Annotated in this window: 57 protein-coding genes (1 of these 57 running past the window's edge); 26 read left to right on the top strand and 31 right to left on the bottom strand. The window is 70.1% G+C overall.

From position 1 onward, the window contains the following. The 6 genes from IEX37_RS12435 to IEX37_RS12410 form a co-directional block, all read left to right on the top strand. A protein-coding gene (locus IEX37_RS12435; protein ID WP_188756598.1) for an ABC transporter permease crosses the window boundary here: on the top strand, positions 1-825 show its 3' portion. The gene continues 126 nt to the left of window position 1, outside the view; the window shows 825 of its 951 coding nt (coding positions 127-951); its start codon lies off the left edge, out of view; it ends in the stop codon at positions 823-825. Beyond that, complete coding sequence (locus tag IEX37_RS12430) at positions 822-1,739, top strand: ABC transporter permease (protein WP_188756597.1); 918 nt, start codon at positions 822-824, stop codon at positions 1,737-1,739. The genes IEX37_RS12435 and IEX37_RS12430 overlap by 4 nt, the downstream gene beginning before the upstream one ends. Beyond that, positions 1,736-2,560, top strand: coding sequence for an ATP-binding cassette domain-containing protein (locus tag IEX37_RS12425; RefSeq protein WP_188756596.1), 825 nt, complete (start codon positions 1,736-1,738; stop codon positions 2,558-2,560). Before IEX37_RS12430 ends, IEX37_RS12425 begins: the two co-directional genes overlap by 4 nt. Then, entirely contained in the window at positions 2,557-3,345 is a 789-nt protein-coding gene (locus tag IEX37_RS12420; RefSeq protein ID WP_188756595.1) for an ABC transporter ATP-binding protein, read from the top strand. Before IEX37_RS12425 ends, IEX37_RS12420 begins: the two co-directional genes overlap by 4 nt. A gap of 133 nt (positions 3,346-3,478) precedes the next feature. Continuing rightward, positions 3,479-4,084: a hypothetical protein gene (locus IEX37_RS12415; protein ID WP_188756594.1), complete on the top strand. Its 606-nt coding sequence runs from the start codon at positions 3,479-3,481 to the stop codon at positions 4,082-4,084. A gap of 2 nt (positions 4,085-4,086) precedes the next feature. After that, positions 4,087-4,707 (top strand): OmpA family protein, encoded by a 621-nt coding sequence (locus IEX37_RS12410; RefSeq protein ID WP_229663246.1) that lies wholly within the window; start codon positions 4,087-4,089, stop codon positions 4,705-4,707. Positions 4,708-4,737: 30 nt separating this feature from the next. On the opposite strand, the gene IEX37_RS12405 is transcribed toward IEX37_RS12410, so the two are convergent. Genes IEX37_RS12405 through IEX37_RS12395 form a run of 3 tightly spaced genes read right to left on the bottom strand, consistent with a single transcriptional unit; the run spans position 4,738 to position 6,912 of the window. Further along, positions 4,738-5,382 (bottom strand): GNAT family N-acetyltransferase, encoded by a 645-nt coding sequence (locus tag IEX37_RS12405; protein WP_188756593.1) that lies wholly within the window; start codon positions 5,380-5,382, stop codon positions 4,738-4,740. A 32-nt stretch (positions 5,383-5,414) separates the two neighbouring features. Beyond that, positions 5,415-6,107, bottom strand: a complete 693-nt coding sequence (locus IEX37_RS12400) for a uracil-DNA glycosylase (RefSeq protein WP_188756592.1) — start codon at positions 6,105-6,107, stop codon at positions 5,415-5,417. A gap of 25 nt (positions 6,108-6,132) precedes the next feature. Beyond that, positions 6,133-6,912 (bottom strand): SDR family oxidoreductase, encoded by a 780-nt coding sequence (locus IEX37_RS12395; RefSeq protein ID WP_188756591.1) that lies wholly within the window; start codon positions 6,910-6,912, stop codon positions 6,133-6,135. Between the two features lie 154 nt (positions 6,913-7,066). Between IEX37_RS12395 and IEX37_RS12390 the strand changes: the two genes are divergently transcribed. Both IEX37_RS12390 and metX read left to right on the top strand, forming a co-directional pair. Beyond that, positions 7,067-8,398, top strand: a complete 1,332-nt coding sequence (locus tag IEX37_RS12390) for a bifunctional o-acetylhomoserine/o-acetylserine sulfhydrylase (protein WP_188756590.1) — start codon at positions 7,067-7,069, stop codon at positions 8,396-8,398. Positions 8,399-8,520: 122 nt separating this feature from the next. Further along, the gene (gene metX / locus IEX37_RS12385) at positions 8,521-9,726 is read left to right on the top strand and encodes a homoserine O-acetyltransferase MetX (protein ID WP_188756589.1); all 1,206 of its coding nucleotides are present in this window, start codon (positions 8,521-8,523) and stop codon (positions 9,724-9,726) included. 48 nt (positions 9,727-9,774) lie between these two features. Here metX and IEX37_RS12380 read toward each other — a convergent pair whose 3' ends face one another. Beyond that, on the bottom strand, positions 9,775-10,992 hold the full coding sequence (locus tag IEX37_RS12380; protein ID WP_188756588.1) for an MFS transporter: 1,218 nt from the start codon (positions 10,990-10,992) through the stop codon (positions 9,775-9,777). Positions 10,993-11,162: 170 nt separating this feature from the next. Between IEX37_RS12380 and IEX37_RS12375 the strand changes: the two genes are divergently transcribed. After that, entirely contained in the window at positions 11,163-13,514 is a 2,352-nt protein-coding gene (locus tag IEX37_RS12375) for a HelD family protein (RefSeq protein ID WP_188756587.1), read from the top strand. A gap of 16 nt (positions 13,515-13,530) precedes the next feature. Here IEX37_RS12375 and IEX37_RS12370 read toward each other — a convergent pair whose 3' ends face one another. Genes IEX37_RS12370 through IEX37_RS12360 form a run of 3 tightly spaced genes read right to left on the bottom strand, consistent with a single transcriptional unit; the run spans position 13,531 to position 16,062 of the window. Continuing rightward, entirely contained in the window at positions 13,531-13,863 is a 333-nt protein-coding gene (locus IEX37_RS12370) for a thiamine-binding protein (protein WP_188756586.1), read from the bottom strand. A gap of 23 nt (positions 13,864-13,886) precedes the next feature. After that, positions 13,887-15,110 carry a glycosyltransferase 87 family protein gene (locus tag IEX37_RS12365; protein ID WP_229663244.1) on the bottom strand — a complete coding sequence of 408 codons (1,224 nt, stop codon included), beginning with the start codon at positions 15,108-15,110 and terminating at the stop codon, positions 13,887-13,889. Between the two features lies 1 nt (position 15,111). Continuing rightward, entirely contained in the window at positions 15,112-16,062 is a 951-nt protein-coding gene (locus IEX37_RS12360; protein ID WP_188756585.1) for an ADP-dependent NAD(P)H-hydrate dehydratase, read from the bottom strand. Between the two features lie 54 nt (positions 16,063-16,116). Here IEX37_RS12360 and IEX37_RS12355 point away from each other — a divergent pair, with 54 nt between their 5' ends. After that, positions 16,117-17,193 (top strand): NADH:flavin oxidoreductase/NADH oxidase, encoded by a 1,077-nt coding sequence (locus IEX37_RS12355; RefSeq protein ID WP_188756584.1) that lies wholly within the window; start codon positions 16,117-16,119, stop codon positions 17,191-17,193. Between the two features lie 55 nt (positions 17,194-17,248). Here IEX37_RS12355 and IEX37_RS12350 read toward each other — a convergent pair whose 3' ends face one another. Next, entirely contained in the window at positions 17,249-18,304 is a 1,056-nt protein-coding gene (locus IEX37_RS12350) for a hemolysin family protein (protein WP_188756583.1), read from the bottom strand. Next, entirely contained in the window at positions 18,301-19,653 is a 1,353-nt protein-coding gene (locus tag IEX37_RS12345; protein WP_188756582.1) for a hemolysin family protein, read from the bottom strand. Before IEX37_RS12345 ends, IEX37_RS12350 begins: the two co-directional genes overlap by 4 nt. 330 nt (positions 19,654-19,983) lie before the next feature. On the opposite strand from IEX37_RS12345, the gene IEX37_RS12340 reads away from it, so the two are divergent. Continuing rightward, on the top strand, positions 19,984-23,667 hold the full coding sequence (locus IEX37_RS12340; protein ID WP_188756581.1) for a multifunctional oxoglutarate decarboxylase/oxoglutarate dehydrogenase thiamine pyrophosphate-binding subunit/dihydrolipoyllysine-residue succinyltransferase subunit: 3,684 nt from the start codon (positions 19,984-19,986) through the stop codon (positions 23,665-23,667). 95 nt (positions 23,668-23,762) lie between these two features. Here the strand turns inward: IEX37_RS12340 and IEX37_RS12335 are convergent, their stop codons facing one another. From IEX37_RS12335 to IEX37_RS12325, 3 genes are all read right to left on the bottom strand, one after another. Next, positions 23,763-25,058 (bottom strand): GNAT family N-acetyltransferase, encoded by a 1,296-nt coding sequence (locus IEX37_RS12335; RefSeq protein ID WP_188756580.1) that lies wholly within the window; start codon positions 25,056-25,058, stop codon positions 23,763-23,765. A gap of 164 nt (positions 25,059-25,222) precedes the next feature. Continuing rightward, positions 25,223-25,468: a zf-HC2 domain-containing protein gene (locus IEX37_RS12330; RefSeq protein WP_188756579.1), complete on the bottom strand. Its 246-nt coding sequence runs from the start codon at positions 25,466-25,468 to the stop codon at positions 25,223-25,225. Continuing rightward, positions 25,465-26,259, bottom strand: coding sequence for a sigma-70 family RNA polymerase sigma factor (locus IEX37_RS12325; RefSeq protein WP_188756578.1), 795 nt, complete (start codon positions 26,257-26,259; stop codon positions 25,465-25,467). The genes IEX37_RS12330 and IEX37_RS12325 overlap by 4 nt, the downstream gene beginning before the upstream one ends. 101 nt (positions 26,260-26,360) lie before the next feature. Here IEX37_RS12325 and aroA point away from each other — a divergent pair, with 101 nt between their 5' ends. From aroA to IEX37_RS12300, 5 genes are all read left to right on the top strand, one after another. Further along, positions 26,361-27,689 carry a 3-phosphoshikimate 1-carboxyvinyltransferase gene (gene aroA / locus IEX37_RS12320; protein WP_188756577.1) on the top strand — a complete coding sequence of 443 codons (1,329 nt, stop codon included), beginning with the start codon at positions 26,361-26,363 and terminating at the stop codon, positions 27,687-27,689. A 52-nt stretch (positions 27,690-27,741) separates the two neighbouring features. Beyond that, positions 27,742-28,797 carry a ribosome small subunit-dependent GTPase A gene (rsgA, locus tag IEX37_RS12315; protein WP_188756576.1) on the top strand — a complete coding sequence of 352 codons (1,056 nt, stop codon included), beginning with the start codon at positions 27,742-27,744 and terminating at the stop codon, positions 28,795-28,797. A gap of 26 nt (positions 28,798-28,823) precedes the next feature. Next, entirely contained in the window at positions 28,824-29,297 is a 474-nt protein-coding gene (gene bcp / locus IEX37_RS12310) for a thioredoxin-dependent thiol peroxidase (RefSeq protein WP_188756575.1), read from the top strand. A 99-nt stretch (positions 29,298-29,396) separates the two neighbouring features. After that, positions 29,397-29,930: an RNA polymerase sigma factor gene (locus tag IEX37_RS12305; RefSeq protein ID WP_188756574.1), complete on the top strand. Its 534-nt coding sequence runs from the start codon at positions 29,397-29,399 to the stop codon at positions 29,928-29,930. After that, entirely contained in the window at positions 29,927-30,688 is a 762-nt protein-coding gene (locus IEX37_RS12300; RefSeq protein WP_188756573.1) for a hypothetical protein, read from the top strand. The genes IEX37_RS12305 and IEX37_RS12300 overlap by 4 nt, the downstream gene beginning before the upstream one ends. Before the next feature lie 105 nt (positions 30,689-30,793). Here IEX37_RS12300 and IEX37_RS12295 read toward each other — a convergent pair whose 3' ends face one another. The 8 genes from IEX37_RS12295 to nrdH all read right to left on the bottom strand — a co-directional run bounded on the left by IEX37_RS12295 (position 30,794) and on the right by nrdH (position 36,780). Next, the gene (locus IEX37_RS12295; protein ID WP_188756572.1) at positions 30,794-31,075 is read right to left on the bottom strand and encodes a hypothetical protein; all 282 of its coding nucleotides are present in this window, start codon (positions 31,073-31,075) and stop codon (positions 30,794-30,796) included. A gap of 5 nt (positions 31,076-31,080) precedes the next feature. Continuing rightward, complete coding sequence (locus IEX37_RS12290; protein WP_188756571.1) at positions 31,081-31,539, bottom strand: hypothetical protein; 459 nt, start codon at positions 31,537-31,539, stop codon at positions 31,081-31,083. 30 nt (positions 31,540-31,569) lie between these two features. Further along, on the bottom strand, positions 31,570-31,995 hold the full coding sequence (locus IEX37_RS12285; RefSeq protein WP_188756570.1) for a MarR family winged helix-turn-helix transcriptional regulator: 426 nt from the start codon (positions 31,993-31,995) through the stop codon (positions 31,570-31,572). A 37-nt stretch (positions 31,996-32,032) separates the two neighbouring features. Continuing rightward, positions 32,033-32,767 carry a potassium channel family protein gene (locus IEX37_RS12280; protein WP_188756569.1) on the bottom strand — a complete coding sequence of 245 codons (735 nt, stop codon included), beginning with the start codon at positions 32,765-32,767 and terminating at the stop codon, positions 32,033-32,035. Positions 32,768-32,916: 149 nt separating this feature from the next. Then, on the bottom strand, positions 32,917-33,891 hold the full coding sequence (gene nrdF / locus IEX37_RS12275) for a class 1b ribonucleoside-diphosphate reductase subunit beta (RefSeq protein WP_188756568.1): 975 nt from the start codon (positions 33,889-33,891) through the stop codon (positions 32,917-32,919). Between the two features lie 28 nt (positions 33,892-33,919). Then, complete coding sequence (nrdE, locus tag IEX37_RS12270) at positions 33,920-36,079, bottom strand: class 1b ribonucleoside-diphosphate reductase subunit alpha (RefSeq protein ID WP_188756567.1); 2,160 nt, start codon at positions 36,077-36,079, stop codon at positions 33,920-33,922. Further along, positions 36,061-36,492 carry a class Ib ribonucleoside-diphosphate reductase assembly flavoprotein NrdI gene (gene nrdI / locus IEX37_RS12265; RefSeq protein WP_188756566.1) on the bottom strand — a complete coding sequence of 144 codons (432 nt, stop codon included), beginning with the start codon at positions 36,490-36,492 and terminating at the stop codon, positions 36,061-36,063. The genes nrdE and nrdI overlap by 19 nt, the downstream gene beginning before the upstream one ends. A gap of 54 nt (positions 36,493-36,546) precedes the next feature. Continuing rightward, a complete protein-coding gene (gene nrdH / locus IEX37_RS12260) occupies positions 36,547-36,780 on the bottom strand; it encodes a glutaredoxin-like protein NrdH (protein ID WP_188756565.1) in 234 nt (77 codons plus the stop codon). 347 nt (positions 36,781-37,127) lie between these two features. Between nrdH and IEX37_RS12255 the strand changes: the two genes are divergently transcribed. Genes IEX37_RS12255 through IEX37_RS12245 form a run of 3 tightly spaced genes read left to right on the top strand, consistent with a single transcriptional unit; the run spans position 37,128 to position 40,324 of the window. Further along, a complete protein-coding gene (locus IEX37_RS12255) occupies positions 37,128-38,336 on the top strand; it encodes an MFS transporter (RefSeq protein ID WP_188756564.1) in 1,209 nt (402 codons plus the stop codon). A 60-nt stretch (positions 38,337-38,396) separates the two neighbouring features. After that, complete coding sequence (locus IEX37_RS12250) at positions 38,397-39,167, top strand: alpha/beta fold hydrolase (protein ID WP_188756563.1); 771 nt, start codon at positions 38,397-38,399, stop codon at positions 39,165-39,167. Then, the gene (locus tag IEX37_RS12245; protein WP_188756562.1) at positions 39,164-40,324 is read left to right on the top strand and encodes an acyl-CoA dehydrogenase family protein; all 1,161 of its coding nucleotides are present in this window, start codon (positions 39,164-39,166) and stop codon (positions 40,322-40,324) included. Before IEX37_RS12250 ends, IEX37_RS12245 begins: the two co-directional genes overlap by 4 nt. Before the next feature lie 15 nt (positions 40,325-40,339). Here IEX37_RS12245 and IEX37_RS12240 read toward each other — a convergent pair whose 3' ends face one another. Further along, a complete protein-coding gene (locus IEX37_RS12240; RefSeq protein ID WP_188756561.1) occupies positions 40,340-40,612 on the bottom strand; it encodes a metal-sensitive transcriptional regulator in 273 nt (90 codons plus the stop codon). A gap of 50 nt (positions 40,613-40,662) precedes the next feature. Between IEX37_RS12240 and IEX37_RS12235 the strand changes: the two genes are divergently transcribed. Next, positions 40,663-41,952, top strand: a complete 1,290-nt coding sequence (locus IEX37_RS12235; RefSeq protein WP_188756560.1) for a DUF445 domain-containing protein — start codon at positions 40,663-40,665, stop codon at positions 41,950-41,952. Between the two features lie 217 nt (positions 41,953-42,169). Here the strand turns inward: IEX37_RS12235 and IEX37_RS12230 are convergent, their stop codons facing one another. The 9 genes from IEX37_RS12230 to dctP all read right to left on the bottom strand — a co-directional run bounded on the left by IEX37_RS12230 (position 42,170) and on the right by dctP (position 49,726). Next, a complete protein-coding gene (locus IEX37_RS12230; RefSeq protein WP_188756559.1) occupies positions 42,170-42,583 on the bottom strand; it encodes an SseB family protein in 414 nt (137 codons plus the stop codon). 130 nt (positions 42,584-42,713) lie between these two features. Beyond that, a complete protein-coding gene (locus IEX37_RS12225) occupies positions 42,714-43,013 on the bottom strand; it encodes a hypothetical protein (protein ID WP_188756558.1) in 300 nt (99 codons plus the stop codon). Between the two features lie 68 nt (positions 43,014-43,081). Further along, complete coding sequence (locus tag IEX37_RS12220) at positions 43,082-43,528, bottom strand: hypothetical protein (protein ID WP_194461749.1); 447 nt, start codon at positions 43,526-43,528, stop codon at positions 43,082-43,084. Then, a complete protein-coding gene (locus tag IEX37_RS12215) occupies positions 43,525-44,085 on the bottom strand; it encodes an Imm61 family immunity protein (protein ID WP_194461748.1) in 561 nt (186 codons plus the stop codon). Before IEX37_RS12215 ends, IEX37_RS12220 begins: the two co-directional genes overlap by 4 nt. A 142-nt stretch (positions 44,086-44,227) precedes the next feature. Next, positions 44,228-44,950 (bottom strand): hypothetical protein, encoded by a 723-nt coding sequence (locus tag IEX37_RS12210; protein WP_188756555.1) that lies wholly within the window; start codon positions 44,948-44,950, stop codon positions 44,228-44,230. 286 nt (positions 44,951-45,236) lie between these two features. After that, the gene (locus IEX37_RS12205; protein WP_188756554.1) at positions 45,237-46,658 is read right to left on the bottom strand and encodes an L-lactate permease; all 1,422 of its coding nucleotides are present in this window, start codon (positions 46,656-46,658) and stop codon (positions 45,237-45,239) included. Between the two features lie 203 nt (positions 46,659-46,861). Continuing rightward, entirely contained in the window at positions 46,862-48,184 is a 1,323-nt protein-coding gene (locus tag IEX37_RS12200) for a TRAP transporter large permease subunit (protein WP_188756553.1), read from the bottom strand. A 15-nt stretch (positions 48,185-48,199) separates the two neighbouring features. Then, complete coding sequence (locus IEX37_RS12195; protein WP_188756552.1) at positions 48,200-48,730, bottom strand: TRAP transporter small permease; 531 nt, start codon at positions 48,728-48,730, stop codon at positions 48,200-48,202. Between the two features lie 102 nt (positions 48,731-48,832). Continuing rightward, positions 48,833-49,726, bottom strand: a complete 894-nt coding sequence (dctP, locus tag IEX37_RS12190; RefSeq protein WP_188756551.1) for a TRAP transporter substrate-binding protein DctP — start codon at positions 49,724-49,726, stop codon at positions 48,833-48,835. Positions 49,727-50,168: 442 nt separating this feature from the next. On the opposite strand from dctP, the gene IEX37_RS12185 reads away from it, so the two are divergent. The 6 genes from IEX37_RS12185 (at position 50,169) to IEX37_RS12160 (ending at position 54,969) form a co-directional block, all read left to right on the top strand. After that, positions 50,169-51,272, top strand: a complete 1,104-nt coding sequence (locus tag IEX37_RS12185) for an alcohol dehydrogenase catalytic domain-containing protein (protein ID WP_188756550.1) — start codon at positions 50,169-50,171, stop codon at positions 51,270-51,272. Between the two features lie 49 nt (positions 51,273-51,321). Continuing rightward, positions 51,322-52,083, top strand: coding sequence for an SDR family oxidoreductase (locus IEX37_RS12180; RefSeq protein ID WP_188756549.1), 762 nt, complete (start codon positions 51,322-51,324; stop codon positions 52,081-52,083). 87 nt (positions 52,084-52,170) lie between these two features. Continuing rightward, the gene (locus IEX37_RS12175; RefSeq protein ID WP_188756548.1) at positions 52,171-52,830 is read left to right on the top strand and encodes a GntR family transcriptional regulator; all 660 of its coding nucleotides are present in this window, start codon (positions 52,171-52,173) and stop codon (positions 52,828-52,830) included. Continuing rightward, the gene (locus tag IEX37_RS12170; protein WP_188756547.1) at positions 52,827-53,705 is read left to right on the top strand and encodes an NAD(P)-dependent oxidoreductase; all 879 of its coding nucleotides are present in this window, start codon (positions 52,827-52,829) and stop codon (positions 53,703-53,705) included. Before IEX37_RS12175 ends, IEX37_RS12170 begins: the two co-directional genes overlap by 4 nt. 8 nt (positions 53,706-53,713) lie before the next feature. Then, complete coding sequence (locus tag IEX37_RS12165; protein ID WP_229663242.1) at positions 53,714-54,133, top strand: carboxymuconolactone decarboxylase family protein; 420 nt, start codon at positions 53,714-53,716, stop codon at positions 54,131-54,133. A gap of 101 nt (positions 54,134-54,234) precedes the next feature. Then, positions 54,235-54,969 carry an N-acyl homoserine lactonase family protein gene (locus tag IEX37_RS12160; protein WP_188756546.1) on the top strand — a complete coding sequence of 245 codons (735 nt, stop codon included), beginning with the start codon at positions 54,235-54,237 and terminating at the stop codon, positions 54,967-54,969. Between the two features lie 178 nt (positions 54,970-55,147). On the opposite strand, the gene IEX37_RS12155 is transcribed toward IEX37_RS12160, so the two are convergent. Beyond that, positions 55,148-55,621: a YbaK/EbsC family protein gene (locus IEX37_RS12155; RefSeq protein WP_188756545.1), complete on the bottom strand. Its 474-nt coding sequence runs from the start codon at positions 55,619-55,621 to the stop codon at positions 55,148-55,150. Positions 55,622-55,724: the final 103 nt, after the last annotated feature.

Raw genomic sequence — 55,724 nt, 5'->3', positions numbered from 1 at the left:
GGGTCGCCTCAGCGCGTGGCGGCGATCCGCGCCGAGCTGGGCCTGGACCGCCCGCTGCCCGTGCAGTACCTGGACTGGATCGGCGGCCTGTTCCGGGGCGACCTGGGATCCTCGCTGCTCACGGGCTCTTCGGTGACCGAGCAGCTGTGGCAGAAGGCCCAGGTGACCGCCCCGCTCGGGCTCCTCGCGCTGCTGATCGCGCTGCTGATCGCCGTGCCGTTCGGTGTGCTGTCGGCCGTGCGTCGGGAGCGGCCGGACGGAACCCTGATCAGCGTGGTCGCGCAGGCGCTCGCGGCGGTCCCGGTCGTGTGGGCCGGCATGATGCTCGTGGTCGTCTTCGCCGTCGCGCTCGGCTGGCTGCCCGCTCAGGGCTTCCCCCGCGCAGGTTGGGCGTCCCCCGGTGAGGCGCTGCGCGCCCTCGCGCTCCCCGCGCTCACGATCGGGGTCGTCGAGGGCGCCATGCTCCTGCGGTTCGTGCGCAGCGCCACGCTGCAGGCGATCGGCCAGGACTTCGTGCGCGCGGCGGCCGCGAAGGGGCTGACCCGTACGCAGGCGCTCGTGCGCCACGGCCTGCCGTCGGTCGGGCTCTCGATCGTCACGGTCCTGGGCGTGCAGGTCGCGGGCATCGTCGTGGGCGCCGTCGTCGTCGAGCGCGTGTTCAACCTGCCCGGGATCGGCCGCATGCTCGCGACCGACGTCGGATCGCGCGACCTCGTGATGGTGCAGGGCGAACTGCTCGCGCTGACCGGGTTCGTGCTCGTGGTCGGGTTCGTTGTCGATCTGGCGCACCGCGTCATCGATCCCCGGCACCGGGAGGCGACATGACGGATCCCGCTCGCTCCCCCGCGCGCGGCGGCGTTCCGCGCGACCGCCTCCTCGCGCGGCTGTGGCGCCTCGGCCCGGGGCGCTTCGGCCTGATCGCGGTGGCCGTCGTCGCGGCGACCGCGCTGGTCTCGCTGGCATGGACGCCGTTCGACCCGCGCACCGTGGACGTCACGGCCCGGTGGGGGCTGCCGGGCTGGCCGCACCTCCTCGGGACCGACGGCACGGGACGCGACATCCTGAGCCTGATCATGGCGGGCGCCCGCACGACGGCGCTCGTCGCGGTCGGCGCGGGACTGGTCGCGACCGCGGTCGGGATCGGCCTCGCCGCGCTGGGGGCGCTCACGCCGCGTTGGACCCGGGAGGCCGTCGCGGTGCTGATCGACATCCTGATCGCGTTCCCGGTGCTGCTGATCGCCATGATGATCTCGGCCGTGTGGGGCGGCTCGCTGTGGGTCGTGGTGTGGTCCGTCGGCATCGGCTTCGGCGTGAACATCGCGCGCGTGACCCGCCCCGAGCTGCGCCGCGTGCAGCGCAGCGATTACGTCCTCGCGGGACGGGCCGCGGGCCTCACACCGCTGCAGAACCTGCGTCGCCACCTGCTGCCGAACGTGGCCCCGGTGTTCATCGTGCAGCTGTCGTGGTCGATGGCGATCGCGGTGCTCGCCGAGGCGGGGCTGTCCTACCTCGGCTTCGGCGCCCCCGTCACGCAGCCCTCGTGGGGTCTGCTGCTCGCGGACCTGCAGCAGTACATCCGCGTGCATCCGCTCTCGGTCGTGTGGCCGGGCCTCGCGATCACGCTCACGGTCCTGGCGCTGAACCTCCTGGGCGACGCCCTGCGGGAGGCGACGGATCCGACGCTGCGACGCGGCGGGCCGAAGGCCACCCCTCGCACCACGCCGGGGGTCGTCGCGTGAGCCTCGAGGTGGAGGGGCTGGCGGTCGAGATCGGCGGACGCCGGGTGGTCGACGGCGTCTCCTTCGCCGTCCCCGACGGCGCGCGCGTGGGACTCATCGGCGAATCGGGATCGGGCAAGTCGCTCACGGCCCTGGCGGTCCTGGGGCTGCTGCCCGACGGGGCGACCGCGACGGGGAGCGTCCGCTGGGACGGCCGGGAGCTGATCGGGCTCCCCGACCGCGAGCTGGCGCGGCTCCGCGGGGACGAGATCGGCATGGTCTTCCAGGAGCCGCAGACCGCGCTGAACCCGATCCGCTCGGTGGGCCGGCAGATCGCCGAGTCCGCACGCATCCACCGGGGCGTCTCGAGGGCCGAGGGCCGCCGCCTCGCGGTCGAGGAGGCCCGGCGCGTGCGCCTGCCGGATCCGGAGTCGATCGTGCGCCGCTATCCGCACCAGCTGTCGGGCGGACAGCGACAGCGCGTCGCGATCGCGATGGCACTCGCGTGCCGGCCGAGGCTGCTGATCGCGGACGAGCCCACGACGGCGCTCGACGTGACGATCCAGGCGGAGATCCTCGAGCTGCTGCTGGGGCTGGTGTCGGACGAGGGCATGTCGCTCGCGTTCATCACGCACGATCTGGCGGTGCTGTCGCAGGTCGCCACGCACGGCGTGGTGCTCGAGCGCGGCCGCGTCGTCGAGGACGGCCCCGTCGCGCAGTTGCTGCGGAACCCGCGCAGCACGGTCACGCAGGGGCTGCTGCGCGACGCGAAAGCGACGCTCTGGCGGCCCGGCGGGCACCCCGATGACACGCACGACCGATGCGAGGGAGGCGGTGGATGAGCGAGCCCCTGATCCGGGCGCGCGGGCTGACACGCCGCTACGCGCTGCCGCGCGAGACCCTGTTCTCCCGGCGGCGCGAACAGACCGCGCTCGCGCCCGCCGATCTCGACGTCGCCCGCGGCGAGGCTCTGGGCGTCATCGGGGAGTCCGGCTCGGGCAAGTCGACGCTCATGCGGCTGCTGCTCGGGCTCGACCTGCCCAGCGGCGGAACCGTGGAGTTCGACGGGCGCCCGGTGGACGCCGGCGCCCCGGCCCGCTCCCTGCACTGGCTGCGCCGCCGGACGGGCGTGGTCTTCCAGGACCCGTACGCGTCGCTCGATCCCCGCATGAGCGTCGGACGCATCGTCGCGGAGCCCCTCTGGGCGCTCGGTGTGCCCGGCGACCGGCGGGCCCGCGTGCGCGAGGTGCTGGGCGAGGTCGGCCTCGACCCGGAGATGGCGGACCGCTATCCGCACGAGTTCTCGGGCGGGCAGCGCCAGCGCATCGCGATCGCCCGGGCGATCGCCCACCGGCCGAGCGTGCTCGTGGGCGACGAGCCCCTGTCGGCGCTCGACGTGACGGTGCGCGCGCACATCCTGGAGCTGCTCGGGCGGCTGCGCGAGCGCGACGGGCTGACGCTCGTGCTCGTATCGCACGACATCGGCGTGGTGCAGAGCCTGTGCGATCGCGTCGTCGTGATGAAGGACGGCGAGATCGTCGAACGCGGCCCGGTGCGGGACGTGCTGCTGCGCCCGCGCCACGAGTACACGAAACGGCTGCTGGCGTCCATCCCCGTCATCGACTGACGCCGCGTGCAGCGGCTGACACCGTGCGTCTCGGCTGACGCCGCGTGGGGAGTTCTCACCCGCCCCGGGGCCCGGACCACGACCGGCGCGACGGTAACGTCGTGATCGAGCCCGCCGGACCCGAGGAGGCACCATGACCCTTCGCTCGACCACGACCGTCGGCGCGATCGCCGCGCTGATGCTGCTGCTGAGCGCGTGCGCGCCCGAGCCCGCGACGGACGGCCGCGACGACCCGCCCGCGGCCGACGCCCCCACGGCCGAGGCCGAAGCGGGAGACGGCGCCGAGGACGCCGGCGCCCAGGGCGTGGTCGGCGTCGACTTCCCGGATCCGGACGACGTGATCGCCGACGCGACCTTCACGGTGCCCGGCGAGCCGGGCCAGGAGCTGCGGGTGGGCATCGAGTCGCTCGCCGTCCGCGACGGCGTCACCGAGCTGCGCCTCGTGCTCACGCCGCTGTGGACCGGCTCGGACATCCGCGTCTACGACATGCTCGGCGGCGCCTTCACCGGATCCAACCTCAAGCTCGTCGACATCGCGAACCTGAAGGAGTACGGCGTGCTGAGCTCGGGGCCGCACCTGTTCATGTCCGATCCGGTCACGACGCGCACCGCAAGCCAGACGCCCGTCGGCTTCCAGGCGTTCTTCCCCACCCCCGAGGATGACGTGGACGCGTTCGATGTCGTCATCGACCCGAGTTGGCCGTCCTTCCAGGGCGTGCCGCTCACGCGCGAGGACTGACGATGGCGATCCTCAGTTCCGCGACGCGCGCGCTGGCCGTCGTCACCGGATCCGCCCGCCGCATGGTCGGTCGCGCCCCCGCTCTTGCGCTCAGCACCGGCGTCGCCGCCACGATGCTCACCTCGGCGTACGCCTGGCCCAGCCTGGACGAGCTCGACTTCCCGGCCGCGCGCGGGGACGCGGTCATCCGCTACTCGCTCGACGGGTCGGTGACGCGCTACTCGGCGGAGAGACGCGTCTCGTCCTTCGCGACGGAAGAGCAGGACGGCGGCGAGACGACGATCTCCCTCTCCTCGGACATCCTGTTCCGCTTCGACAGCGCCGATCTGCCCGGCTCCGCGGAGCCGCACCTGCGCGAGCTGGTCGAGCCCGTGCCGGAGGGCGAGACGGTGCACGTGGAGGGGCACACCGACTCCGTCGGCGACGCCGCCTACAACCTGGATCTCTCCGAGCGGCGCGCGCGGGCCGTCGCCGACGCCATCGCGACCGCCCGCCCGGACCTCGTCCTCGAGGTCCGGGGGCACGGCGAGACCCGACCCGCCGTGCGCGAGACCGGCGACGAGACCGCGATCGCGGAGGCGCAGGCGGCGAATCGCCGCGTGGAGATCCGGTACGGCAGCTGATCCACGGGCCGCCCCGCGGTTCCGTCCACCTCAGCGCGGGCCGGGATCGCCGTCGTCGCCGCCGAAGATCCGCTGGAGCAGGCCGGGCCGCTTGGCGGGCCGCAGCTGCTTCTGGAGATAGACGGTGCCGAGCCAGCGGCCGAACTTGTATCCGACCTTTCCCATCCGCCCGACCTCCACGAACCCCAGCCGCTCGTGCAGGGCGATCGACGACTCGGCGCCCCGGTCGCTGATCACGGCCACGAGCTGACGCAGCCCGGCCTGCTCGCACGCCGCGATCAGCGCCTCCAGGAGCGCGCGGCCGAGCCCCTTGCCCGTGGCCGCCTGGCCGAGATAGATCGAGTTCTCGGCCGTGTAGCGATACGCGGACTTGCCGGCCCACGGCTGCGCGAGCGCATAGCCGAGCACCTGCCCGGTCGGGCTTACGGCGACGAGGAACGGCAGCCCCAGCTTCTCGAGCTGCTGGAACTTCTCCCGCCAGCGGCGGTGCGACCACGGCTTCTCGTCGAGGGTGACGACGGAATTGCGCACGTAGGAGTTGTAGATCTCGCGGACATCGGGCATGTCCCCGATCGTCGCGGGGCGGATCTCGAAGGAGAAGGGACGCTCGGGCTCGGGCCGCCGCCGCAGGTGGCGGGGCAGCACCCGGCGCTTCTGGTACTCCTCCTCCAGCATGCGCCACAGCCTACGGCGCGCGCCGTGCGGTGTCAGTGCGGGATGCGCCAGTCGACCGGCGCGGCGCCCTGCTGCTGCAGCAGGGCGTTGACGCGCGAGAAGGGGCGCGAGCCGAAGAAGCCCCGGCTCGCGGACAGCGGGGACGGATGCGCCGACTCCACGATGGGCACCGAGCCCAGCATCGGCGCGAGGCCCGCCGCGTCGCGGCCCCACAGGATCGCCACGAGCGGTCCGCCGCGCGCGACGAGCGTGCGGATGGCGTGCTCGGTCACGCGCTCCCAGCCCCAGCCCCGATGCGACGCGGGCGCGCCGGGCCGCACCGTCAGCACGCGGTTGAGCAGCATGACGCCCTGATCGCTCCACGCCGACAGATCTCCGTGCGGAGCGGGCGCAACGCCGACGTCCTCCTGCAGCTCGCGGTAGATGTTCGCGAGGCTGCGGGGCAGCGGACGCACGTGCCGCTCGACCGCAAACGACAGGCCGATGGGGTGACCCGGCGTCGGATACGGATCCTGGCCCACGATGAGGACGCGCACGTCCGCGAGCGGGCGCTGGAACGCGCGCAGGACGCGGCCGCCGGCGGGAAGGTAGCCGCGGCCGGCCGCGACCTCGCCGCGCAGGCGCTCTCCGAGCGCCGCGATGTCCTCTGCGACCGGCGTGAGCGCCTCCGCCCAGCCGCGATCGATCAGGCCGGCGTCGGCCAGCTGCGCGAGCGTCATCGCCACGGGCTCGCCGCCTCCGGTCCGGACCTCAGCGCGTGCGAGGACGCAGCGGCCCGCGCGCGAGCAGGTGCTGGGCCGACTGGGCGACGGGACGCATGGTGACCAGATCCAGGTTGACGTGGCCCGGCGCGTTCAGCGCATAGGCGATGACGTCGGCGACGTCCTCGGCCACCAGCGGCCCCTCCACGCCCGCGTACAGCTCGTCCGCGGCCTCCTGCGAGCCCGTCCGATTGAGCGTGAACTCCTCCGTCTTGACCAGGCCCGGCGCGATCTCGATCACCCGAATCGGCTCGCCGTTCAGCTCCTGGCGCAGGGCGTGCACGAGCATCGACTCGCCTGCCTTGGCCGCGTTGTAGCCCCCACCGCCGGGGTAGGCGACCTGTGCGGCCGTCGACGTGACGAAGAGGGCGTCGGCGTGGCCCGCGCCGGAGCCCACGGCGTCGCGCAGTGCCGGCAGCAGCGCCTTCACCAGCCGCTGCGCTGACAGCACGTTGGTCTCATACATCCACGTCCAGTCGGCCGGATCCCCGTCCTCCACGCGATCCGTGCCCCGCGCGCCGCCGGCGACGTGCACGAGCGCGTGGGTGGGGCCCGTCGCCGCGAGGTGGGCCGCCAGCGCGTCGACATCCGCCTGCGCCGTCAGGTCCGCCGCGAACACGTCGGCCCCCGTCTCGTCCGCGAGCTGCGCCAGGCGATCCGCGCGCCGGGCGACGCCGACGACGTCCCACCCGCTCGCGCGCAGGGCGCGCGCGGTCGCCGCCCCGATCCCCGAGCTCGCTCCGGTCACGACTGCCCGTCTGTTCGTCATGCATCCCACCGTAGCGGCGGCGAGGACGCCGGGCGGGCACACATATGACGTCGCGTGTCCGCCCGCTTGTGCCGTCCGGGCCGCGGCTCGTACCTTCGGATGCATGCCCAACGGCGGGCATCAGCAGACTCATCCCCGATCCCCGGAGACTCCCATGAGCGACAACACGCAGTCCGAGCAGTTCCGCTTCGAGACGCTGCAGATCCACGCGGGCGCGGCCCCCGACCCGACCACGGGCGCCCGGGCCACCCCCATCTACCAGACCACGTCCTACGTCTTCCGGGACTCCGACCACGCCAAGAACCTCTTCGCGCTGGCCGAGTTCGGCAACATCTACACGCGCATCCAGAACCCGACGCAGGACGTCGTCGAGCAGCGCCTCGCCGCGCTCGAGGGCGGCACGGGCGCGCTGCTCGTGTCGAGCGGCCAGGCCGCCGAGAGCTTCGCAGTGCTCAACATCGCGCAGGCAGGCGACCACATCGTCTCGTCCAGCTCGATCTACGGCGGCACGTACAACCTGTTCAAGTACACGCTCGCCAAGCTCGGCATCGAGACCACGTTCGTCGAGAACCAGGACGACCCGGAGGCGTGGCGCGCGGCCGTCCGCCCGAACACGAAGCTGTTCTTCGCCGAGACGATCGGCAACCCGCAGATCAACGTGCTCGACATCCAGGCGGTCGCCGATGTCGCGCACGAGAACGGCGTGCCGCTCATCGTCGACAACACGATCGCGACCCCGTACCTGATCCGCCCCTTCGAGCACGGCGCCGACATCGTCGTCCACTCGGCCACCAAGTTCCTGGGCGGGCACGGGACGGTCATCGGCGGCGTGATCGTCGACGGCGGGCGCTTCGCGTGGAGCCAGAACGTCGAGAAGTTCCCGGGCCTGACCGAGCCGGACCCGTCGTACCACGGCGCCAGCTACACGGCCGCCGTGGGCGACGAGCTCGCCTACATCATCAAGGCGCGCGTGCAGCTGCTGCGCGACCTGGGCGCATCGATCTCGCCGCAGAGCGCGTGGCAGCTCATCCAGGGCATCGAGACGCTGTCGCTGCGCGTCGAGCGCCACGTCCACAACGCCCAGCAGGTGGCGGAGTGGCTCGAGCGGCACCCGGACGTCGCCTCGGTGAACTACTCGGGTCTGCCCACGTCGCCCTGGTACGCGACGGCCAACCGCTACGCGCCCAAGGGCGTCGGCGCCGTGCTGTCGTTCGAGCTCAAGGGCGGCGTCGACGCGGGCCGCGCGTTCGTCGACGCGCTGAAGCTGTTCAGCCACCTGGCCAACATCGGCGACGTCCGCTCGCTCGTCATCCACCCCGCCTCCACGACGCACTCGCAGCTGACGCCCGAGCAGCAGCTCACGGCGGGCGTGACGCCGGGCCTGGTGCGCCTGTCGGTCGGCCTCGAGAACGTCGACGACCTCATCGCCGACCTCGAGCAGGCGCTCGTCGCCGCCCGCGAGGCATCCGCCGCCGCGCGCGCCTGAACCCGCCACAATCCCTCCCCGCGCCGGGAATGCGTGTAACCCACGCATTCCCGGCGCGGAGTCGTATTGTCGCCGCGTAACACTGGCGGGGCCGCCTCGGCCGGCACGGCAGAATGAAGCGCATGGACTGGCAGATCTCCGAGGACACCGTGCCGTCGTCCCTCGTGACGGAGGCCGACGCCCGGTCCATGGTCGGTCGCCCGCCCGCCTCGGGGGCGTGGCGCGACGGCGATCCCGCCGGAGCGCGCCGGTTCGCCGCGTTCGGCGAGCTGCGGCTCGAGGGCGGCGGTGTCCTGCCGTCCTTCCGTCTCGCCTACGAGACATGGGGCGAGCTCAACGCCGCACGCGACAACGCGGTGCTGATCCTGCACGCGCTGACCGGTGACAGCCACGTGCGCGGCCCGGCGGGCCCCGGGCATCCGACGGTCGGGTGGTGGGACGACGTCGTCGGCCCCGGAGCGTCGATCGACACCGACCGCTGGTTCGTCGTGGCGCCCAACATGCTGGGCGGCTGCCAGGGATCCACGGGACCCGCGAGCGTGCATCCGGACGGCGAGGAGTGGGCCTCGCGTTTCCCGTACCTGACAATCCGCGACCAGGTCGCCGCGCAGGTGCGCCTGGCCGACGCGCTCGGCATCGACGTGTGGGCGGCCGTCGTCGGCGGGTCGATGGGCGGCATGCACGCGCTCGAGTGGGGCGTCGGCTTCCCTGACCGCCTCGCGCGGCTCGCCGTGCTGTCCGCACCCCCCGTCAACACGGCGGATCAGATCGCCCTCAACTCCGTGCAGCTGGAGGCGATCGCGATCGACCCGCGCTTCCGCGGCGGCGAGTACTACAACGCGCCGGACGGCGAAGGTCCCCACCGGGGCCTCGCGCTCGCGCGGCGCATGGCTCTGCTCAACTACCGCAGCCCGACGGAGCTGAACCAGCGCTTCCAGCGGTCGTGGCAGTCCGGCGTGAGCCCGCTCGGACACGGCGGCCGGTTCGCCGTCGAGTCGTACCTCGACTTCCACGGCAACAAGTTCACGCGGCGCTTCGACGCCAACAGCTACATCCGCCTCGTCGAGGCCATGGACTCGCACGACGTGGGCCGCGAGCGCGGCGGCGTCGAAGCGGCGCTCGCGCGCGTCACGGCCAAGACCCTCGTGCTCGGCATCGACTCGGATCGGCTCTTCCCGCTGGACGGGCAGCACCGCATCGCCGCCGGCATCCGGACGTCGATCGACGGGGACCAGGCCGCCGTCATCTCGAGCGACTTCGGCCACGACGGCTTCCTCATCGAGACGGCCGCGGTCGGCGCCCACCTGCGCCGCCTGCTCGACGCCTGATCGCGCGGCGGCGGAGCCCCGACCCGACGTGGCGGGCGCCGGCGCCCGTCAGGCCGTCACAGCGACCGCGCGGCGCTCGCGCGCCAGGCTGAACAGCACGATCCCGACGCCGGCGAGGGCCAGCGCGACGCCGAGCCACGCGGGAGCGACGTAGCCCCACCCGAGCGCGATGACCCCGCCGCCCAGCGCGGCCCCGAGACTGTTGCCGACGTTCATGCCCGAGTGGTTGAGCGAGGCCGCGATCGTCGGGCGGTCCCCCGACACGTCCATGAGCCGCGTCTGAACAGCGGGGCTGGCGAGGGCGCTGATCGCGCCGAACAGCAGCATCGACGCCACGAGCGTCACGGGAGTGGCGGCGGCGACGCCCACGACGGCGGCACCCGCCGCGAGCAGCACGAACGCCACGACGAGAGCGCGCGCGAGATTGCGATCCGCGAGGATGCCGCCCAGCACGTTCCCCACGGTCATGCCGAGCCCCGCCGCGACGAGCGCCAGCGGAACGGCCCACTCCGGTGCCCCGGCCACCTCGGTCATCAGGGGCGCGATGTAGCTGTAGATGGCGAAGAACGCGCCGAAGCCGATGGCTCCCATGGCGAACGCCAGCCAGACCTGGCCGATGCGGAACACGCCGAGCTCGTGCCGCAACGAGCGGGATCTGTCGCCCGGCATGGCGGGCACGACGAGCGCGATCAGCAGCGCGGCGAGCACGAACACGCCCACGACGACCGCGTAGGCGACGCGCCAGCCGGCGAGCTGCCCGAGCCAGGTGCCGAGCGGCACGCCGACGACGTTCGCGACCGTGAGACCGCTCATGACGACTGCGACGCCCTGACCCCGCAGCCCCGGTCCGAGCAGGTCCGCCGCCACGAGCGCGGCGATGCCGAAGTAGGCCCCGTGGGGCAGACCGGCCAGGAACCGCGCCGCCGCGACGGTCTCGAACGTCGGCGCGAGCACCGTCAGCACGTTCCCGACCAGCAGGCCCGAGGCCAGGACGATGAGGGCGCGCTGCCGGGCGAAGCGCGCCGCATAGCCGGCGATGAGGGGCGCGCCGATGACCACGCCCAGCGCGTACACGCTGATGAGCAGCCCCGCCTGCGCGACCGCCTGCTCACGGCTGGACGCCCAGGCGGCGGGCAGGAGATCCGCGGCGATACCGGGCAACAGGCCCATCGACACGAACTCGGTCATGCCGATGCCGAACGAACCGATGGCGAGCGAGAGGAGCGCCCACTTCGCCGCACCCCTCGACAGGGTCGAGGAGCTCATGTGCTCAGCCTACGCGCTGCCGCCGACACCGCCGCCCGCGAACGGAGTCACCTCGCCGACGATCTCCGCCGGGCCGCCGCGCTCCCGAGGTGAGCGCGCCGCCGTGTCGCTGCACTTCCAGGATACGCGGGGGGTGGGGCCTTGCCGCAAGGCCCCGGTCAGGGGGCAGAATGGCGCGTTCCCCTCACCCCTGGAGCCCGCCCGTGAACACCCACCCCTTCCTGCTGGACGCGCATCCCGCCAAGGCCGATCCCGCGCTCATCGCCGCCGATGCGGCGCACTTCGCGCGGATCGGCGAGAGCCTGGCGCGGCAGATCGCCGACCTGGAGGCGCGTCTCGAGCGGCAGCGCCGCGCGCCGGCGAGCGGCGGGCAGGCCGCGCTCGACCGCGACCTCGAGATCCATCGCCTCACCGCCCGGCTGCGCGTGCTGCGACGCTTCGGCCTGGATCTCTGCCTCGGCCGCATCGTGGGCGCTCAGGGCACCCTCTACATCGGACGTCTCGCGCTCGCGGACGAGGCGGGCGATCCCCTGCTGATCGACTGGCGCGCCCCCGCGGCAGAGCCGTTCTTCGGCGCGACGCACGCCGCCCCCATGGGCCTGATCACCCGTCGCCGGTACCGCTGGGCGCACGGCCGCATCACCGACTACTGGGACGAGGCCTTCACTCCCGAGGGGCTCGCCCGGATCGCGGCGGAAGGCGGTGCGGCTCTCGACGACCAGTCGGCGTTCATCGCGAGCCTCGGTGCGACCCGCTCGCCCCGCATGCGCGACGTGCTGGGCACGATCCAGGCGGATCAGGACCCGATCATCCGCGCCGGGTCGACCGGCGCGCTCGTCGTGGACGGCGGGCCGGGCACGGGCAAGACCGTGGTGGCGCTGCATCGCGCGGCCTATCTGCTCTACGCGGATCCCCGCCTGCGGGAAGGTCGCGGCGGAGTGCTGTTCGTAGGTCCGTCGCCTGCCTACACCGACTACGTTGCGGACATCCTGCCCGGGCTCGGCGAGGACGGCGTGCAGGTGACCACCATCCGCGACCTCGTGCTCGAGGGCGCCGCGGCGGTCGAGGAGGACGACCCGGAGGTCGCGCGGATCAAGGCGTCGGCGCACATGCTCGAGGCGGTGGACCGGGCGGTGAGACTGCGGGAGAACCCGCCCGCACGCGACGTCCTCGTGGACGCCGCCTGGGGCCGGATCCGGGTCGGCGCGGCCGACTGGGAGGAGGCGTTCGGCGCCGTCGACCCCGCGGCGACGCACAACGAGGCGCGCGCGCAGGCGTGGGACGCGCTGCTGGCGGCGCTCGCCGAGCGCGTCGCCGCTCCGCCGTCGAACGGCGACGACCGGGGCGGCGCGGAAGGGGACGACTCCACGCCCGATGACCGCTGGGGCGACGAGGGCTGGGGCGATGCCGGGACGACGGCGTGGGACGACGAGCGTTGCGCTGAGGAGCGATCCCATCGGGAGGCGGGGGATCAGTTCGACGCCTACGGCCTCTCCGCCGCGGACGACGGCGAGGCCGTGCGGCATGCTCTCGCCGACAGCGAGCAGCTGCGTGCGGCGTTCGACAGGGCGTGGCCGCTGCTCGATCCCGTCGGGCTCGTGCGGGCGCTGTGGTCCGAACGGTCGTGGCTGAAGCGCTGTGCGCCATGGCTCTCGGACGACGAGGCGGACGCCCTGCAACGGTCCGCGGATGCGCCGTGGACGCGGGCGGATCTGCCGCTCCTCGACGCGGCTCGGCTGCGCGTCGGCGACCCGGACGCGTCCCTCCGACGCCGGCGAGCGGAGGTCAAGGCGGCCGCGGAACGGGCGCTGATGAGCGACGTCGTCGCCGACCTGATCGCGTCGGACGACTCCGACATGCGCGTCATGTCGATGCTGCGCGGTCAGGACCTGCGCAGCACGCTCGCGGTCGAGGCCGAACCGCGTCCGCGCGACGAGGCCCTGGTCGGGCCCTTCGCGCACATCGTCGTCGACGAGGCGCAGGAACTCACCGACGCGGAATGGCAGATGCTGCTGCGCCGGAATCCGTCCCGCAGCTTCACCGTGGTCGGCGATCGTGCGCAGGCGCGTCGCGGCTTCCCGGAGACCTGGCCGGATCGGCTGGCCCGCGTCGGCCTGCGTGCCGCGACGATGACGGCGCTGACCGTCAACTACCGCACGCCCCGGGAGATCATGGCCGAGGCCGAGCCCGTCATCCGGGCCGCGCTTCCGGACGCGAACGTGCCCACGTCGATCCGCAGCACCGGGATCCCGGTCCGCTACGGCCGGGTCCGCGACCGCGACGACATCCTGTCCGCGTGGCGGAGCACGCACGAGGAGGGCGTCGCGTGCGTGATCGGGGATCCGTCCTTCCTCGGCTCGGAGCGCGTCCGCTCGCTCTCGCCGGTGGACGCGAAGGGACTCGAGTTCGACCTCGTCGTGCTCGTGACGCCGGAACGGTGGGACGACGGGATCGCCGGAGCCGTCGACCGCTACGTCTCGATGACCCGCGCGACCCGGGAGCTCGTGGTCCTGACCGGCTGATCCCGGGCGGGTCCGGCTAGTCGGCCGCGCTCTCCTCGATCGCGCGCTCCAGGCGCTCGATCTTGCCGTCGAGTTCGCCCGAGTAGCCGGGTCGGATGTCCGCCTTCAGCACGAGCGAGACGCGCGAGCCGAAGGGCATCACGGCCTCGGTCGCGCGTTTGACGACGTCCATCACCTCGTCCCACGTCTCGCCCTCGATCTCGGTGAACATCGAGGTCGTGCGGTGCGGCAGGCCGGACGCGCGCACGACGCGCACCGCGGCGGCGACCGCGTCGTGGACCGACGCGTCGGCCGGCTCGGAGCCGGACCGGGGCGATCCGGAGGGGGCGACGGAGAAGGCGACGAGCATGGCGGTTCCTCTCGATAGGGGTTTCAGACGACGACGGCCGGCGCGTCGCGCACCGTGCGGACGGGGACGCGGACGAGACGCAGGACGGACCACGCCAGCAGCGCGATCAGCGTGGCGTTGCGCACGGTGAGCACCGCCACCGCGGTCGGCGCCGCCGCGAGCAGGTGTCCGTACAGGACGGGATACACGAGCTGCGTCAGGAGGGCCGCGACGAGCGCCAGAACCGCGAGCGGAAACGCACGGCGGCGATCGAGCACGAGCCACAGCACCAGCGGCGGGATGAGCCAGACGTGGAACTGCGGCGAGCCGACCTTGTTGAACACGATGAGCGCCGTGACCAGCGCGAGCGACAGGGGTGGCAGCAGCCGCACGATGGAGGCGCCGCGCGCGGCCTTGTGCCAGCCCAGCGCCGCGATCGACGCTGCGGCGAGCGCGAGAACGGGCGTCATGACCGCGATGACGGCGTCGACGTGCGGGCCCGTGACCTGGAACGTCAGGATGTCGCGGTCGTAGAAGAGCCACCATCCCTCTGCCCTCGCGGCGGCACCCCAGAGATACGGCGTGCTGACCGGAGCCTCGATCTGCAGGCCGCGGCCGGTCTGCGCCGTCACGAATCCCAGCAGGTGGGCGGCTCCGCCGGACAGGATGATCACGCCCACGGTGAGGGCCGTGACGACGATGGCTCCCGTGACGACGTCGGCGCGTCGCCGCAGCGCGACGAAGGCGGCGGCGAGCAGGGCCGCCGGCCACACCTTGATCCACGCCCCGGCCGCGAGCAGGGCCGCGCCCACGAGCGGTCGCCGCGCGAGCCACACCAGGCCTGCGACGGCGAGCGGCACGGTGATCGCGTCGAGACGATACATGCCCACGGGGCCGAGCGCGGCGCTGAAGGCGAGCCAGAACCAGGCCGCGAGCCGCCGCGAACGCGAGCCCGCCGTGCCCAGCAGCATCCCGAACGCGACGGCGTCGCACGCCGTGACCAGCAGCGCCCACCCGACGGTGTAGCCGCCGACCCATGCCAGAGCGTGCGCGAGCGCCATGGGGGCGAGCGCGAGGTGCGGATACACCCACGTCTCGGTGACCCCGACGATGCCATCCCCGGCGAGCGCGGCGCGGGACCAGGGCTCGTACACGAGGTAGACATCGCCCATCGGCTGGTTGGGCAGCACCCACCCCAACCACGCCACCCACGCGTGCACGATGATGAAGCACGCCCACAGCGCGAGGCGGTGCGAGGGCCGCGGCACGCTACGCACGCTCCGCGAACGCGATCGCCCAGGCCTCGGGGAGGCGCTCGGCCACGTCGAGAGCGGTGATGGGGCGTCCTCCTCCGGTGGGGCCTGCCGCGACGGGCCCTCCCCCGGCGGGCCCTGCCGCGGCGGAGCTTCCGGCGGCGGGGATCCCCGTGGCGGCGATCCCGGCGGCCAGACGTCCCGCCACGCCGTGCACCCACGCGGCGGTCGCGGCGAGGGGCGCCAGCTGCTCCACGCCCACGCCCGCGGGTCCTTCGGCCGCCGCCGCGGCGGCGAGCGCCCCGAGCGCGCCGGCCAGCACGTCGCCCGTGCCGGCGGTCGCCAGCCAGGGGGTGCCGGAGCGGACGACCGTCGCCCAGCCGGACGGGGCGGCGACGATCGTCTCGGAGCCCTTGAGGAGCACGACGCCGCCCAGCGCGGCCGCGGTCTCCCGGACGGCCGCCGCGGCACCCGCCTCGCCCGACGCCTGCGGGAGCCCGAGGCGCTCCCGCAGGCGGGCGAACTCCCCCGCGTGCGGCGTGGCCACGAACGGCGCACTGGCACCGTCCAGCACGTCGAGCGCGCCGGCGTCGACCACCACCGGGTGGGAACCGGCGAGGATCTCCCGCAACCGGAGGGTCTCGCCGGGCTCCCGGTTCCCGGGGTCGGTGCCCGATCCGATCACCCACGCGTCGACGCGTCCGGGGGTCGTGACGACCTCGGGACGCCGCTGCAGCACGAGGCGCGCGACCTCGACGGGCCCCAGCCACCGCACCATGCCCGCGCCGGCGCGCGCGGCGCCCTCGACGCTGAGCACCGCCGCCCCGGGGTAGGAGACGGACCCGGTGCGCAGGCCGGCCACTCCGCGGGAATACTTGTGGGAGGCGTCGGTCGGCACCCGGAGGATGCGCGCGGCATCAGCCGCCGTCCACTCCGGAGGCTGCGCCCGATGGTCGCCGCTTGCCATGCCCACACGATACCCACGCGCCGGACGGCGCGTGGCGAGCCGGATCGGAGCTCCATGAGCCTGCTGTTCAGCCCCCTGCGCCTGCGCGAGACGACGTTCCGCAACCGGCTGTGGGTGGCCCCCATGTGCCAGTACAGCGCCGAGGAGGGCGTCCCGAACGACTGGCACCACGTGCACCTGGCGCAGTTCGCCTCCGGCGGCGCGGGCCTGATCGTCGCCGAGGCGACCGCGGTCGTGCCCGAGGGTCGGATCTCGCCGCGCGACACGGGGCTCTGGAACGACGCGCAGCGCGACGCGTGGCGGCCGATCGTGGAGGCGGTCCATGCGCGAGGGGCCGCGGTCGGCGTGCAGCTGGCCCACGCCGGCCGGAAGGCGTCGACGTGGTGGCCGTTCGCGGACGCGAGCGGCACCGTGCCAGCCGAGCAGGGCGGCTGGCAGTCGGTCGCGCCGTCGGCCGTGGCCTACGAGGGCTTCGCCGAACCGCGCGCGCTCGACGAGGCCGGGATCGCGGACGTCGTCGCGGCGTTCGCGGCCGCGGCCCGGCGCGCGGTGGACGCCGGCTTCGACGTGCTCGAGGTGCACGCGGCGCACGGCTACCTGCTGCACGAGTTCCTCTCGCCCCTGAGCAACCGGCGCACCGATGCGTGGGGCGGTTCGCTGGAGAACCGGGCCCGCCTGACCGTGGACGTCGTCCGCGCGGTGCGTGCCGAGGTGGGCGACGCGGTGCCCGTGCTCGTGCGCTTCTCGGCGTCGGACGCGGCCCCCGGCGGCCTCGAGCCCGAGGACGTCGCCGAGGCCGCGCGGTGGGCGATCGCGGCGGGCGCCGACCTCATCGACGTGTCGAGCGCGGGACTGGTGGCGCACCAGCAGCTCACGATCGGCCCGGGATACCAGGTCCCCTACGCCGCCCGCGTGCGGGAGCTGTCGGGCGCCCCCGTCGCGGCGGTGGGGATCATCACCTCCGGCGCACAGGCGGAGCGGATCCTGCAGGACGGCGCCGCCGATGCGATCTTCGCGGCGCGCGAGTGGCTGCGCGACCCGCACTTCGGCCTGCGCGCCGCGACCGAGCTCGGCGAACCGGCCGAAGCGCTCTGGCCCCCGCAGTACGTCCGCGCCCACCGCCCCGGCTGAGCCCCCTCCCCGCTCGTTGAGCCCGCGCAGCCAGTCGGAACCGAGGTCCGCCCCGTCAGCGGCCGCGGCGGGTGGCGTCGTGGACCTCGCCGATCAGCTCCTCGAGGATGTCCTCCAGGAACAGCACCGCGGTGGTCTCCCCCTGTGCGTTGCGCACGCGCGCGAGGTGACGGCCGGCACGGCGCATGAGCGCGAGCGCGTCCTCCAGATCGGTCGATTCCTGCACCGGCACCATGTGGTGGATGCGCTTGGCGGGGATCGGACGCGACACGGTGGCGCTCTCGTCCGGACCGTCCGCGGCGCGCAGGACGTCCTTCAGGTGCACGTATCCGACGGGCTCGCCCTCATCGTCGACGATCACGTAGCGCGAGTAGCCGTGCTTGGCCACGGCGCGCTCGATCTCGTCGGGCGTGGTCGTCTCCGGCAGCGCGACGATGTCGTCCAGCGGCACGGCGATGTCCTTGGCCTTCTTGTCCGTGAATTCCACGGCGGCCGCGACGGCCCCCGACAGGTCGTCGAGCAGCCCCTCCCGACGCGACTGCGCGACGATGGTGCCGACCTCGTCCAGCGTGTACGTCGACGTCGCCTCGTCCTTCGGCTCCACGCCGCACAGGCGCAGCACGCCGTTCGCGACCCAGTTGAGCACCCAGATGACGGGGTGGAAGAGCTTCGACACCCATACGAGCGGAGTCGCGAGGATCAGCACCGCCCGGTCCGGCACCGAGAACGCGATGTTCTTGGCCACCATCTCGCCGAACACGACGTGCAGGTACGACACCAGGACCAGCGCGATGATGAATCCCACAGTGTCGACGAGCGCGGTCGGCAGGCCCGTGAGCCCCAGCGGCACCGCGAGCAGGTGATGGATCGCGGGCTCCGAGACGTTCAGGATCAGCAGCGAACAGATCGTGATGCCCAGCTGCGACGTCGCGAGCATGAGCGTCGCGTGCTCCATCGCGTACAGCGCGGTCTTGGCCGCGCGTGATCCGCGGTCGGCGAGCGGCTCGATCTGCGAGCGTCGCGCCGAGATGACGGCGAACTCGGCGCCGACGAAGAACGCGTTGCCGACCAGCAGCACCACCAGCCAGGCGAGTCCGGCCCAGTCGCTCATCGGTCTCCTCCGCTCGCATGCATCGAGGGCACGGGGAGGTCCTCGATCCCCTCGCTCGGCAGCGGATCGGGGGTGAACCGCACGCGGTCGACGCGCCGCCCGTCCATACGCTCGACGGTCAGGGTCCCGTCGTCGACGCGCACGGTGTCGCCCACGACGGGGATGCGCTCCAGCACGCTCATGATGAAACCGCCGACCGTGTCGTACGCGTCGGCCTCGGGCACCTCGACCTCGGCCCGGTCGCGCAGCTCGTCGGGCCGCAGCTGCCCGGGGAACGTGAGCGAGTCGCGGTGCCGCACGACGCCGGCGAGTCGGCGGTCGTGCTCGTCAGACACCTCGCCGACGATCTCCTCCACGAGATCCTCGAGCGTCACGACGCCCGCCGTCCCGCCGTACTCGTCCACCACGACGGCCATCTGGTAGCCGCGCGAGCGGAGCTCGGAGACGAGCGCGTCGAGATGGACCGTCTCGGGGACCCGCAGCGGCTCGGTCGCGAGCGCCGCCGCCGGCACGTCCGCCCTACGCTCGCGCGGCACGGCCACGGCCGCCTTGAGGTGCACGATCCCCACGATGTCGTCCATCGAGTCGTCGAACACCGGGAACCGGCTGTGCCCGGTCTGGCGGGCCAGCTGGATCACCTCGTCGGCCGAATCGCCGGCCGCCACCGCGTGCACGCGCGGGCGCGGGGTCATGACATCGGCCGCGGTGAGCCGGGCGAACGTGAGGCTGCGGTCGAGCAGGGTCGCGGTGTCGGCCTCGAGCACGCCGGCCATCGCCGAGCGGCGCACGAGCGACGACAGCTCCTCCGCGGTGCGCGCGCCCGACAGTTCTTCCTTGGGCTCGATGCCCACGGCCAGCAGGACCTTGTTGGCGCTGCCGTTGAGCAGGGCGATCGCGGGGCGGAACACGGCCGTGAAGGCGAGCTGGAACGGCGCGACCACCTTTGCGGTCGCGAGCGGCAGCGCGAGGGCGAAGTTCTTGGGCACGAGCTCGCCGAGGATCATCGACAGGATCGTCGCGACCGCGATCCCGATGATCGTCGCGATGGGCGAGACCGCGGCTTCCGCGAGCCCCCAGCCGAGCAGCACGGGAGAGAGCATGCGCGAGAACGCCGGCTCCATCGTGTAGCCCGTCAGCAGCGTCGTGAGCGTGATGCCCAGCTGCGCGCTCGACAGGTGCGTCGAGGTGTGGCGCAGCGCCGAGATCGTCAGCGACAGCCGCGACTCGCCGCGCGCCTGCCGCGCCTCCAGGTCGGCCCGGTCCAGGTTGACGAGGGCGAACTCGCTCGCGACGAACAGCCCCGTCCCGATGGTCAGAAGCAGCCCCACGCCCAGCAGGATCAGATCCATCCGATTCCACCCCCGCTCGCGGGGGAGGCGGTCATCGTGATCGCTGTGCTGTGGGGCGAGCTACTACAACTGGGAGGGTCGTCCATAGTGACAGCATCTTACGGGCGCGCGGGCGTGTCGCGCCCGCGGGCGGCGCCTCCGCGGCGGATTCCCACCTGTCTGCGCCCTGGGCCGCGTACAGGCTCCCGGACAGGCTGAGAGCGCGCTCACCATCGCTCCGGGGGGCGACGGCCGCGGGACGATCTGGGCTAGGCTTTTCAGGCGTACGCGTCACGCACAGCAGCTGTGCGTACGGACGGATTCTCACCGATGAAAGAAGGCGATTCGGCCGTGTCGAGCCAGGTAACGGGCATCGGGTCTTCGAGCGAGGGAGAGTTCGGGGCCAATCAGTGGCTCGTGGACGAGCTCTACCAGCAGTTCAAGGCCGACAGGAACTCGGTGGACAAGGAGTGGTGGCCGATTCTGGAGGCGTACGACCCTGCCGGGGTGACCAGCCCGTCCGGATCGGGGAGTTCGGCCGCCCAGACCGCCCACCCGCCGACGGCCCCCGTGCCCGTGATCGGCCAGCAGCCGGTGGCCCGCACGACCGCCAAGCCCGCGACCCCCGCCCCGATCCCGGCCGACGCCCCGGAGAAGAAGGACGACTCCGGCGCCAAGTCCGCTTCCGAGGAGAAGGCCGACGAGGACGTGGTGACCGTCCTCAAGGGCATGCCGAAGACGCTCGCCCGGAACATGGACGAGTCGCTCACGGTCCCGACCGCGACGAGCGTGCGCACGATCCCCGCGAAGCTGATGATCGACAACCGGATCGTCATCAACAACCACATGTCGCGCACCCGCGGCGGCAAGGTGAGCTTCACGCACCTCATCGGCTGGGCGCTGGTGCAGGCGCTCAAGGAGTTCCCGAGCCAGAACGTGTTCTACGCCGAGATCGACGACAAGCCGTCGGTCGTGGCCCCCGCGCACGTCAACCTCGGCATCGCGATCGACCTCCCCAAGCCCGACGGCTCGCGCGCGCTCCTCGTGCCGAGCATCAAGAACGCCGACACGCTCTCCTTCACCGAGTTCCTCGCGGCGTACGAGGACCTCGTCAAGCGGGCACGCGCGAACAAGCTGACCGCCTCCGACTTCGCGGGCACGACGATCTCGCTCACCAACCCGGGCGGCATCGGCACGGTCCACTCCGTGCCGCGCCTCATGAAGGGCCAGGGCTGCATCATCGGCGCCGGCGCCCTCGAGTACCCGGCCGAGTTCCAGGGCGCGAGCCAGAAGACGCTCAACGAGCTCGCGATCGGCAAGACGATCACGCTGACGAGCACGTACGACCACCGCGTGATCCAGGGCGCAGGGTCCGGCGAGTTCCTCAAGAAGGTGCACGAGCTGCTGATCGGGCAGCGCGGCTTCTACGAGGGCATCTTCGCCGCCCTGCGCATCCCGTACGCGCCGATCGCGTGGAACAACGACGTCGCGATCGACGTCTCTGAGCGCGTCGACAAGACCGCCCGCGTGCAGGAGCTCATCAACGCGTACCGCGTGCGCGGCCACCTCATGGCCGATGTGGACCCGCTCGAGTACGTCCAGCGCGTTCACCACGACCTCGAGATCGAGTCGCACGGCCTGACCTTCTGGGATCTCGAGCGCGAGTTCGTCGTCGACGGCTTCGGCGGCAAGCGCGCCATGAAGCTGCGCGAGGTGCTCGGCGTCCTGCGCGACTCGTACTGCCGCACCACGGGCTTCGAGTACATGCACATCCAGGACCACGAGCAGCGCGAGTGGTTCCAGCGCAAGCTGGAGGTCAAGTACACCAAGCCCGAGCACAACGACCAGCTGCGCATCCTGCGCAAGCTCAACGAGGCCGAGGCGTTCGAGACCTTCCTGCAGACCAAGTACGTCGGCCAGAAGCGCTTCTCGCTCGAGGGCGGCGAGTCGCTCATCCCGCTCCTCGACCGCGTCCTGCAGGGCGCGGCGGGAGCCGGGCTGGAGGGCGCCGCGATCGGCATGGCGCACCGCGGGCGCCTCAACGTGCTCACGAACATCGCCGGCAAGACGTACGGCGAGGTGTTCCAGGAGTTCGAGGGCGCGCTCCCCGGCAACAAGCGCGGCTCGGGCGACGTCAAGTACCACCTCGGCACCGAGGGCACGTACGTCGGCGAGAACGGCGAGGAGCTCGCCGTCTACCTCGCGGCCAACCCGTCACACCTCGAGACGGTCGACGGCGTGCTCGAGGGCATCGTGCGCGCCAAGCAGGACCGCCGGCCGGTCGGGACGTTCTCGTGGCTGCCGATCCTCGTGCACGGCGACGCGGCCTTCGCGGGCCAGGGCGTGGTCTTCGAGACCCTGCAGATGTCGCAGCTGCGCGGCTACCGCACGGGCGGAACGGTGCACGTCATCGTCAACAACCAGGTCGGCTTCACGACCCTTCCGCAGGACGCGCGCAGCTCGGTGTACGCGAGCGACGTCGCCAAGACGATCCAGGCGCCGATCTTCCACGTGAACGGCGACGACCCGGAGGCCGTCGTGCGCGTCGCGGAGCTCGCGTTCGAGTACCGCCAGCGCTTCCACCGCGACGTCGTGATCGACCTCGTCTGCTACCGCCGCCGCGGCCACAACGAGGGCGACGACCCGTCGATGACGCAGCCGCTCATGACGAACCTCATCGAGGCGAAGCGCTCGACCCGACGCCTGTACACCGAGGCGCTCGTGGGACGCGGCGACATCACCGAGGAGGAGTACGAGCAGGCCAAGCGCGACTTCCAGGAGCGTCTCGAGGTCGCCTTCGCCGAGACGCACGCGGCCGAGACCGGCTCCAACCCCGTCGTGGACCCGGGCGCGGCCGAGGACGAGGTCGTCGGTGAGCCCGAGACGACCGGCGTGGCCGTCGAGGTGATCCACCAGGTGGGCGACGCGCACGCGAACAAGCCCAACGGCTTCACGGTGCACCCGAAGCTGCAGCAGCTGCTCGACAAGCGCGTGCAGATGAGCCGCAACGGGCAGATCGACTGGGGCTTCGGCGAGCTGCTGGCCTTCGGGTCGCTGCTGCTCGAGGGCACGGCCGTGCGCCTGGCAGGTCAGGACTCGCGCCGCGGCACGTTCGTGCAGCGCCACGCCGTGCTGCACGACCGCGTCAACGGCCAGGAGTGGCTGCCGCTGCTCAACCTGGGCGAGAACCAGGGCCGGTTCTGGGTGTACGACTCGCTGCTCAGCGAGTACGCGGCGCTGGGCTTCGAGTACGGCTACTCCGTCGAGAACCCCGACGCGCTCGTGCTGTGGGAGGCGCAGTTCGGCGACTTCGTCAACGGCGCCCAGTCGATCATCGACGAGTTCATCTCCTCGGCCGAGCAGAAGTGGGGCCAGCAGTCGAGCGTCGTGCTGCTGCTGCCGCACGGTTACGAGGGCCAGGGTCCCGACCACTCGTCGGCGCGCATCGAGCGCTTCCTGCAGCTGTGCGCGCAGGACAACATGACCGTGGCGCGCCCGTCGACGCCCGCGTCGTACTTCCACCTGCTGCGCCGGCAGGCCTACTCGCGCCCGCGGCGTCCGCTGGTGGTGTTCACGCCGAAGGCGATGCTGCGCCTGCGCGGCGCGACGAGCGAGGTCGAGGACTTCACGTCGGGCCGGTTCCAGCCGGTGCTGGACGACAACCGCGGCATCGACAAGGGCGCCGTGAAGAAGGTGCTCCTGCACTCGGGCAAGATCCACTGGGATCTGCGCGGCGAGCTCGACAAGCGGCCGAACCCGGAGATCGCGCTCGTCCGTGTCGAGCAGTTCTACCCCGCCCCGGTCGAGGAGCTGAACGCGATCCTCGAGACGTACCCGGGCGCGGAGCTCGTGTGGGTGCAGGAGGAGCCGGAGAACCAGGGCGCGTGGCCGTTCATCGCGCTCGAGGTCGCCGGCCACCTGAACGGCCGCGGCATCCGCGTCGTGGCGCGCACCGCCTCGGCGTCGCCCGCCACGGGCTCGTCGAAGGTGCACGCGAGCGAGCACGCCGACCTCATGAAGCGCGCGTTGTCCTGACGCATGTTGCCAAAGCACGTGCTCTGCGCGAGGACACGTGGATAACCGCGTGCGCTCGGTGAGAGCACGTGCTTTGGGCACGCGGCCGTGCGGGCTCAGTACACGATGCTGAGGAACGGGGCGCGGGGCACGCGCAGCGCGAGGTCGAGCGCCGCGATCGCGGCGTCCGACCCGCGCACGCGGCCCGCCGCCCGCAGCACGGCGAGCGAGACGCCGCCGAGGTAGGCGGCGGAGAGCTCCTGCACGGTCAGCTCCACGTCGGCGCCCGCTCCGGCCGCCTCGGTCACGGTGGCGCGGCCGTCGGCGATCTCGACGCGCCAGGCGCCGTCGGCGTAGCCGAGCGGATCGGCGACCCGCAGCACCAGGTCGACCGGGCCGGCGTACGCGCGCGCTTCCAGCACGGCGGGCACGTCGACGATGCGCAGCCAGCCGTGGTCGGTGAGCGACGATGTCGGCACGCGCGGGTCGGACACGAGCCACGGCAGCGGCTCGTCCACCGGGCGGTCCGGGGCGGTGACCGTGCCGACCAGATCGTGCTCGATCGCGAAGCGCCACAGCGCCGCGACCGCCTCGTCGCCGTCCGCGACGAGGAAGCGGATCGTCAGGTCGGCGTCCGCCTCTTCGTGGTCCTCGTCGATCTTGTACGCCAGGACACCCCGGGGCTCCCCCGCGGCGTCGAGGTAGCGAACCGCGCGCACCGCGCGATCCTTCTTCTCGACGAGCCCGAGGTGCCCCAGCCACCGCCGCGGCCAGCCGGGCACCTCCCCCAGCCGCTGCAGGCGCGTGCGCTCGTGCAGCTCGCCCATGAGCGCGGCCGCGGCCTCCCGATCGATGTACTCGATCCGCCCCGGAGCCTCAGGTCCGGCCCAGCGGACGCGGCGCGTGTCCACCTTCCACGTGGCCGCCTGGGTGGCCGGCGCGAAGCCGTAGCGGCCGTAGATCGTGGCCTCACTGGCCGTCAGCCCCGCGATCGGGACGCCTGCCGCGTGCGCGTCGCGCAGTTCCGCCTCCAGCAGCGCCCTCGCGATGCCGCGACGCCGGTGGGTCGCGGCGACCGTGACGGTGCTGATCGCCCACATCGGCAACTCGCCGCCCGGAATCGTCACGGGCGTGATCCACGAGCTGACCGTCGCGACCGGCCAGTGGGCCTGCGCCCCGCGCGCGTCGTAGACGCCGATGAGGCGGCGCCCGGCCATCGTCTCCCGCACATCGCGGAGGTGCTCCTCCTCCGCTTCCGGTGCCGCGAATCCGCGCATCCAGGCGCTCGAGTGGGCGTCGATCGCGTCCCCGTCGTGCGACCTGAGCAGGCGGTACTCCAGGCCGCGTTCGGCCAGCGCGGCGCGCGAGGCCTCGTCGAGCGGAAGGGTGCGGGCGTCAGGGAGATCGGCCATATGCCGACCCTACCCACCTCTCCCGACGGCCGCCCCGCCCGGTCCGTCTCCTCGCCGAAGCACGTGCTCTGCGCGAGAACACGTGATAAACCACGTGCCCTCGATGAGAGCACGTGTTTCGCGCGGGCCGGGACGGGGGTGGGCCGTGGGCGCGGGAGGGGACGTCAGTGCGCGGCGGCCTGCGCGAGCCGCAGGCGCTCCAGGACCTGGCGGCGCAGTTCCTCGGGCGCGGTCTCCTTGCACGCGCGTGCGACGACCTCCGTGAGCGTACGCGCGACGAGCGCCTCGTCACGGCACGACGGGCAGTTCTCCAGGTGCTCGCGGATGTCGGAGTGCTCCGTCTTGCACATCTCGTTGCGCAGGTATTCCTCGAGATCCTGCCGCGCTTTCTCGCAACCGCAGTCGGTCATTTCTCACTCCTGTTGGAGACTCGGCTCCTCGTCGGTGCGGCCTGGATGCCTCGCTCGGCCGCATAGTCCTTCAGCAGGTCACGCAGCAGGCGCCTGCCACGGTGCAGGCGGCTCATGACCGTGCCGATCGGGGTCTTCATGATGTCCGCGATCTCCTGGTAGGCGAAGCCCTCGACATCGGCGAGGTACACCGCCATCCGGAAGTCGTCGGGGATGGACTGCAGCGCGTCCTTCACGACGGACGCCGGCATGTGGTCGATCGCCTCGGCCTCGGCGGAGCGGCTGCTCGTCGCGGTCGTCGACTCGGCGCCGCCGAGCTGCCAGTCCTCGAGGTCGTCGATCGTGCCCTGATACGGCTCGCGCTGCTTCTTGCGGTACGTGTTGATGTACGTGTTGGTGAGGATGCGGTACAGCCAAGCCTTCAGGTTCGTGCCCTGCGTGAACGACGCCCACGACGCGAAGGCCTTCACGAACGTCTCCTGCACGAGGTCGGCGGCGTCGTTCGGGTTGCGCGTCATGCGCATCGCCGCGCCGTACAGCTGATCCATGAAGGGCAGCGCCTGCTGCTCGAACTGGTCGCGGGCCTCGCCCGCGGGCTCGCCCTGCGGGGCGTCGGCGCGCGTGACCGCCTCGCTCGCGTCACCCTCGTTCGCGGCGCCGTCGTTGTCGGCCTGATCCGGCTCGTCATCCATCGGGAGCCAGTCTAGGGCGAGGTCGGCCTCGGGCATCGGTGGACGTCCGGCCGCGACAGGTCGACGCAGCGTCGCGACGGCAGGGACTGTGGCGATCATCCCTCTCCTCTCGGCTTCCGGCGCCCGCTCCGCCGATCCGGGGGGCGGATCGGGGGATGTTCTCGGAGCAGGCGACGGGACTATCAGTAGGCTAGGAACCGATGACAGCGCACGGGTATTCCCCCGACGCCCCGCGGGGCGCATACGCCACGCCCACGACGGCGGGCGGACTGTCCGCGACGCTGACCATCCCGGGGTCGAAATCGCTCACCAACCGGGAGCTGATCCTCGCCGCACTCGCGGAGGGTCCCAGCAGGCTGATGTCGCCGCTGCAGTCCGACGACTCGCGCCGGATGGTCGAGGGACTGCGCGCCCTGGGCGTGACGGTCGAGGAGGTTGCGGGCGACGGCCCCTTCGGCCCCGACCTCCGGGTGACGCCGGCCTCCCCCCTCACCGCCGGGGCGACGGTCGACTGCGGGCAGGCCGGCACGGTCATGCGTTTCCTCGCGCCCCTGGCCGGCTTCGCACCGGGCGACGTGCTGATCACCGCGCACGAGAGCGCGCTGCACCGCCCGATGAGCGAGATGATCCGCGCGCTGCGCGACCTCGGCGTCGACATCGACGACGGCGGCCGCTGGTCGCTGCCTTTCACGGTGCGCGGGCGCGGCCGCATCCGCGGCGGCGAGATCACGATCGACGCCTCGGCATCGAGCCAGTTCGTGTCGGGCCTGCTGCTGGCCGCGCCGTGCTTCGACGTCGGGCTGCGCCTGCGGCACACGGGGTCGCGCCTTCCCAGCACGCCCCACATCGACATGACCATCGAGGCGCTGGCGCGCCGCGGCGTGTACGTCGAGCGGCCCGCCCCGGGTGAGTGGATCGTGCCGGCCGGGCCGCTCCGCGCCAAGGACATCGCGATCGAGCCGGACCTGTCGAACGCGGCGCCGTTCCTCGCCGCGGCCATGGTCGCGGGCGGATCCGTCTCCGTCTCCGGCTGGCCGCCGCACTCCACGCAGCCGGGCGCCCAGCTCGCCGACATCCTGCAGCTGATGGGCGCGCGCGTGAGCCGTCGCGGCGGGGCGCTCACGGTCACCGGAGGGCGCGAGATCCACGGCGTCGACCTGGACCTCTCGGCGGTGAGCGAGCTCACTCCGACCCTCGTGGGCCTCGCGGTGTTCGCCGAGTCTCCCACCACGTTCCACGGCATCGGGCACATCCGCGGCCATGAGACCGACCGGATCGCCGCGCTCGCCGGGAACGTCAACGCGCTGGGCGGCTCGGCCGAGGAGCTGCCGGACGGCATCCGGATCACGCCCGCTCCGCTCCGCGGCGGCACGTGGAAGGCCCACCACGACCACCGGATGGCGACCACGGGAGCGCTCATCGGCCTGCGCGTGCCGGACGTCGTCGTGGACGACATCGGCACGACCGCCAAGACGCTGCCCCAGTTCACCCAGCTGTGGGAAGAGATGCTGCGAGGCGTCAAGGCATGAGCCCGGCGCCGGGACGCGACGCACACCGGCTCCGGCGCGCTCGGAGCGCCGTGTGAGCTGGCTCGACGACGCCCTCGGCGACGAGCTCGACGACGAGCCGGAGTTCGACGAGAGCGACGTGCGCGTGCGGCCGAACCCCAAGGCGAACCGCCCCCGCACCAAGCGTCGCCCGGCGCACGAGGACGCGACGATCGCGCGCGTGCTGGGGGTCGACCGCGGCCGGTACACCGTGCTCGTGGACGAGGACACTCCGGACGAGCGCCCGGTGACGGCGGCGCGGGCGCGCGAGCTGCACCGTACCCCCATCGTGACGGGAGATCGCGCGCGCGTCGTGGGCGACACCTCCGGCGAGGAGGGCACGCTCGCGCGCATCGTCGGGATCGAGGAGCGCACGTCGCTGCTGCGACGCAGCGCGGACGACACCGACCAGGTCGAGCGGGTGATCGTCGCCAACGCCGACCAGATGCTGATCGTCGTCGCGGCCGCGGATCCCGAGCCCCGGCCCCGCCTGGTCGACCGGTACCTGGTCGCGGCGCTCGACGCGGGCATCCGGCCGCTGATGGTGGTCACGAAGACCGACCTGGCCGATCCGGGCCCGTTCCTGGAGCACTTCGACGGCCTCGAGGATCTGCGCGTGTTCCGCAGCTCGCCCGCGGAGACGCCGATCGACCTCATCGGCGAGGCGCTCGTGGGCCACTCGACCGTGTTCGTGGGACACTCGGGCGTCGGCAAGTCGACCCTGGTGAACGCGCTCGTGCCCTCGGCCCGACGAGCGACGGGCCACGTCAACGAGGTGACCGGTCGCGGCCGGCACACGTCGTCCTCGACGGTGTCGCTGCGATACCAGGGACCGGCGGGGTCCGGGTGGGTGATCGACACCCCGGGCGTGCGCTCGTTCGGGCTCGGGCACGTCGATCCGGCGAACATCCTCACGGCGTACCGGGACCTGGCCGAGGTCGCCGAGGAGTGCCCGCGCGGGTGCACGCACCTGCCGGATGCGCCCGACTGCGCGCTCAACGAGGCCGTCGCCGAGGAGCGTCTGCCCGCCGCGCGTGTCGACTCGCTGCAGCGGCTGCTGGCGACGTTCAAGGACCGCACCGACTACTGACCCCCGGCGCTGGTTAGGCTGGAGACGTGACCACGCGACTCGAACCCGGTGCCCCCGCTCCCGACTTCACCCTGAAGAACCAGGACGGCGAGTCCGTCTCGCTCGGAGACCTGCGCGGCGGCAAGGTCGTGCTGTATTTCTACCCCGCGGCGATGACGCCCGGCTGCACGACGCAGGCGTGCGACTTCCGCGACAGCATCTCCTCTCTCGCCGGCGCGGGCTACACCGTGGTGGGCGTGTCCCGCGACGAGCCGGCCAAGCTGGCGCAGTTCCGCGAGCGCGACGGGCTGACCTTCGACCTGCTCAGCGACCCCGACGCCGACGTGCACCGCGCGTACGGCACGTGGGGCGAGAAGATGAACTACGGCAAGGTCGTCGAGGGCGTCATCCGCTCGACGTTCGTGATCGACGAGCAGGGCACGATCGCCAGGGCCATGTACAACGTCAAGGCCACGGGGCACGTCGCGCGCCTGCGCAAGGACCTCGGCATCGACGCCTGACGGGCCACACCTGCTCCGCCAAGCGGCGGCTCGGAAGCGCGAGCTCGACGTCATGATCGCGACGTCACCGACACTTCAATGGTGAAGGGACGGTGACGCGTGGATGGGACTGGAGATGCCGAACTCCTCGAGCGTTCCGGCAACGGCGACGAGCTTGCCTTTCAGGCCCTCTTCGATCGTCACGCCGCCGCAGTGATGCGGTACGCCTGGGCGCTCGCCGCGACCCGCGAAGACGCGCAGGACCTCGTGCAGGAGACGTTCCTGACGGCGTGGAGGCGTGCCGGCGCCATCCGCCTTGTGGGCGCGTCCGCGCTGCCGTGGCTCCTGACGACGTGCCTCAACCACAGCCGGAATCTGAAGCGGCGGAGAGCACGACACGATGCCCTGCCACTCCCGGATGAGTTCCGGGGCGATGTCCGGAAGGCGGAAGCGGAGGACCTGGCGAAGGAGAGGTTGCGATGGGTGCTCGACGCGATCGACGGTCTCTCCGAACCCGATCGAACGCTGTGTCGGCTCTGCCTCATCGAGGGCAGATCGTACAAGGAAGCCGCAGCGACCCTGGGGACGACCTCGGGTGCCGTGGCGAAGCGAATTCAGAGAGTACGCACCATTCTGCGAAACGAGGTCGTATGAGCACCGACGATATGCGGACACCACCCCCATCCGGGGCCGAGGCCGAGGTTCTTCTGCGAGAGGCTCGCGCCAACGTGATGCGTCGAATCGCGCGCGATCGCGAGCGGGTCCATCGATTTCGCTGGGGCGCCGCCGTGCTGGCGGCCGCGGTCGGCTTCGGCGGAGGGGGCCTGGCGGCGGGAGCAGCGCTCGCGTCCACGGCCCCGCTTCAGGACGGCACGATGCGCGGTTCGCAGACCACCGTCGTCCCCCGACCGGACTTCTCGGCGAGTCACCTCTCGGTCAGCCTCACCTGCCTCACACCGGGCGGGTTCACCGTGTCGCTCGCCGACGAGGCGGTCACGGACCACTTCACCTTCCGCTGCCAGGACGACGCCGCGACCGTGACGTACGAGTTTCCGCTCCACCATTCCGACGACCCGCACCCGCTCGAGATCACGACCGATGACGACGCGGCGTACATCGTATCGGCCTCCTACAGCGCGCGGAATCGCGAAGTCGCGGCGACGAACGCGGCGGGCGAGACGATCGGCACGCTCACGGACGAGACGCTTCCCGACCTGGTCCTCGTGCTCGGGCGCGATCCGGATGGCCACCCGCTGGAGGGTTACGCGCGCACCGAGGACCTGTTCGGCCCGACGCCAGTCCCGCGCGAGGTTGTGTTGGAGTGGTCGCAGGAGCAGCGCGGCGGACGGAGCATCCCGCTGTACGCGAGCGACGGACACACGGTGATCGGATCCTACGGGGTGGCTGGATAGCGCTTCGCGTGCACCGCTCCCGCGCGACGCTTCCGAGAGGATCTCCGACCGGGTATCCCCCGCCAGATCCCTTCGGTCGCCCCGATCTCTTCGGAATCGCGGCAGTCAGCTCGGGACGCTCCGTGCCCTGGACCGCTCGACGCGCACCAGCCACAGCACGAACGCACCTCCCAGCACCGGGACGAGCGCGAGCAGGCGCGTGCGCAGCATGAGGCCGCGCCCGAGGAGCGCCGTCACCGCGACGGCCAGATAGAGCGCGCCGTGGATCGGGCCGAGCGCCGAGGACACAGCCGGCTCGTGCACCGTCAGCAGATTGAGCAGCAGCGCGGCGATGCTGACCAGCTCGAGGACGGACAGCACTTCCAGCGCGCGCAGGAGGGGTCGCATCCCGCTCACGCTCCGTACGTCGAGCCGGGGCGGACGATCATCAGCACCACGACGACCGCCCACAGCAGGTTGAACACGCCCGCGAGCATCCCGAGGCGCCGCAGTTGCGCGCCGTCGTCCGGCGTGCGGATGGCGTCGCGCTGACGCGGCGCGATCTGCAGCGCCAACAGCCCGCCCGCCGCGGCGGTGAGCACCATCGCGATCGTGATCCAGATCTCCCCCATGCGGGACTGGACGACGGCCAGCGTGAGACCGAACACCGGGACGGCGAGCGCCAGCACCCCGTACACCCGGGTGATGCGGTGCAGCACGAGCGCGACGCGCTCGGATCGCTCGCCGGGCCGCCGCTGCGGGGCGCCGTCGAGCACGGGGGCGAAGCGCGGGAACAGGCTGACCACGACGGCCACGGGACCGACGAACAGGATCCCGGCCAGCACGTGCAGCGAGAGCAGAAAGGCTTCCATACCTTCAGCCTAACTGAAGGTATGGAAGCCTCACTCCGCGCGACGGGCCAGCTGGGCGACGAACTCGCGCTGCAGCGCCGGGGTGAGGTCGGGCAGCGCGGCTGCGAACGCGGCGTCGAGGCGCGCGAGCACGGCCGCCGCCTCATCGAGCACCCGCTGGCCCGCGTCGGTGACCGCCAGGGTGGACGCCGCGCCGGCATGCGCCGTGGTGTCCTGCACCAGGCCCGCCCGGATGAGACCGTCGACGGCCGTGTGCGCGCTCTGCACGGTGATGCGCGAGCGGCGGGCGAGCTCGCTGAACGAGATTCCCGGCGTACCACGGATATGGCCGAGCAGCCCGTACTTGCGCGTCGTGAGCCCCAGCCCCTTCAACGCGGCCGATAGCTCCGCGTCCCACAGCCGACTCACCGTCAGCAGGGTCACGACAGGGCTGAACGGAGGAGGATCGCCGGGCATGCGGGAAAGTCTAGGACGGGCGACAGCTCGGCCCGGCCTATGCACCGCTGCCGGTGGCGACGGCGCCGTCTCCCCCGCGTGCGTCCTCGCGCTCGACGGCGCGCCGCAGCTCGGACACCTCCTCGGCCAGCCGGGCGACCGCATCGCCGGACTCCTGCGATTCCGCGCCCACCCGCTCGACGATCCAGGACGCGAGGGTGGCGGTGACGACGCCGATGAGCGCGATGCCGCCGACCATCAGACCGGCCGCGACGAATCGCCCGAGGCCCGTGACGGGGAAGTAGTCGCCGTAGCCGACCGTGGTCACGGTGACGAAGGCCCACCAGAGCGCATCCGGGAACGTCTGGATCGGCCCTCCGGCGCCCCGCTCGGCATCGAGCACTGCCAGCGCCGCGACGTAGATCAGAAGGACCGAGGCACCAGAGACGTAGACGATGATGCGTCCACGCAGGGCCGTACCGGCGCTGCGCTGCACGACCGACAGGATCGTCACCAGCCGCAGCAGCCGCAGTGGCCGGAGCATGGGCAGCACCACGACGAGCAGGTCCAGGAGGTGCCGACGGAACCACACCCAGCGTTCCTGAGCGAGGAGCAGCTGAGCCGCATAGTCGATGGCGAAAAGCGCCCAAGTCACCCAGATCACGGCCTCGACCGCCACGGCGCTCGCGCCCCGCGGCTGCGCGAGCACCTCGACCGAGTAGGCGGCCAGATACACAAGTGCGGCGGCGGTCAGCGGCCAGCCGGTGAGCTTCTCCCATCGCTCGGCAGTCATGGCCGAGATTATGGCAGAACGCGACGCTGCCGACGTCCAGCACCGAGGCGCCGGTTACAGCGCGCATTGACTAGCCCCCGTGCCGCTCGCTAGCGCAGGGGACGCTAGTGAACGGCACGGGGGCTAGTCAGGGAGCTACACCTAGAGGGTCAGAAGTCCCAGTCCTCGTCCTCGGTGGACTCGTGCTTGCCGATCACGTAAGAGGAGCCGGAGCCCGAGAAGAAGTCGTGGTTCTCGTCCGAGTTGGGCGAGAGCGACGACAGGATCGTCGGGTTCACGTTGGTGACCGATGCGGGGAACATCGCCTCGTAGCCCAGGTTCATGAGGGCCTTGTTGGCGTTGTAGTGCAGGAACTTCTTGACGTCCTCGGTCAGGCCGACCTGGTCGTAGAGGTCCTGCGTGTACTGGACCTCGTTCTCGTAGAGCTCGTACAGCAGCGAGAACGTGTAGTCCTTGATCTCGTCGCGCTGGGCCTGGTCGACGAGCTCGAGGCCCTTCTGGAACTTGTAGCCGATGTAGTAGCCGTGCACGGCCTCGTCGCGGATGATCAGGCGGATGAGGTCGGCCGTGTTGGTCAGCTTCGCGCGCGAAGACCAGTGCAGCGGCAGGTAGAAGCCCGAGTAGAACAGGAAGCTCTCGAGCAGGGTCGAGGCGACCTTGCGCTTGAGGGGCTCGTCGCCACGGTAGTACTCCATGACGATCTGGGCCTTCTTCTGCAGGTTCGGGTTCTCCACCGACCAGCGGAACGCCTCGTCGATCTCCTGCGTCGAGCACAGCGTCGAGAACACCGACGAGTAGCTCTTGGCGTGCACCGACTCCATGAACGCGATGTTGGTGTACACCGCCTCCTCGTGCGGGGTCAGCGCGTCGGGGATCAGCGACACCGCGCCGACCGTGCCCTGGATCGTGTCGAGCAGCGTCAGGCCCGTGAACACCCGCATCGTGAGCTGCTGCTCGTCGGCCGTGAGGGTGTTCCACGACTGGATGTCGTTCGACAGCGGCACCTTCTCGGGCAGCCAGAAGTTGCCCGTGAGGCGGTTCCACACCTCGACGTCCTTGTCGTCCTGGATCCGGTTCCAGTTGATCGCCTGGACGTGGTCCAGCAGCTTGACCGCTTCAGTCATCTCTCGTTCTCTCTCGCGCGATCCGGTGTCACAGCGTGCAGCTGACGCACTGGTCGATGTCCGTGCCCTCGAGTGCCATCTGGCGCAGGCGGATGTAGTAGATCGTCTTGATGCCCTTGCGCCACGCGTAGATCTGCGCCTTGTTGATGTCGCGCGTGGTGGCGGTGTCCTTGAAGAACAGCGTCAGCGACAGGCCCTGGTCCACGTGCTGCGTGGCGGCAGCGTACGTGTCGATGACCTTCTCGTAGCCGATCTCGTACGCGTCCTGGTAGTACTCCAGGTTGTCGTTCGTCATGAACGGCGCCGGGTAGTAGACGCGGCCGAGCTTGCCCTCCTTGCGGATCTCGATCTTCGACGCGATCGGGTGGATCGAGGACGTCGAGTTGTTGATGTACGAGATGGAGCCGGTCGGCGGGACGGCCTGCAGGTTCTGGTTGTAGATCCCGTGCTTCTGGATGGAGGCCTTCAGCTCGCGCCAGTCGTCCTGCGACGGGATGTGGTGGTTCTTGAACAGCTCCTTGACCTTCGCGGTGCTCGGCGCCCACTCCTGCTCGGTGTACTTGTCGAAGAACTCGCCCGTGGCGTACTTCGACTCCCAGAAGCCGTCGAACACCTGGCCGCGCTCGATCGCGAGCCTGTTCGAGGCGCGCAGGGCGTGGAACAGCACCGTGTAGAAGTAGATGTTCGTGAAGTCGAGGCCCTCTTCCGAGCCGTAGTGGACGCGCTCGCGCGCGAGGTAGCCGTGCAGGTTCATCTGGCCGAGGCCGATGGCGTGCGACTTGTCGTTGCCGTCCTCGATCGAGCGGACCGAGCGGATGTGGCTCTGGTCGCTGACCGCGGTGAGGGCGCGGATCGACGTCTCGACCGTCTGACCGAAGTCGGGCGAGTCCATCGCGAGGGCGATGTTGAGCGACCCGAGGTTGCAGGAGATGTCCTTGCCGATCTGGTCGTACGAGAGGTCCTCGTTGAGCGTCGTCGGCGTGTTCACCTGCAGGATCTCGCTGCAGAGGTTGGACATGTTGATCCGGCCCTTGATCGGGTTGGCCCGGTTCACCGTGTCCTCGAACATGATGTACGGGTAGCCCGATTCGAACTGGATCTCCGCGAGCGTCTCGAAGAACTTGCGTGCGTTGATCTTCGTCTTCTTGATGCGCGGGTCGTCCACCATCTCGCGGTACTTCTCGGTGACGGAGATGTCGCCGAACGGCACCCCGTACACGCGCTCGACGTCGTAGGGCGAGAACAGGTACATGTCCTCGTCGTTCTTGGCGAGCTCGAACGTGATGTCCGGCACGACGACGCCCAGCGACAGCGTCTTGATGCGGATCTTCTCGTCGGCGTTCTCGCGCTTGGTGTCGAGGAACTTCATGATGTCGGGGTGGTGCGCCGACAGGTACACCGCGCCGGCGCCCTGACGCGCGCCGAGCTGGTTGGCGTAGCTGAAGGAGTCCTCGAGCAGCTTCATGACGGGGATGATGCCGCTCGACTGGTTCTCGATCTGCTTGATCGGCGCGCCGGCCTCGCGGATGTTCGACAGCAGCAGCGCCACGCCGCCGCCGCGCTTGGACAGCTGCAGCGCGGAGTTGATGCCTCGGGCGATCGACTCCATGTTGTCCTCGATGCGCAGCAGGAAGCAGCTGACGAGCTCGCCGCGCTGGGCCTTGCCGGCGTTGAGGAACGTGGGCGTCGCGGGCTGGAAGCGGCCCGAGATGATCTCGTCGACGAGCTTCCACGCGAGGTCCTGGTCGCCGTCGGCGAGCGCGAGCGCGGTCATGACGACACGGTCCTCGAAGCGCTCCAGGTAGCGCTTGCCGTCGAACGTCTTGAGCGTGTAGCTCGTGTAGTACTTGAAGGCGCCGAGGAACGTCTCGAAGCGGAACTTCTTGCCGTACGCGAAGTCGTTGAGGCGCTCGATGAACTCGAACGGGTACTTCTCGATGACCGCGCCCTCGTAGTACTCCTTCTCGACGAGGTAGTCGAGGCGCTCCTTGAGGGAGTGGAAGAACACCGTGTTCTGGTTGACGTGCTGCAGGAAGTACTCGCGTGCCGCGCGCTTGTCGGCATCGAACTGGATCTTCCCGTTCTCGTCGTACAGGTTCAGCATCGCGTTCAGGGCGTGGTAGTCCAGCCCGTCGAACTTCGGGTTGTGCTTGAAGTCCACTTCCGTGGTCACTGCTGCTTCCACCATCGTTCCAATCCATCGCTGACGCGCACGACGTCGTCGGGTGTGCCGAAGAGTTCGAGCCGGTACAAGTGAGGCACGTGGCACTTGCGGCTGATGATGTCGCCGGCGATGCAGAAACCTTCGCCGAAGTTGGTGTTGCCCGCCGAGATGACCCCCCGGATCCCGCGGCGGTTGCGCTCGTCGTTCAGGAAGCGGATGACCTGCTTGGGAACCGCCCCGCGTCCGTCGCCCCCGCCGTAGGTGGGGGTGACGAGCACGTAGGGTTCGTCCACGACCAGGGGCTCCTCGCCGCTGCGGAGCGGGATGCGCACCGCCCTCTTCCCGAGCTTCTCGATGAAACGCGCCGTGTTGCCGGACACGCTCGAGAAGTAGACAAGGAGGGGGACGTCAGTCTCGGTGACTGTCGCGGTGGTCATCTCATCTCCCCCGGTCGCCCGCCGATCCCGCCGATGGCGCTGTGGCGGCGCCGATCAGGCGAGACGCGAGGCGAGCTCGTCGATCTTGTCGGGACGGAAGCCCGACCAGTGGTCCTCGTCCGTGATGACGACGGGGGCCTGCATGTAGCCGAGGGCCTTGACCTGCTCGAGAGCGGCCGGGTCCTGCGACAGGTCGTGGATCTCGTAGTCGATGCCCTTCGAGTCGAGCGCGCGGTACGTCGCCGTGCACTGGACGCAGGAAGGCTTCGTGTAAACCGTGATCGCCATGGCGCTTCTTCCCCTTACAAACCGTCTGTTCCCCGGCGGACCGCCGCCGGGACCTCAATACTACATATGGGTGCGGACAAACCGGCGCACCACAAGCAGTAGTAGTTACACGCTTGTCATTTTCCACCGCTCTCCACCCGTTCACCACAGCTCTGTCCACCGATCCGTCCACAGCGCGAGCCGGTCTCGGACGCCTCAGAGCCGCGGAAAATCGCGGGCCGCGAGACCCCCGTTCGGGGCTGTCCACAGGTACAACGCTAGAGAGGGCCTCGGACATCCCACACGGTGTGAAGAAGTGTCCTCGGCGTGTCGCGGCGTGTCTCCCCGGGCGGGCTTACCGTGAGGGAGTGCCGACGTATCGTGAGCTCCTCCGCACGCCCGGAGTCGCGCGTATCATCGCCGCCCAGCTGACCGCGCGCTTCCCGTCCGGCATGGTGAGCCTCGGCCTTCTCATCCATGTCGAGCACCTGACGCACTCGTACGCGGCGGCCGGGACGGTGCTCGCCGCGGTGTCCATCGGGCAGGCCGTGTCCGGCCCCGTGACCAGCCGCTGGATGGGCCGCTGGGGGATGCGGCCCGTGCTGACGCTCCTCACCCTCGTGTACGCCGCGGCGCTCACCGCACTCGCCCTCATCGTGGCCCCCGTCGCCGTGCTCGTGCTGCTGGGCCTCGTCGCCGGCCTGTCCACGCCGCCCGTGCAGTCGGCCGTGCGCACCATCTACCCCAAGCTCGTCAACGCCCGGCAGCTCACCGCGCTCTACTCTCTCGACGCCTCGCTGCAGGAGATGATCTGGGTCATGGCGCCGGTGCTCGTGACGTTCCTCGCGATCCAGGTCTCCTCCGTCCTCGCGCTCCTCGTCGTCGTCGCAGTGGCCGTGCTCGGCGGCGCCTGGTTCATCCTGTCGCCCGAGGTCGGCCGCGTCCGGATCCCCCGCAGCCGCGCGGCGATCGGTCGGGTCCTGCGCAAACCGACGGTCGTCCTCGCGACCGTCATCGGCGTGCTGTTCATCGGCTCCGCGGCCGCCGTCGAGGCGGGCGTCGTCGCGGCCTTCGGCGAGGGCGGCCTGGAGTCGGGCCTCGTGCTGGCGGTCTTCGCACTGGGCAGCCTGGCGGGCGGTCTGGGCTCGGGCGGCATCCCCATGAGCCCGTGGTCGACCGCGCGGCGGCTGTGCATCGTCGCGCTCGGGACGGGCCTGACGCTGCTGTGGATCGACAATCCGTGGTGGCTCGGCGCGGTGCTGTTCATCGCCGGCGTGGGCTTCGCCCCCGCGCTCGCCGTCATGCTCGCGTCGACGTCGGCCAGCGTGAAGTTCAGCGAGACCGCCGAGGCGTACGGCTGGATCAACACCGGTCAGCTCATCGGAGCGGCGCTCGGGTCCATGGCCGCGGGCTTCGCGATCGACGGCGTGGGCCCCGCGGGCGCCTACGTCGTCAGCGTGGCGCTCGTGGTGAGCGCGGCGCTCGTGGCGGCGGTCTTCCATCGCGGTTTCCCGGACCTGCGGCACCGCGACGCCTCCCCCATCCCCGACACGGAGCAGTTGCCGGTCATCCGCTGAACGCCCTCCGGCGACCCGCCACTCGGCGCCGGCGTCCCCGCCCGTCGCTAGGCTGACCGCATGTCCGCCTCGGCCCCGTCCCCCGTCGCGCTCCCCCGCCTGGAATGGGGCGAGCCGGCCGCTCCGCTTCGCGCGCTGCTCGTGCACGGACTGGGCTCATCGGCCGCCCTCATGTGGCGATTCGGCACCGAGCTCGCTCACGAAGGATGGCATGCGACGGCGGTCGATCTGCGCGGTCACGGCGACGCGCCGCGCGCGCTCGACTACTCGGTCGCCGCGTATGCGGGCGATGTCGCGCGCGTGCGGCCCGGCGACGGCGACGCCTGGGACGTCGTCATCGGGCACTCTCTCGGCGGCGCGGCCTCGACGGTCGCCGCCGCCGCGGACCCAGGATGGACACGCCGCCTCGTCCTGGTGGACCCCGCGCTCTTCGTCGGCGAGCGCGACGCGGGGATCATCCGCCGCAGCCAGGAGCGCACGTTCGCCGACAACCGCATCGAGGCGGTGCGCGAAGAGCATCCGCAGTGGCATCCGCACGACCTGGAGCTCAAGGTCGCCGCCGTCGCCCGAGCCAGCCGGTGGGCCGTGGAGCAGACGAGCAGCCAGAACGCGACGTGGGATGTCCGCGACGCCGCCCGGCGCCTGCGGGTTCCCACGCACGTGTTGGGGGCGGATCCGCGGGTCTACAGCCTGTTCACGGGCGAGGTCGCCGAGGCCGTGCTCGCGTCCAACCCGGCGATCACGATGACGATCGTCCCCGGTGCGGGTCATTCGCCGCACCGGGACAAGCCCGAAGACACTCTGCGACTGCTGCGGGAGGCGCTCCGATGACCCGTTTCGATCCCCGCGACATCCTGCCCGACGCGCTCGTCGAGCGCATCCGGCACCGCGCCCCCTCCGTGGACGCGAGGAACGTCTTCCCGGAGGAGGACCTCGCCGAGCTGCGCGAGGCGGGATACCTGAGCGTGCTCGTCCCCGCCGATCGCGGCGGTGCCGGGCTCGGGCTCGCCGAGGCGTGCGTGCTGCAGCAGCGCCTCGCCGAGGCGGCGCCCGCGACGGCGCTCGCGGTGAACATGCATCTGGTATGGACGGGCGTGGCCAAGATGATGCGGGACCGCGGCCTGGACGAGCTGCGTTTCGTGCAGGAGGGCGCGGCCGCGGGGGAGGTGTTCGCGTTCGGCATCAGCGAGGCCGGCAACGATCTCGTGCTGTTCGGCAGCGACACCGTCGCCGAGCCGCTGGCCGGCGGCGCCTACGCCTTCACGGGCACCAAGATCTTCACGTCGCTCGCGCCGGTGTGGACGCAACTGGGCCTGCACGGTCTCGACACCGCGTCACCGGATGGCCCGAAGCTCGTGTACGCGTTCGTGCCGCGCGACGAGCGCGTCGTGACGCGCGACGATTGGGACACGCTGGGGATGCGCGGCACGCAGAGCCGCACGACCGAGCTGCACGGCGTCGTCGCCCCCGCGGATCGCGTGGTGCGCCGCGTCCCGCCCGGGCCGAACCCGGATCCGATCGTCTTCGGGATCTTCAGCACGTTCGAGCTGCTGCTCGCATCCGTCTACACCGGCATCGCGCGGCGCGCTCTCGATCTGGCGGTCGCCGCGGCGGAGGGCCGCCGCTCGAAGAAGACCGGGAAGCCCCTCAGCCAGGACCCCGACATCCGCTGGCACATCGCCGACATGGCGCTCGCGTACGACGCGCTGCCTCCGCAGCTCGCCTCCCTCGCTCACGACGTCGACGCGCAGGCCGACCACGGCTCCCGGTGGTTCTCGCTCCTGTCCGGCGTCAAGCACCGGGCGACGGGCACCGCGAAGCGCATCGTCGACGACGCGATGCTCGTCGCGGGCGGCTCGTCGTACTTCGCGTCGAATGAGCTGTCCCGCCTGTACCGGGACGTGCTCGCGGGCGCGTTCCATCCCTCGGACCCGGAGTCGGCTCACGCCACGGTGGCCGCCGCGTGGCTGGGGCCGCTGGAGCAGTAGTCGCGCCGGGCCGCGTCAGCGCCCGTCGAAATCGAAGGCCCGCAGGAGCTCTGCCACGGCGCGCTCGCGTTCCTCGTCGCCGTGCTCGAACATGTGCGTGACGTGGGTGCGCAGGTGGTTCTCGAGCAGCAGGCGGTTGAGGGATTCGAGTGAGCGCTGGATCGCACGCGACTGCGTGATGATGTCCATGCAGTAGTCCTCGTTCTCGATCATCCGGCCGAGGCCGCGCAGCTGCCCCTCGAGGATGCGGGTGCGGTGCAGGGCGCGCTTCTGGATGTCTTCGATCACACCGCGAGAGTACCCCTGCCGGGTATGAGGCGCATGCGAGGATGGCGGGCATGGCCTGCGCCTCGAGACCGGCGAACCCGCTGACGACCCTCCTGTCCCCCGCCGACGAGGAGCGCCGCCGCCGGCTGCGCCGTATGAAGGCGATCGCCCTCGGAGCCCTGCTGCTCATGGCGGCCCTGTTCGTGGTCGGCTTCGCCTTCCAGCAGGAGGTGCCCGCGCTGGCGTACCTGCGGGCGGCGGCGGAGGGCGGCATGGTCGGCGCGCTGGCCGACTGGTTCGCGGTCACGGCGCTGTTCCGTCGCCCGCTCGGCCTGCCCATCCCGCACACCGCCATCATCCCGACTCGCAAGGACGAGATCGGACGCAACCTGGGCGAGTTCGTCGAGACCAACTTCCTCGAGGCCGACGTGGTGCGCGCCAAGCTCGCGACCACGCCCATCGCGGCACGGCTGGGCGGATGGCTGCGGCAGCCGGACAACGCCGAACGCGTCGCCTCCGAGGGAAGCGCTCTGGCTCAGGGCGTGCTGCGGGCGCTGAGCGACGAGGACGTGCAGGACGTCATCGAGTCGCTCGCGCGCTCCCACCTGATCGAGCCCGGCTGGGGCGAGCCGATCGGCGGCTGGCTCGAGAGGGTGATCGAGTCGGAGGCTCACCACGGGGCTGTGGATCTGGCGGCCGAGACGGTCGCCGCCTGGCTCGAGGCCAACCCCGACGCGTTCGACGGACTCGTCTCGCGGAGGCTGCCGTCGTGGGTGCCGTCGGTGGCGCAGCGCCTGGTCGACCAGACGGTGCACCATGAGGCGGTCACGTTCGTGAACGCGGTGCAGGCGGACCCGGAGCACCCGGCCCGCCGCGCGATCGACGCCTACCTCGCGCGGCTGGCCGACAACCTCCAGCACGACCCGGTGACGCGAGCTCGGCTGGAGCAGGCCAAGTCGACGCTGTTCGACAGCCCCCGGATCCGAAGGCTGGCGGGCGAGGCCTGGGACGTCGCGAAGCAGGGGCTGCTGCGGGAGCTGGCGGATCCGGAGAGCGGCCTGCGCGAGCGGATCCGGGCGGCGCTGGTCGAGATCGGTGCCCGCCTCGAGGAGGACCCCACGCTGCGCACGCGGGTGGACACGTGGGTTACGGATGCCGCGGTGTTCGTCGTCGAGCGCTACCGTCACGACATCGCGTCGCTCATCACCGACACCGTCGAGCGATGGGATCCGAAGGAGACGACCGACAAGATCGAGCTGATGGTCGGACGCGACCTGCAGTTCATCCGGCTCAACGGCACGGTCGTCGGCGCGCTCGCCGGCCTGACGATCTACGCGATCGCCCATGCCCTGCTCGGCTGACGCGCCGCCATCCGTCGCGCGCGCCCGTGTCCCACTTCGTGCCCCTTACACGTCTCCCGTGTCCCACTTTGTGCCGCTTACACGTCTCCCGTGTCCCACTTTGTGCCGGATTGAGAGGTCCATTCCGGCATCAAGTGGGACATCGTCGAGCACATGCGAGGGCGGGTAGGAAGCGAGATGCTCGTCAGCCGACGGGCCCTGTCGCCCATCGTGTTTTTTACCAACTGACGGATGTCTCGAGCACGTCGAGGGTGAAGGCGCGCAGACCGGTCGGGGGGATCTCGAGCCCCAGCGCACGCCCGGGGTTGATCACGAGCCCGGCGCTCGCGGGCACGCGTCTCAGCACCTCGAGGGCCGGCACGTGAACGACGACCCGCTCGCCGCCGGTCGCCTCAGCGGCGAGATCGCGGTGGGTGTACACGGCGAGGAAGGTGGCGCCGGCCCTCGCCACGACGAGCGGCCGGTCCGGGAACTGATCACCCTCGGGTGGTCCCTCGTTGATGATCACGACGTCGGACGCCGCGAGCACCCAGAGCACGGTCCCGGTATCGAGCGTTGCCTGCTGTGCCCGGGATATCGCACGTTCCAGCACGGTCGCCGGGCGGCCATCGCGGCCTCTTTCCTCAGCCATACACGTCCTCTCTCTCGCGCCGGCGAGCGAGGGCCGCCGGTCATCGCCGCTCCTGCGCGAACCCGTCGAACAGCGACGAGGGCGGCTCGAGACCCGGATCCTCCGCGATCGCCGCCTGAACCCGGGCTGCTCATGACGCCGCTCCACGGGTTGAGGTGAAGGCGATGGCGGTCCGCAGATCGGCAAGACGCCGAAACGCCCACTCCGTCGAGTGGCCCGGCTCACGAGGACCCCCTGCGTCGACGAGCATTCGGGCGAGCGATTCGGCCGTGAGACCGTCTTCCACCGCTCTGCCGTCGCTCACGCGTTCCACCGATTGCTCGATGACGTGCGCGATTCGCTGCTTGACACCCGGGTCGCTCAGCGATCGGTCGGGGATGCGCTCGACTTCTGCGATGGCTTGCGCCCCGCGCCGTCGGTACTCCTCCACGGCACTCGCTTGATCCGTCACGACGTCACACCCCTGGGGTCATCCGCGGAGTCATTGGACCGATGGCACTAAGCCCCGAACCGGCCAGGGCTCGTGACGGCGACGTCCGCCCGAGAACGGGCATCCCGGATCAGCGTCCCGATCCCCTCGTCGTCGGGATACTCCGGGAGCGGCTCGTTCGCGGGGGGCTGCTCGAGCACCACCTGCACCTTCACCCCCTCGACCTCGTGCAACGCCGAGACCGGAACCAGTCGCGCACCCGGCAACAGGACGACCTCCTGCTCCGCGGGGTTCGCCGCCAGCGGCCCGATTTCGCGTGCGCCCGTCGTCACGAAAAGGTGCGCACCGGCGACCCGGAAGTTCTCCGTCGCCACCCGAACATCCCGGCTCGTCGGAATGGGCATCTCCGTCGTCAACGGCGTCGTCAACGCGAAGTCCGCCGCCCGCCACGACAACCCCCGATACACCGGCAGCCGCGACACCGCCTCCACGAACCTCGTCATCGCGTCGTTCATGCTCCAGCTCGCTCCGCGAGGGCCGCTTCCAGGGTCGTCGCCTGCGCGCGGAGCTCATCCGCCGTGAACTTGTCGTACCGGCTGAAAGCTGCGGCCTGAATGTCGCGAGTGAACCAGACGGTGCGCCCGTCGGGAGCGATGAGGGTCACTCCACCCGCGGGATCCGGGCTGATCGAGTAGCCGTCGGCTGCGCCTGTTGAGCCGTCCGCCGCCGCCCTCGCAAGCGGTCCCACGGGACTCAGACCATGCTTGCGGCGGATCGTCGAGAAATAGACCATCATGACGAAGCGCTCAATGTCCTCCCACCGCGCCGACCTGACTACGGGACCGCGGTCGTCGTCGCGCACGCGGGTCTGGACAGTCCAGACGCCGCCGCGCTCGGAGACGGTATGGACCGCCTCACCCTCATCGATGAGGATCTGGGCATCGCCCGAAGGCGAGACACGGACGCCCTCTCGCGTGAGCCACTCCGTCAACCGGCCCGCCGGCGGGCGCGATGCAGCACGCTGACCGTGTTCGGCCACGCCTTCGGCGGTCGGATCCTCCACACCTCTCACCCCGCGTCTCGTATCCGGCGGACGGTCCGAACCAATTTCGGCTCGGTTCTGCGGCCAGAGTACCCGGACGCCGTGGCGGAGACGAGACCCTTCTGTCCTGCGGGAGCACCTGGTCGGCGGCAGGCGCGGAAGGCCGCGGTGATCAGGGGTCGCGCCGCATGGGCCGCCCCGTGGCCATGCTGCTCGCGGCGCGCATCATGCGCCGGGTGTCCGAGGTCTCGAGGTAGCGGACCCCGGCCTGGGCCGTGGCAGCGCGCAGGGCGCCGCGCAGTCGTGCGAGTCGCGCATCATCGAGCGCGGTATCCAGATGCATGAGCAGCCCCATGTCGAGCGCCGACACGTAGCGCGCAAGCGGGCCACTCGCTGCGGCACGGTATCTCTTGGGTTCACGGACGCCGACGTGGAGGAACACTTGTGCTCCACCGGCCTGATAGGTCAGGTTCTTCATCCAGCGTGCGACGCCATTGCCCGTGCGGAGGTTCTCGGAGCTGTCGCCGTAGATCACCCCGAGCACGTCGCCCCAGGCGATCCGTGGGATGCCGTCGACGGCGACTCCCGCCCGGCTCACGACGATGAACGGGCCGTCCACCCGCAGGAAACCACGGACACGCGCGCGCAGCCACAGCCCCATCCCGAGGCTCCCGACGAGAAGCACCAGCAGGAACCCGAGCAGGAGGTATGTCGGACCGCGGCCGATCCCGGTCACGGCCACGGCCACGATACCGGCGGCGAGGCCCGCGACCAGAAGAGCGTAGACGGCGACGTAGCGCGTGTTGTACCGCAGCGCTCGCAACAGCTTGTCGCGGTCGGTGTGGAGGACGAGCTCTCCGTCTTCGACGACAGCACGCCCCGCGGGGTCGCTCACCGCTCTGCCCTCCTCACCGCAAGGCCCGCGCCGGACGCTGAGGTGGCAGCGGCCGAGGAGCCGCCACCCCGGAATGGAATCGGGTGGTCATGGCTGAGATCCTCGCATCACCGACGCGCCGGGCGCATCCGGCCCCAGCAAGCGTGTGCCTCATCCCGGCGGACGTCGGCCGCCGACCGGGCGCCTCGCCCACGGCCTGCTCGGCTGAGAGAGCAGACGATACGTGACACCGGCTGGCATCAGGGAGCGACATGTGCGGCCTCGCACCGGAGGTATGCCGACACGTCTACACCAGGAGCATCAGAGCGAGCGCGAGCGTCACAAGCGCGACGATCACCGCGTTCACCCCGGCGACGATGCCGGTCACCTTGGCGAGACTGATAGTGGCATCCTCGCGCGACCCCATCTCCGACGCGAGCGTCGCCGCCAAGACGACCCGGGCGGGGGAAGCGAGAATCGCTGTGCTGCTCACCGCGTTCTGCGCGCCCAGCACGACAGCCGTGTCCAGGCCGAGGCTGCTCGAGGCGTGGGTCGTGCCTGGCGTGACGATAGAGGCGGCAGAGAGATTGGAGACTGTCAGGTACCCCGCGAGGGCGCCCGCGATCGGAACGATCAGCACGAAGCCGGCTCCTAGCCTCGCGGCTCCCGCGGCCAGCGCATCCCCCATGCCGTTCACCGACAGGAGCGATCCGAACAAGATGAAGAGGCTCGTTGTGGTGAACGCGGGAAACCAGATCCGAGTTCCGCGCGCGACGACTTCGCGCAGCTGCTCGCGCTTGAGCCTGACGATCGGCGGCGTAACCGCTGCTGTCACGACGAGCCACAGCGCCGGACTCGTGACGATGGGACGGAGGTCAGCCACGTCGACGAAACCGGCGAGAGTCAGCGCGCCGGCCATCGACGTGATGAGGAAGCAGTACGGAGCAAACGCCAAGACCGTCGCTCTTGATAGACGCGGCAGCGGGCCTCGGACTCGGGAGAAACCGAGCAACATGGCGAGCCCTGCGAGCGGGGCCGCGACTCCAGCGAGGGACGGGCTGACCCAGAGGTTCGCGCCGAGCAGCGCACCCCAGATGACGAGCACCACGACGAGCATCTGAGCGAACGCGCCGACCGCACGCGGACGCTGGAGGCCCACCAGCACAAGCGCCACACCGAGCACGAGAAGGACGGGGAGTGTGAAGACGGCTGCCCAGAAGCCGAGCGCGTTCAACGGCTGGCCGCTCATGCTCTCAACAAGCAGCAGGCTCAATCCGAGGGATCCCCACGCATTGTGGGTCATACCGAGCAGCGCGGCAGTCGCTGCTCGCGCCGGCGGCAGCCCCACGCGGATCAGCAACGGCACTCCGACGACGATCCCGACGCCCCAGCCGATGGCCGACTCAGCCAGCGGCACGACGGTGAACGCAATCAGAAATATGGCACGGTCGCGGCTGCCTGCAGCCTGATTGAGCCAGGCGCTGATGCGGTCCTGAGCGCCCGATGCGGCGAGCATCTCGGCAAGCAGAATGCCGCCGTACATGATGAGGACGACTGAGAGCAGTACACCGCTCATCCGAGAGGCGAGGTCGCCAAGAGACCCGCCACCGATCGGGAACTCGAAGCTCAGAATGAGCAGCAGCCCAAGGGCGGCGAGCGCCGCGATCATCGTACGGATGCGGAGGACAAGCATCGCGAGCAGGGCGACGATCGGGGCGCCCGCGAGCACCAGTCGCACCGTCTCATCCACCGCAGCGCCTCTGCCGCGCACGAATCGTCGCCGCGGACATCTCACTCGGACCCGCGAGCGCAGGTGTCGCTTCCCGGTCTGCGCGAACCGAATGCTCGATGAGGTCGAGAAGCTCCAACGAACCTGCGCCCGAGCCTCTCGACCTCATCGACGCGCTTTCACGCGCCGCGTGATGACGCCCGTCACCCCACCGCCACCAGCGCTGTCGCGAGCACGGGGAAGACGAAGATCAGAGCCATCACGATCACGTCCGATGCCACGAATGGCACTGCGGCTTTGTAGATGGTCCCCATCGAGAACATCGGTGCCACGCGTCGCATCACGAACAGTTCGAGTCCGAACGGCGGCGTGACAAGCCCGATCCGCAGAGCGATGAGCCACAGGACGCCGAACCAGATGGAGTCCACGCCCAGCCCAGCGATGATCGGCACAAAGAAGGGAGCCGTGATCATGATGATCGACATCGATTCGAGGAACAGGCCCAGGAAAACGGTGATCAGCAAGAGCAGGATCAGGATGACCGGCGTGGGTGCTTCGAGGTCATTGAACAGGCGCAGGAAGCCGGGCAGGACGCCGCTGGCCGCGAGAGCCTGCGAAAAGCTGCCCGCAGCGGCGATCAGAAGGAGGAGCGAGCCGGCGGTGATCGTCGTTGATTTCGCGCTTTCCCAGAGCAGCTTGAGGGACAGCCGGCGTTGCACTGCCGCGAACAGCACCGCGGCGAGCACACCGAACGCCGCGGACTCGGTCGGCGTAGCGATACCGAACAGGATCAGGCCCAGCACCAGAGCGAAGATGACGATCAGTGGCAGAAGGGAGGAGGGAAGCTCCTTGGTGCGCTGCCAGAAGGAGGGGCGAACGACGCCCTCCATGTGCGCTCGTTCCGTGCCATCGCCGTTGAACTTGAGCACCCAGATCGTCTGGAGCACGAAGTAGCCCGCGACCATGAGCAAGCCGGGGATCAGGCCCGCGATGAGCAGAGGGCCGATGGGGATCTGCGCGGTCGCGCCCAGCACCACGATGACGGTACTGGGTGGCAGCACCATGGACAGGCCACCGGCCGACATGATCGATCCGATCGCGAGGCCCGGCTTGTACTCGTACTTCCGCATCTCGGGGATGAGGTTCTTGCCGAGCAGAGCCGTCGTGGCGGTCGCGGAGCCCGAGACGATTCCCAGCACTGCCCCGGCACTCGTCGCGCTAGCGGACAACTTCCCCGGCAGCCTGTCGAGCGCCAGCGTGATCGAGTTGATAGCTCGTTCGACCATGCCGGTGCGGAAGAGCACCTCGCCCATGAGGAAGAACAATGGCACCGGCGCCAGAGTCTGCAGCGACAAGCTCGCTGCGAAACCGAGAGGAACTTGCCGAGAAGCAGCCGTCCAGCCGTATTCGGCGATGAGAATCACCAACCCGATCCCGAGCAAGGCAACGAAGACCGGGACGCGTAGGACGATGAGCAGGAAGAGCAGCGAGCCCAGAATCAGCGCCAGAGTGACATACCATTCCATCGGAAATCCTGACTTCTAATCTGATCCGGGTCGGGCCGCGGCGACGGGGCTGCGCCGCATGGTCTTTGCGATGGTGCTGACCAAGAACACCGCGAAGGTGAAGGCGCAGAGTGTGGCTGACACCGGGATTACGGAGTGGATGAGCCAGCGCGGTGGCGCGAGGGTGGTCTGCATCACATAGCCGCCAGTGAATGCCTGGACCACCGAGTCCCAAGCCATGACAGCCAGGACCGAGAGGAACACGACCGAGATCAGCGCGCTGGCGATTGTCGCGATGGTCCGGATAAGCGCCCCGCGCTTCGTGTTGTAAGCGCCATCGATCAGGTCGACGACGATGTGGTCGTTGTACCAGGTGATGATCGGCGCAGCGAGCAGCGGCACCCAGAGCATCGCGTACTCCGTTCCCTCGAACACAACGGGCAGTGGCTTCGAGAAGAGGGCACGTGAGAGGACATCGGCGATGATGGCCACCGGCATGAGCAGCACCAACGCGATTGCGATGCCGGCCGCCGCCTTCAGCACACCTTCAAAAATCCCGCGAACCAAGAGGGTTGTCCTTTCCATTGCTCGCGCGAAGACGCGAGGCTTCGCCAGGGGCCACCGTCCGGTGACGCGGTGGCCCCTGTGAGCAGAGCTACGAGGTGCTGCTTAGTTGTCGCCCCACCAGTGGTCGCGCAGACGCTGGAACTCCGGGTTGAGGCTGATCGCCCTGGACCAGGCCCGATCCATGACCTCCGCGCGGTAGGACTCCGCGAACTCGGGGCTGAACTCGATGACCTCAACGCCCGCCTCGAGCATGCTCTCACGGTACTCAGCGATGACTCGCTCGAAGGCTTCGTCGATCCGCGGCTCCGACAGCACGACCGCCTCGCTGATAGCCGTGCGAGTCTCCTCCTCGAGCCCCTCCCACCACGCAGTGTTCACCACGAGCGGCGCCGTGGCCGGAACGACGAAGGGCTGCAGCTCACAGCCCGTGATCGGCTCAAGCCCCTGCGGCGCCAGGTTGGCCTGGCCCATGCCGTACCCGTCGATCACGCCTCGCTCGAGCGCGGTGTAGACCTCGGCCACGGGCATGTTGACGATCTCTCCGCCCAGCGCCTCGACTGCGGGACGGTACTGCTCGCCACCGCGGATCAGCAGACCGCTGAGCGAGGGGTCAGCCGGATCGATGGCGTCGCACTGGTCCTTGCCCAGGTACAGCGAATGCCAGTTGTTTGACTGCATCTCCCCGAGGTACGTGACGCCGTGCGGGTTGAACACGATCTCATTGAGCAACTCGGCGGTTCCCGCCTCGCGTTCCTCGCTCGGGAGCAGGTTGGATGTCATCAGGATCGAGGCCCCACCGGGAATCAGCCCTTCGAGGTAGGCGGGGAACACCAACGCCATGTCGAAAGCGCCGTTCGAGATCGCTTCGATCTGGTCGTTACCGGGCACAACCTCGGCACCACCGACCACGTCGAGGGTGATCCAGTCCGCGTGCTCTTCGAGCGTGGGAATGAAGGCCTCGAAGAAGCCCGTCGTGTCGGGCATCTGGACGCTCACGGGCCAGATCGCGCGGATCGTGACCGGGGCCGGTCCTTCGCCCCCGGACGCATCTGCGCCGCCGCCTGCGTTGGCGCTGCACCCCGCGAGAGCGAGCGCACTCACACCCGCGATCCCGAGCGCCGCCAGTCTCCTCGTCCTCGAGTCTGCGCTCCGCTCAAACTTCGTCATTAGCTACTCCCGCCATTCTGCGTTGAATGAAGCAAGGCTCGTCCTTGCTTGCTGCCGCGGAGGGGTGGTGATCCCCGTCGGGCCAGGTTGATGTGAGGTGGCATCAGCCTCAAGGCAGATTACCGTAATACCGTATGATGTCAAGCGGAGGCCACTGCTGCCACCAGCGGGATCGCCCTCGGCTCAGGGGAGCCGGGAACGCTGTACGATTCCCGTATTACGGTAATATAGTCTTACCGACGAGTCGGGACCGATAGCCAAAGGAGGCCGTGTGAAGATCACCGCAGCGGTGCTCGAACGACAGGGAGCGTCGGAGCCTTTCGCTGACTCTCAGCCCGTACGCGTCCAGCAACTTGAGCTTGACCAGCCTGGACCCACCGAGCTCCTCGTGCGCATCACCGCGGCGGGGGTCTGCCATTCCGACCTCTCCCGCGTGCAGGGCGCACGGGAGTGCGCGGTCCCCATGGCGCTCGGCCACGAAGGCGCGGGCATCGTCGAAGCTGTCGGTTCCTCGGTGACCGCCTTCTCCGTCGGCGACCAGGTCACATGCATCTTCATGCCTCGTTGCGGCGAATGCGAGAACTGCCAGTCGGCGCAATGGCGCCTCTGCTCTCGCGGGCTCCAGGCGAACGCCACAGGCGAAATGCTCGCGGGCGGCAGACGCCTGCACCGGAGCAGCGGCCCGGTAGACCACCACGGGGGCGCATCCGTGTTCGCTACCCACGCCGTCGTCGACCAGGCCTCGGTTTTCAAGGTCCCCCACGAGGTGCCGTCCGAAGTCGCGGCGCTTCTCGGTTGCGCCGTACTCACCGGCGGGGGCGCCGTATTGAACTCAGGCCGCCTTTCAGAGGGCGAGACGGTAGCGATCGTCGGAATGGGTGGAGTCGGCTTGGCGGCCGGCCTCGTCGCCAAGGCCGTCGGGGCCGAGAAGGTCGTCGCGGTCGACCAGCTGGCGAGCAAGCTGGAGAAGGCGCGCGAGATCTGCGCCGATGAGACCTACACGCCCGCACAGGCCCTCGAGGTCGGCGTCCGTGCTGATCTGGTCGTCGAGTGCGTCGGGCACCCGGCTGCATTCCAGACCGCGTACTCGCTTCTGGACACCGCCGGCCGCCTCGTGACGATCGGCCTGCCGAAGCCGGGGGTGACGGCGCCGCTTGACCTGCTCGATCTCGTCACGCAGGCCCGCTCCATCACTGGCTCGTACATGGGGTCGGGCCTACCGGGTCAGGACATCGACCGGTACGTCCAGCTCTACCTTGACGGGCGCCTGCCGATCGACCGCCTGATCAGTTCTGAGCTTCCGCTCTCCGAGATCAACGCGGCCATGGATCGCCTCAAGGAAGGTCACGTGATCCGGCAAATCGTGCGCCCTTGAGACGGACTTTGGGCTGCATAGAGTGAGCACTGAATATGGAGGACGCTAAGTGAATCTGCAGGATGAGGTCGTCGTCATCACGGGCGGAGCAAGCGGGATCGGTCTTGCCACGGCGAAGCTGAGCGCGAAAGAGGGAGCCCTGGTAGCCATCCTCGACCGCAACCTGGACGCTGCGAAAGCGGCGGTGAAGGAACTTCCTCGGCCCGAGCGCCACATCGCCGTCGGCGTTGACGTCAGTGACAGCAATTCCGTCGAGGTGGCGTTCGCGACCGTGCTCTCGCGATATGGGCGAATCGACGTCCTCTGCAACAACGCAGGTTTCGGCTTTCGCGGTTCGATCGAAGAAACCCCCGAGGAGGCGTGGGATCAGCTGATGGCGGTGAATCTCAAGGGCGTGTTTCTGTGTTCCAGGGCCGCAATGCCCGCGCTGAAGAAGACGAAGGGCCGGATCGTCAACACTTCCTCCTACACCGCCCAGATGGGGATCGCCGATCGGGCAGCGTATGTCGCTTCGAAGGGAGGGGTCTCGGCTCTGACCCGCGCCATGGCGCTCGACCACATCGCCGATGGCGTCCGCGTGAACGCAGTCGCACCCGGCACCGTGAACTCGCCCTATTTCGCCGATATGGTGCAGAAATCAGAAGATCCGCAAGGCCTCCTCGATTCACTCAACGGCCGAGCCCCGATGGGCCGGATGGGCGAACCCGAGGAGATCGCGGAAGGCATCGTCTGGCTCGCGTCTAAGCGGTCCGCGTTCGCGACCGGCTCCGTCGTGACGTTGGACGGCGGTACCAGCATCTGGGGCCGGTGACCGATCAGACGCCCATCGCAGTCTCGCCACCATCCTCACCCGTTCCATGAACTCGACCTGCCAGACCAACTTGAAGGAGCAGCCGTCATGATCGAGCGGCAAGCCGCGCCACTCCGCGAGCAGGCCCGCGAGGAACTGCGACGCCGCATCCTCAACGGCAGCATCGCGCCGGGCCAACGACTGAAAGAACGCGTTCTTCTCGAGGAGCTCGGCGTCAGTCGAACGGTGGTTCGCGAAGCGCTACGACAGCTGGAGTCCGAACGTCTGATTCGCATCGAGCCCCAGGTGGGGCCAGTGGTCTCGGAGATCACGGCCGAGGAGGCACGCCAGCTCTACGAAGTGCGCGCCGCGCTCGAAGCGACCGCCGCGAGACTCGCCGCTCTCCACGCGACCCCGGAAGACACCCAGGCGCTGCGCGACAGCCTCGACACGATCGAGCAGAGCCTGCCCGGATCGGAAGAGCTGATCGAGTTGAAGAACACGTTCTACGGCACGCTGATCCGAGCGAGCCGCAACGAGATCATCGGCGAACAGCTCGAAAGTGTTCAAGCCCGAATTAGCCAGCTCCGTCGGGTGACGCTCTCAGAGCCGGGCCGAGGCCCCCGAATGGTCGACGAGCTGCGTCGCGTCGTCGACGCCATCTCACAAGGTGACCCCGAGGCAGCATACGCAGCGAGCGTCGCGCATGTTGAGGCCGCAGCAGTCATCGCCAGACAGTACTTCGAACAGTCCACGGAGGCACAGTGAGCAACACACTCTTCATCGGCCTCGGGCGCATGGGACGCCCCATGGCTCGGCACATCTCCCGGCACTTCCCCACCGTCGTCCACGACATCCTTCGAGAGAATATCGATCTCGCTGTTGAGGACTCCGAGGCTGCGCCGCTCTACGAGCTGAACGACATCGGCGTCGTAGACACGATGATCCTCATGCTGCCTACGAGCACGCACGTCGAGTCCATCCTTGTGGACTCGGGGCTGCTCGAGAAGCTCAAGCCGGGCGCCCTGGTCATCGACATGGGCTCGAGTGTCCCCGACAGCACCCGAAAGCTGGCAGCCAAGGCCGTGGAGCGCGGAATCGACTACGTCGATGCGCCGGTTTCCGGAGGAGTAGCGAAGGCGACTTCCGGCGAGCTCGCGATTCTGGTCGGCGGAGAGCCCCGTGCAGTCGAGCGCGCCCGCCCCTATCTCGAGGCGGTCGGCAAGGAGATCGTGGTCGTCGGCGGCAACGGCGCCGGTCACGCGGCGAAGGCCATCAACAACCTCGTCAGCGCGACGAATCTGGCTGTGGCAACGGAAGCGCTCATCCGGGGTCGAGCCGCCGGTATCGCGCCTGAGCGCATGATCGCGGTGCTCAACACGTCGACCGGCATGAGTCAGGCGAGCCAGGTCAAATTCCCGAACCACATTCTCACCGAGACCTACGCATCGAACTTCGCATACGACCTCATGCTGAAGGATCTGGGCATCGCGATGGGGATTGAGACGCCCAACGGGGCCACTCCCGTCACCCAGGCATCGTACGAGTTGTTGAGCCGCGTGCGCGAGCTGCTTGGCGAGTATCCGGACCACACCGAGATCACTCGCGCCTACGAACGATACTTCAATACGCCGATCATTTAGGAGGACACGTGACAGAAAACAGCCAGGACGCCCTGGAATACATCAACCACATGGCGAGCACTCGGGGCTACGTTCTCGACTACCACAAGGTCATGGCCAAGCAGGACTTCCCCGTGCTTCAGGCAGCCAACGGATTGGTCTCTGCCGCATACCTCGACCAGCGCACTCTGGACCGCAAGACCAAGGAGCTCATCTTCATCGTCTCCCTCACGGTGATGCGTGCTTCGAAGGGACACATCCAGTCTCATATCCGGGTCGCACTCGATCTCGGCCTCACCCCCCGCGAGATCCTCGAAGCCATCGAGATCGCCCTCCCCGAGGCGGGCGTCGTCGCGTTCCAGACGGGGTTCGACGCCTGGCGCGAGGTGGTCGAAGCTGACGGCATCGAACCGACCGTCAAAGCTCACGAAGGCGGCTCGGGCGCCTAGGTCTGTATCGGTCGAGCGAAGAGAGCGAGCGGCCAGTGCAAGACTGGGAGATCCTGATCATCAAGCACGGAACGCGGGCAACCCGACGTAGCGACGTGTACATGAATTACGCGTTCTACGGGGAGCAAGACGACGATTTCACCGTCGACTACTACCTGTGGGTGCTGCGCAGCGGTGATCAGGTGATCCATGTTGACACGGGATACTCGGCTCTCGGCGCCGCCAAGCGGGGGCGCGAGGTGCTCATCGACCCGCTCGAGGCGCTGAGCCGCATTGGGCTGAACGCCGGCGACGGCCATCCGCTCGTGGTGACACATGCCCACTACGACCACATCGGCAACGTGGGCGCTTTCACCGCGTCGCAGGTCTACATCGGTCGACGGGAGCTGGAGTTCTGGACGAGTGACGTCGCAACGAGGCCACTCTTCGCTCACTTCGGTGACCAGGCGGAGGTCGCCGACCTCCTGGACGCACAACGCGATGGCCGAGTACGGCCGATCGACGGCAACGCCACGATCGCACCGGGGGTCGAGCTCATCGAGCTCGGCGGGCACACCCCGGGTCAGCTGGTCGTAAGGGTTCGTACGACCCTCGGCCCGGTCATCCTCGCAGCGGACGCTGCGCACTTCCAGGAGGAACTCGATCGCGACATGCTGTTCCAGTCGATGACCGATCTGCCGCAGGCATACCGGGCCCTCGACTGGCTCCGCGCTTCGGACGCCGCGGCCATCATCACCGGGCACGACCCCTGCGAGCTCGATCGCTTCGAGCCGCTGACCGGCGCACTTGAGGGGCTCGCGGCGATCGTGGCACCGCTGGGGTCGCCTGCCCGATAGTCGCCAACGATGGAAGCGTCCTGGCAGGGACGCGCAGAGGGGGCGGCGGTCACACTAATGACCGCCGCCCCCTCTCTTGTGCATGTTCAGTCTGACCGGGCTCAACCAAGCGCGGGCCTCCTTCCCGGCGCCAGGCTGAGCTTCTGCCGCGCACGCATGGAGCGCTGGCGTGCGGAACTCAGTCCACCCTGAGCACCGTGCCAGCTGTGAGCCGGACCAGTTCATCGAACGTGAGCGGGAAGACGGTGTGCGCGGTGCCGGCAGCGGCCCACAGCTGAGGGTAGGACGCGAGGTGCTCGTCGACGATCGTCTCGATCGGCGCGGGGTGGCCGGTCGGTGCGACGCCGCCGATCACCTGGCCCGTGGCCGAAAGCACCTGATCCGGCTTGGCGCGGCGGATCTCACCGCGCCCGAGACGGGACGCGAGTGCGCTCGTGTCCACGCGGTGCGCACCACTGGTCATCACCAGAAGCGGCTCACCGTCGCACCAGAAGACAAGACTGTTGGCGATCGCGCCCACCTCGACGCCCAGTGCAGCGGCAGCTTGAGCCGCAGTCGCCGCCGAGTCCGGCAGCACGACGACCTCACCGGCAATGCCCGCCTCGGACAATCGATCGGCAACGCGCTGCGTGCGGGGATGCAGTTCCGTCATGAATGCCAACGTACCGCGAGGTGCCCGGTAAATGCAGAAGGGCCACCCAGCGTTGGGTGGCCCTTCTGTTAAAGGAAGTCCGGCGGTGTCCTACTCTCCCACA

The sequence above is a fragment of the Microbacterium album genome, from assembly GCF_014643695.1.
In the GTDB taxonomy this organism is placed as follows: Bacteria; Actinomycetota; Actinomycetes; order Actinomycetales; family Microbacteriaceae; genus Microbacterium; species Microbacterium album.
This window is presented reverse-complemented; position numbering and strand designations above follow the sequence as displayed.

Excerpts from the sequence above, each read along its gene's own strand:
- IEX37_RS12325 (WP_188756578.1), bottom strand. The coding sequence starts at position 26,259 with ATGATCGCCACAGTCCCTGCCGTCGCGACGCTGCGTCGACCTGTCGCG.
- IEX37_RS12235 (WP_188756560.1), top strand. The coding sequence starts at position 40,663 with ATGGCCTGCGCCTCGAGACCGGCGAACCCGCTGACGACCCTCCTGTCC.
- aroA (WP_188756577.1), top strand. The coding sequence starts at position 26,361 with ATGACAGCGCACGGGTATTCCCCCGACGCCCCGCGGGGCGCATACGCC.
- IEX37_RS12410 (WP_229663246.1), top strand. The coding sequence starts at position 4,087 with ATGGCGATCCTCAGTTCCGCGACGCGCGCGCTGGCCGTCGTCACCGGA.
- IEX37_RS12230 (WP_188756559.1), bottom strand. The coding sequence starts at position 42,583 with ATGGCTGAGGAAAGAGGCCGCGATGGCCGCCCGGCGACCGTGCTGGAA.
- nrdH (WP_188756565.1), bottom strand. The coding sequence starts at position 36,780 with ATGGCGATCACGGTTTACACGAAGCCTTCCTGCGTCCAGTGCACGGCG.
- IEX37_RS12380 (WP_188756588.1), bottom strand. The coding sequence starts at position 10,992 with ATGAGCTCCTCGACCCTGTCGAGGGGTGCGGCGAAGTGGGCGCTCCTC.
- IEX37_RS12175 (WP_188756548.1), top strand. The coding sequence starts at position 52,171 with ATGATCGAGCGGCAAGCCGCGCCACTCCGCGAGCAGGCCCGCGAGGAA.
- IEX37_RS12290 (WP_188756571.1), bottom strand. The coding sequence starts at position 31,539 with ATGGAAGCCTTTCTGCTCTCGCTGCACGTGCTGGCCGGGATCCTGTTC.
- IEX37_RS12155 (WP_188756545.1), bottom strand. The coding sequence starts at position 55,621 with ATGACGGAACTGCATCCCCGCACGCAGCGCGTTGCCGATCGATTGTCC.
- IEX37_RS12370 (WP_188756586.1), bottom strand. The coding sequence starts at position 13,863 with ATGCTCGTCGCCTTCTCCGTCGCCCCCTCCGGATCGCCCCGGTCCGGC.
- IEX37_RS12415 (WP_188756594.1), top strand. The coding sequence starts at position 3,479 with ATGACCCTTCGCTCGACCACGACCGTCGGCGCGATCGCCGCGCTGATG.
- IEX37_RS12420 (WP_188756595.1), top strand. The coding sequence starts at position 2,557 with ATGAGCGAGCCCCTGATCCGGGCGCGCGGGCTGACACGCCGCTACGCG.
- IEX37_RS12250 (WP_188756563.1), top strand. The coding sequence starts at position 38,397 with ATGTCCGCCTCGGCCCCGTCCCCCGTCGCGCTCCCCCGCCTGGAATGG.
- IEX37_RS12300 (WP_188756573.1), top strand. The coding sequence starts at position 29,927 with ATGAGCACCGACGATATGCGGACACCACCCCCATCCGGGGCCGAGGCC.
- IEX37_RS12390 (WP_188756590.1), top strand. The coding sequence starts at position 7,067 with ATGAGCGACAACACGCAGTCCGAGCAGTTCCGCTTCGAGACGCTGCAG.
- nrdE (WP_188756567.1), bottom strand. The coding sequence starts at position 36,079 with ATGGTGGAAGCAGCAGTGACCACGGAAGTGGACTTCAAGCACAACCCG.
- IEX37_RS12200 (WP_188756553.1), bottom strand. The coding sequence starts at position 48,184 with ATGGAATGGTATGTCACTCTGGCGCTGATTCTGGGCTCGCTGCTCTTC.
- IEX37_RS12280 (WP_188756569.1), bottom strand. The coding sequence starts at position 32,767 with ATGACTGCCGAGCGATGGGAGAAGCTCACCGGCTGGCCGCTGACCGCC.
- IEX37_RS12335 (WP_188756580.1), bottom strand. The coding sequence starts at position 25,058 with ATGGCCGATCTCCCTGACGCCCGCACCCTTCCGCTCGACGAGGCCTCG.
- IEX37_RS12285 (WP_188756570.1), bottom strand. The coding sequence starts at position 31,995 with ATGCCCGGCGATCCTCCTCCGTTCAGCCCTGTCGTGACCCTGCTGACG.
- IEX37_RS12355 (WP_188756584.1), top strand. The coding sequence starts at position 16,117 with ATGAGCCTGCTGTTCAGCCCCCTGCGCCTGCGCGAGACGACGTTCCGC.
- IEX37_RS12350 (WP_188756583.1), bottom strand. The coding sequence starts at position 18,304 with ATGAGCGACTGGGCCGGACTCGCCTGGCTGGTGGTGCTGCTGGTCGGC.
- IEX37_RS12330 (WP_188756579.1), bottom strand. The coding sequence starts at position 25,468 with ATGACCGACTGCGGTTGCGAGAAAGCGCGGCAGGATCTCGAGGAATAC.
- IEX37_RS12295 (WP_188756572.1), bottom strand. The coding sequence starts at position 31,075 with ATGCGACCCCTCCTGCGCGCGCTGGAAGTGCTGTCCGTCCTCGAGCTG.
- IEX37_RS12395 (WP_188756591.1), bottom strand. The coding sequence starts at position 6,912 with ATGACGAACAGACGGGCAGTCGTGACCGGAGCGAGCTCGGGGATCGGG.
- metX (WP_188756589.1), top strand. The coding sequence starts at position 8,521 with ATGGACTGGCAGATCTCCGAGGACACCGTGCCGTCGTCCCTCGTGACG.
- nrdF (WP_188756568.1), bottom strand. The coding sequence starts at position 33,891 with ATGACTGAAGCGGTCAAGCTGCTGGACCACGTCCAGGCGATCAACTGG.
- nrdI (WP_188756566.1), bottom strand. The coding sequence starts at position 36,492 with ATGACCACCGCGACAGTCACCGAGACTGACGTCCCCCTCCTTGTCTAC.
- IEX37_RS12345 (WP_188756582.1), bottom strand. The coding sequence starts at position 19,653 with ATGGATCTGATCCTGCTGGGCGTGGGGCTGCTTCTGACCATCGGGACG.
- IEX37_RS12220 (WP_194461749.1), bottom strand. The coding sequence starts at position 43,528 with ATGAACGACGCGATGACGAGGTTCGTGGAGGCGGTGTCGCGGCTGCCG.
- IEX37_RS12160 (WP_188756546.1), top strand. The coding sequence starts at position 54,235 with ATGAATTACGCGTTCTACGGGGAGCAAGACGACGATTTCACCGTCGAC.
- IEX37_RS12430 (WP_188756597.1), top strand. The coding sequence starts at position 822 with ATGACGGATCCCGCTCGCTCCCCCGCGCGCGGCGGCGTTCCGCGCGAC.
- IEX37_RS12405 (WP_188756593.1), bottom strand. The coding sequence starts at position 5,382 with ATGCTGGAGGAGGAGTACCAGAAGCGCCGGGTGCTGCCCCGCCACCTG.
- IEX37_RS12375 (WP_188756587.1), top strand. The coding sequence starts at position 11,163 with ATGGCGCGTTCCCCTCACCCCTGGAGCCCGCCCGTGAACACCCACCCC.
- IEX37_RS12245 (WP_188756562.1), top strand. The coding sequence starts at position 39,164 with ATGACCCGTTTCGATCCCCGCGACATCCTGCCCGACGCGCTCGTCGAG.
- IEX37_RS12360 (WP_188756585.1), bottom strand. The coding sequence starts at position 16,062 with ATGGCAAGCGGCGACCATCGGGCGCAGCCTCCGGAGTGGACGGCGGCT.